This is a genomic window from Psychroflexus sp. MBR-150 (assembly GCF_053628795.1).
In genome coordinates this window covers 1-57,671 of sequence record NZ_JBRJHB010000002.1, presented here as the reverse complement: position 1 = coordinate 57,671, position 57,671 = coordinate 1, and the positions used below count along the sequence as shown (strand labels likewise).

General features: G+C 32.6%; 48 protein-coding genes, 1 tRNA gene and 1 CRISPR repeat array. Of the genes, 27 read left to right on the top strand and 22 right to left on the bottom strand.

Annotation, left to right across the window (positions count from 1 at the left end):
* Nucleotides 1-50: 50 nt before the first annotated feature.
* The 10 genes from ACSSV5_RS01385 to ACSSV5_RS01340 form a co-directional block, all read right to left on the bottom strand.
* A complete protein-coding gene (locus tag ACSSV5_RS01385) occupies nt 51-608 on the bottom strand; it encodes a histidine phosphatase family protein (RefSeq protein ID WP_454244473.1) in 558 nt (185 codons plus the stop codon).
* A complete protein-coding gene (locus ACSSV5_RS01380; protein ID WP_454244472.1) occupies nt 605-1,729 on the bottom strand; it encodes an esterase-like activity of phytase family protein in 1,125 nt (374 codons plus the stop codon). The genes ACSSV5_RS01385 and ACSSV5_RS01380 overlap by 4 nt, the downstream gene beginning before the upstream one ends.
* 1 nt (nt 1,730) lies before the next feature.
* The gene (locus ACSSV5_RS01375; RefSeq protein ID WP_211065454.1) at nt 1,731-2,774 is read right to left on the bottom strand and encodes a peptidylprolyl isomerase; all 1,044 of its coding nucleotides are present in this window, start codon (nt 2,772-2,774) and stop codon (nt 1,731-1,733) included.
* Complete coding sequence (gene gldI, locus ACSSV5_RS01370; protein WP_454244471.1) at nt 2,771-3,319, bottom strand: gliding motility-associated peptidyl-prolyl isomerase GldI; 549 nt, start codon at nt 3,317-3,319, stop codon at nt 2,771-2,773. The genes ACSSV5_RS01375 and gldI overlap by 4 nt, the downstream gene beginning before the upstream one ends.
* Nucleotides 3,306-4,331, bottom strand: coding sequence for a DHH family phosphoesterase (locus tag ACSSV5_RS01365; RefSeq protein WP_454244470.1), 1,026 nt, complete (start codon nt 4,329-4,331; stop codon nt 3,306-3,308). Before ACSSV5_RS01365 ends, gldI begins: the two co-directional genes overlap by 14 nt.
* Nucleotides 4,332-4,379: 48 nt before the next feature.
* Nucleotides 4,380-4,499, bottom strand: coding sequence for a hypothetical protein (locus tag ACSSV5_RS01360; RefSeq protein WP_454244582.1), 120 nt, complete (start codon nt 4,497-4,499; stop codon nt 4,380-4,382).
* 441 nt (nt 4,500-4,940) lie between these two features.
* Complete coding sequence (locus ACSSV5_RS01355) at nt 4,941-5,960, bottom strand: transporter (RefSeq protein ID WP_454244469.1); 1,020 nt, start codon at nt 5,958-5,960, stop codon at nt 4,941-4,943.
* Between the two features lie 51 nt (nt 5,961-6,011).
* Nucleotides 6,012-6,383 (bottom strand): hypothetical protein, encoded by a 372-nt coding sequence (locus ACSSV5_RS01350; protein WP_454244468.1) that lies wholly within the window; start codon nt 6,381-6,383, stop codon nt 6,012-6,014.
* Nucleotides 6,376-7,164, bottom strand: coding sequence for a DUF3050 domain-containing protein (locus ACSSV5_RS01345; RefSeq protein ID WP_211065449.1), 789 nt, complete (start codon nt 7,162-7,164; stop codon nt 6,376-6,378). The genes ACSSV5_RS01350 and ACSSV5_RS01345 overlap by 8 nt, the downstream gene beginning before the upstream one ends.
* 98 nt (nt 7,165-7,262) lie before the next feature.
* A complete protein-coding gene (locus ACSSV5_RS01340; protein ID WP_454244467.1) occupies nt 7,263-7,799 on the bottom strand; it encodes a 3-hydroxyanthranilate 3,4-dioxygenase in 537 nt (178 codons plus the stop codon).
* Between the two features lie 234 nt (nt 7,800-8,033).
* Here ACSSV5_RS01340 and ACSSV5_RS01335 point away from each other — a divergent pair, with 234 nt between their 5' ends.
* The gene (locus ACSSV5_RS01335) at nt 8,034-8,774 is read left to right on the top strand and encodes a glycosyltransferase family 2 protein (protein ID WP_454244466.1); all 741 of its coding nucleotides are present in this window, start codon (nt 8,034-8,036) and stop codon (nt 8,772-8,774) included.
* 90 nt (nt 8,775-8,864) lie between these two features.
* Nucleotides 8,865-10,070, top strand: coding sequence for an NAD(P)-dependent oxidoreductase (locus tag ACSSV5_RS01330; protein ID WP_454244465.1), 1,206 nt, complete (start codon nt 8,865-8,867; stop codon nt 10,068-10,070).
* Nucleotides 10,071-10,079: 9 nt separating this feature from the next.
* Here ACSSV5_RS01330 and ACSSV5_RS01325 read toward each other — a convergent pair whose 3' ends face one another.
* Genes ACSSV5_RS01325 through ACSSV5_RS01310 form a run of 4 tightly spaced genes read right to left on the bottom strand, consistent with a single transcriptional unit; the run spans nt 10,080 to nt 14,445 of the window.
* Entirely contained in the window at nt 10,080-11,282 is a 1,203-nt protein-coding gene (locus tag ACSSV5_RS01325; protein ID WP_454244464.1) for a murein hydrolase activator EnvC family protein, read from the bottom strand.
* Between the two features lie 3 nt (nt 11,283-11,285).
* The gene (locus ACSSV5_RS01320; RefSeq protein WP_211065445.1) at nt 11,286-12,059 is read right to left on the bottom strand and encodes a DUF4292 domain-containing protein; all 774 of its coding nucleotides are present in this window, start codon (nt 12,057-12,059) and stop codon (nt 11,286-11,288) included.
* A gap of 4 nt (nt 12,060-12,063) precedes the next feature.
* Complete coding sequence (locus ACSSV5_RS01315; RefSeq protein ID WP_454244463.1) at nt 12,064-13,434, bottom strand: tetratricopeptide repeat protein; 1,371 nt, start codon at nt 13,432-13,434, stop codon at nt 12,064-12,066.
* Entirely contained in the window at nt 13,435-14,445 is a 1,011-nt protein-coding gene (locus ACSSV5_RS01310; protein ID WP_454244462.1) for a sugar nucleotidyltransferase, read from the bottom strand.
* A 466-nt stretch (nt 14,446-14,911) separates the two neighbouring features.
* Here ACSSV5_RS01310 and ACSSV5_RS01305 point away from each other — a divergent pair, with 466 nt between their 5' ends.
* The gene (locus tag ACSSV5_RS01305; RefSeq protein WP_454244461.1) at nt 14,912-17,053 is read left to right on the top strand and encodes a carboxy terminal-processing peptidase; all 2,142 of its coding nucleotides are present in this window, start codon (nt 14,912-14,914) and stop codon (nt 17,051-17,053) included.
* 4 nt (nt 17,054-17,057) lie between these two features.
* The gene (locus tag ACSSV5_RS01300) at nt 17,058-18,149 is read left to right on the top strand and encodes an ABC transporter permease (RefSeq protein WP_454244460.1); all 1,092 of its coding nucleotides are present in this window, start codon (nt 17,058-17,060) and stop codon (nt 18,147-18,149) included.
* Nucleotides 18,150-18,202: 53 nt separating this feature from the next.
* Here ACSSV5_RS01300 and ACSSV5_RS01295 read toward each other — a convergent pair whose 3' ends face one another.
* The 3 genes from ACSSV5_RS01295 to gldA form a co-directional block, all read right to left on the bottom strand.
* Entirely contained in the window at nt 18,203-19,066 is an 864-nt protein-coding gene (locus ACSSV5_RS01295) for a sigma-70 family RNA polymerase sigma factor (RefSeq protein ID WP_454244459.1), read from the bottom strand.
* 84 nt (nt 19,067-19,150) lie between these two features.
* Nucleotides 19,151-20,488, bottom strand: a complete 1,338-nt coding sequence (locus tag ACSSV5_RS01290) for a M28 family peptidase (RefSeq protein WP_454244458.1) — start codon at nt 20,486-20,488, stop codon at nt 19,151-19,153.
* A gap of 5 nt (nt 20,489-20,493) precedes the next feature.
* Nucleotides 20,494-21,393, bottom strand: a complete 900-nt coding sequence (gene gldA / locus ACSSV5_RS01285) for a gliding motility-associated ABC transporter ATP-binding subunit GldA (protein ID WP_454244457.1) — start codon at nt 21,391-21,393, stop codon at nt 20,494-20,496.
* Between the two features lie 120 nt (nt 21,394-21,513).
* Here gldA and ACSSV5_RS01280 point away from each other — a divergent pair, with 120 nt between their 5' ends.
* From ACSSV5_RS01280 to ACSSV5_RS01265, 4 genes are all read left to right on the top strand, one after another.
* Complete coding sequence (locus ACSSV5_RS01280; RefSeq protein ID WP_211065438.1) at nt 21,514-22,149, top strand: hypothetical protein; 636 nt, start codon at nt 21,514-21,516, stop codon at nt 22,147-22,149.
* A 58-nt stretch (nt 22,150-22,207) separates the two neighbouring features.
* Nucleotides 22,208-24,292, top strand: a complete 2,085-nt coding sequence (locus ACSSV5_RS01275) for a M1 family metallopeptidase (protein ID WP_454244456.1) — start codon at nt 22,208-22,210, stop codon at nt 24,290-24,292.
* Nucleotides 24,289-25,194, top strand: coding sequence for a patatin-like phospholipase family protein (locus tag ACSSV5_RS01270; RefSeq protein ID WP_211065436.1), 906 nt, complete (start codon nt 24,289-24,291; stop codon nt 25,192-25,194). Before ACSSV5_RS01275 ends, ACSSV5_RS01270 begins: the two co-directional genes overlap by 4 nt.
* Before the next feature lie 754 nt (nt 25,195-25,948).
* Nucleotides 25,949-26,251 (top strand): thioredoxin family protein, encoded by a 303-nt coding sequence (locus ACSSV5_RS01265; RefSeq protein ID WP_454244455.1) that lies wholly within the window; start codon nt 25,949-25,951, stop codon nt 26,249-26,251.
* Nucleotides 26,252-26,264: 13 nt separating this feature from the next.
* Here ACSSV5_RS01265 and cdaA read toward each other — a convergent pair whose 3' ends face one another.
* Complete coding sequence (gene cdaA, locus ACSSV5_RS01260; protein ID WP_454244454.1) at nt 26,265-27,044, bottom strand: diadenylate cyclase CdaA; 780 nt, start codon at nt 27,042-27,044, stop codon at nt 26,265-26,267.
* A gap of 79 nt (nt 27,045-27,123) precedes the next feature.
* Here cdaA and ACSSV5_RS01255 point away from each other — a divergent pair, with 79 nt between their 5' ends.
* Both ACSSV5_RS01255 and ACSSV5_RS01250 read left to right on the top strand, forming a co-directional pair.
* Nucleotides 27,124-27,510: a hypothetical protein gene (locus ACSSV5_RS01255; protein ID WP_454244453.1), complete on the top strand. Its 387-nt coding sequence runs from the start codon at nt 27,124-27,126 to the stop codon at nt 27,508-27,510.
* Nucleotides 27,511-27,571: 61 nt separating this feature from the next.
* Nucleotides 27,572-29,629, top strand: coding sequence for a M13 family metallopeptidase (locus ACSSV5_RS01250; RefSeq protein WP_454244452.1), 2,058 nt, complete (start codon nt 27,572-27,574; stop codon nt 29,627-29,629).
* A gap of 220 nt (nt 29,630-29,849) precedes the next feature.
* On the opposite strand, the gene ACSSV5_RS01245 is transcribed toward ACSSV5_RS01250, so the two are convergent.
* Nucleotides 29,850-30,947: a hypothetical protein gene (locus ACSSV5_RS01245; RefSeq protein WP_454244451.1), complete on the bottom strand. Its 1,098-nt coding sequence runs from the start codon at nt 30,945-30,947 to the stop codon at nt 29,850-29,852.
* A 210-nt stretch (nt 30,948-31,157) separates the two neighbouring features.
* Between ACSSV5_RS01245 and ACSSV5_RS01240 the strand changes: the two genes are divergently transcribed.
* From ACSSV5_RS01240 to cas4, 11 genes are all read left to right on the top strand, one after another.
* Entirely contained in the window at nt 31,158-32,828 is a 1,671-nt protein-coding gene (locus tag ACSSV5_RS01240; protein WP_454244450.1) for a glutamine--tRNA ligase/YqeY domain fusion protein, read from the top strand.
* Between the two features lie 560 nt (nt 32,829-33,388).
* Nucleotides 33,389-35,338, top strand: a complete 1,950-nt coding sequence (locus ACSSV5_RS01235) for a TM1802 family CRISPR-associated protein (RefSeq protein ID WP_454244449.1) — start codon at nt 33,389-33,391, stop codon at nt 35,336-35,338.
* A 37-nt stretch (nt 35,339-35,375) separates the two neighbouring features.
* A complete protein-coding gene (gene cas7b / locus ACSSV5_RS01230; RefSeq protein ID WP_454244448.1) occupies nt 35,376-36,389 on the top strand; it encodes a type I-B CRISPR-associated protein Cas7/Csh2 in 1,014 nt (337 codons plus the stop codon).
* A 27-nt stretch (nt 36,390-36,416) separates the two neighbouring features.
* Entirely contained in the window at nt 36,417-37,217 is an 801-nt protein-coding gene (gene cas5, locus ACSSV5_RS01225) for a CRISPR-associated protein Cas5 (protein WP_454244447.1), read from the top strand.
* A complete protein-coding gene (gene cas3 / locus ACSSV5_RS01220; RefSeq protein ID WP_454244446.1) occupies nt 37,214-39,640 on the top strand; it encodes a CRISPR-associated helicase Cas3' in 2,427 nt (808 codons plus the stop codon). The genes cas5 and cas3 overlap by 4 nt, the downstream gene beginning before the upstream one ends.
* A 37-nt stretch (nt 39,641-39,677) precedes the next feature.
* Entirely contained in the window at nt 39,678-39,911 is a 234-nt protein-coding gene (locus tag ACSSV5_RS01215) for a hypothetical protein (RefSeq protein ID WP_454244445.1), read from the top strand.
* The gene (locus ACSSV5_RS01210; RefSeq protein ID WP_211065424.1) at nt 39,904-40,272 is read left to right on the top strand and encodes a type II toxin-antitoxin system VapC family toxin; all 369 of its coding nucleotides are present in this window, start codon (nt 39,904-39,906) and stop codon (nt 40,270-40,272) included. The genes ACSSV5_RS01215 and ACSSV5_RS01210 overlap by 8 nt, the downstream gene beginning before the upstream one ends.
* Nucleotides 40,273-40,274: 2 nt before the next feature.
* Nucleotides 40,275-40,958, top strand: coding sequence for a CRISPR-associated endonuclease Cas6 (locus ACSSV5_RS01205; RefSeq protein ID WP_454244444.1), 684 nt, complete (start codon nt 40,275-40,277; stop codon nt 40,956-40,958).
* Nucleotides 40,958-41,950: a CRISPR-associated endonuclease Cas1 gene (gene cas1, locus ACSSV5_RS01200; protein WP_454244443.1), complete on the top strand. Its 993-nt coding sequence runs from the start codon at nt 40,958-40,960 to the stop codon at nt 41,948-41,950. The genes ACSSV5_RS01205 and cas1 overlap by 1 nt, the downstream gene beginning before the upstream one ends.
* Nucleotides 41,951-42,084: 134 nt before the next feature.
* Nucleotides 42,085-42,375 carry a CRISPR-associated endonuclease Cas2 gene (cas2, locus tag ACSSV5_RS01195; protein ID WP_211065422.1) on the top strand — a complete coding sequence of 97 codons (291 nt, stop codon included), beginning with the start codon at nt 42,085-42,087 and terminating at the stop codon, nt 42,373-42,375.
* Nucleotides 42,375-42,950 carry a CRISPR-associated protein Cas4 gene (cas4, locus tag ACSSV5_RS01190; protein ID WP_454244442.1) on the top strand — a complete coding sequence of 192 codons (576 nt, stop codon included), beginning with the start codon at nt 42,375-42,377 and terminating at the stop codon, nt 42,948-42,950. The genes cas2 and cas4 overlap by 1 nt, the downstream gene beginning before the upstream one ends.
* A 193-nt stretch (nt 42,951-43,143) precedes the next feature.
* A CRISPR array of direct repeats spans nt 43,144-51,046; the repeat unit is 37 nt; unit sequence CTTAAAAACCAATTCCACCAAAAACAAGGATTGAAAC.
* A gap of 83 nt (nt 51,047-51,129) precedes the next feature.
* Here cas4 and ACSSV5_RS01185 read toward each other — a convergent pair.
* Entirely contained in the window at nt 51,130-51,417 is a 288-nt protein-coding gene (locus ACSSV5_RS01185; protein WP_211065420.1) for a DUF493 family protein, read from the bottom strand.
* A 96-nt stretch (nt 51,418-51,513) separates the two neighbouring features.
* Here ACSSV5_RS01185 and ACSSV5_RS01180 point away from each other — a divergent pair, with 96 nt between their 5' ends.
* The 5 genes from ACSSV5_RS01180 to ACSSV5_RS01160 all read left to right on the top strand — a co-directional run bounded on the left by ACSSV5_RS01180 (nt 51,514) and on the right by ACSSV5_RS01160 (nt 55,983).
* Nucleotides 51,514-52,068 carry an AAA family ATPase gene (locus tag ACSSV5_RS01180; protein ID WP_454244441.1) on the top strand — a complete coding sequence of 185 codons (555 nt, stop codon included), beginning with the start codon at nt 51,514-51,516 and terminating at the stop codon, nt 52,066-52,068.
* Nucleotides 52,065-53,972 carry a RecQ family ATP-dependent DNA helicase gene (locus tag ACSSV5_RS01175; protein ID WP_454244440.1) on the top strand — a complete coding sequence of 636 codons (1,908 nt, stop codon included), beginning with the start codon at nt 52,065-52,067 and terminating at the stop codon, nt 53,970-53,972. Before ACSSV5_RS01180 ends, ACSSV5_RS01175 begins: the two co-directional genes overlap by 4 nt.
* Nucleotides 53,969-54,916 carry a methionyl-tRNA formyltransferase gene (fmt, locus tag ACSSV5_RS01170; RefSeq protein WP_454244439.1) on the top strand — a complete coding sequence of 316 codons (948 nt, stop codon included), beginning with the start codon at nt 53,969-53,971 and terminating at the stop codon, nt 54,914-54,916. Before ACSSV5_RS01175 ends, fmt begins: the two co-directional genes overlap by 4 nt.
* Nucleotides 54,917-55,062: 146 nt before the next feature.
* Entirely contained in the window at nt 55,063-55,335 is a 273-nt protein-coding gene (locus tag ACSSV5_RS01165) for an HU family DNA-binding protein (protein WP_125086043.1), read from the top strand.
* 84 nt (nt 55,336-55,419) lie between these two features.
* Entirely contained in the window at nt 55,420-55,983 is a 564-nt protein-coding gene (locus ACSSV5_RS01160) for a YqgE/AlgH family protein (RefSeq protein ID WP_454244438.1), read from the top strand.
* Here ACSSV5_RS01160 and ACSSV5_RS01155 read toward each other — a convergent pair.
* Both ACSSV5_RS01155 and ACSSV5_RS01150 read right to left on the bottom strand, forming a co-directional pair.
* A complete protein-coding gene (locus ACSSV5_RS01155; protein ID WP_454244437.1) occupies nt 55,980-56,825 on the bottom strand; it encodes an aminotransferase class IV in 846 nt (281 codons plus the stop codon). The two genes, ACSSV5_RS01160 and ACSSV5_RS01155, sit on opposite strands and share 4 nt — an antisense overlap.
* A 12-nt stretch (nt 56,826-56,837) precedes the next feature.
* Nucleotides 56,838-57,224, bottom strand: coding sequence for an START-like domain-containing protein (locus tag ACSSV5_RS01150; protein ID WP_211065413.1), 387 nt, complete (start codon nt 57,222-57,224; stop codon nt 56,838-56,840).
* Between the two features lie 304 nt (nt 57,225-57,528).
* Here ACSSV5_RS01150 and ACSSV5_RS01145 point away from each other — a divergent pair.
* Nucleotides 57,529-57,602: transfer RNA gene (locus ACSSV5_RS01145), tRNA-Met, on the top strand.
* Nucleotides 57,603-57,671 lie beyond the last annotated feature (69 nt).

The window sequence follows — 57,671 nt, the reverse complement described above, 5'->3', positions numbered from 1 at the left end:
ATGCAAAGTTGATATTAACAAAATACAAAAAAGTAAAACTTCCACAATCATTATTTGAGTAAAATATTGACGAATGTATCTTGAACCACAAATCCGTCTTTATCAATTTTTACTTTATAAAGTCTGTGATTAATACTGTCTGGTATGGGTTTGTATTTGTCTTGACCGATTATTTCATTCACAAATTTTGGTGTGGTATTGCTGTGACCAACAATGATAGTGTTTCCACCATAGGTTTTTGTCCAAAATTCTTCAGTAAACAAAGTGTCTTTGGCTTCATAAAACTGCACTTGGGCTTTGTATGGATAAACAATAGGAATCATAGTTTGAAATGTTCGCATAGAGTCTGTAGTGTAGAACATTTCAAGGTTTTTATCTTCAAAATATTCGCCCCAATATTTACTGCGTTCAAAACCTTTTTCACTGAGTTCGGGATTTTTTTCAGATGGATTATCATGCCTTTTTTCTGCGTGTCTGATCAAATAGTATGTGGTTTCTTTAGGGGTTTTGCCTGGTGGTATATTTAGTTGCCTTACTTTGTCTCTATCACCTTGACAGGCAAAACATAACATAAAAGAAAAGGCGATCACAAGTCTGGTATATTTCATTGGTTTGGTTTTATGAGTTCTAGTAAAACAAACTGATTGAGTTGTTTGCCTAAAGCATTAAAATTATTATCACTTATCAAAATTAAACTTTTATTTCCATTTGGTAAATCTGGACCAAAACTTATACCTTCAATATTGTCAATAAAGTTATTTTGAAGCTGTTTTCTTATGTTTTTAGAATCAAAAATCAGCGTTTTTGGCATTGATTTGGCTTTATTTTTTTTTAAACTTCTTATGTCAAGTGTGTTTTTTCCTTTTGAAATATCGATTAAAAAAAGTTTTACTCGATTGCCTTTTGAGCTATGACCAGCTGAAAATGAACGTTCTATTAAAACAATATGCCTTTTGTCTATTTGTAAAATTTCAGTAGCACCGTTGAGTCCAAAGGGCAAAAAAGGAATTTTAACCAAACGCTCTAAATCATAGCTATATTGAACATCGGGTTGAGAATTATCAAAATTATAATGGGTTATTCTTACTGGCGAGAATGAATTGTAGAGTTTAGGTTTGTGACCGTCTTCAATTAATGGCAATTCGTTAACCACCCAAAAACCACGCTTGCTGTAATCGATACTCAAACCTTCAAAAACACCATTATGTCTTGGTTGATTAAAATGATTGACATCAAAATGTTTTGGTAAATCATATTTTTTTTGACATTGACCTTGTTCGTCAACTTCAATGATTTGGGCATTTTCATTTGAATTGATAGCTCCTTCTGTTGAAACGAGATAGCCAGTTGCATCAGGTAAAAAACGAATACTTTCCGTATCAAATCTTTTGATGGTATTACATTTTATGATTTGATGATTGTTAAAATTTACAGCTTTGATTTTATCATTTTCAATTTGTATATCAGCCTTAAAAATGTCAGGGTTTGTAGATTTATCTGAAATCAAAACAAAATAATCACCATTGTAATCTATACCAGATAGACCGCCAATTTCAGTATTTTCAAAAGATTTTTTTTCTAAAATAAATTCATCTAAAAATTTAACTTGATAAGCTGCAGATAAGTTTAGTTTGGCTGTTTTGCATCCGATTAAATTAAAAATCATAAAAAAAGCCACAACATTCAATAAATGAACATTGTAGCTTATAGTGAATGGTTTTAATCTCATTTTATTTGATATCGACCAACTCAACATCAAAGATCAAGTAGGCATTTGGTGGAATAACTCCGCCAGCACCTCTTGGTCCGTAACCTAAGTCTGGTGGAATAACCAAAGTTGCTTTTTCACCTTTTTTCATAAGAGCAATACCTTCGTCCCAACCAGCTATTACTCGGCGTTGACCGAGTGGAAATGTAATAGGTTTATCTCTTTTAAAAGACGAGTCAAAAACGGTTCCGTCTATTAATCGACCTTCGTAATGCACGCTAACATTATCGCCAACTTGTGGCTGTTCGCCAGAGGGATTTTCTTTAGTAATGACGTATCTTAAACCAGATTCGGTTTCTTGGAGATTGTCATACATAGAATTAATCGTGTTGTTGATTTCCTCTTGTTTTTTGGCTTGTGCCTCTTCAAATTCTGCGATGCCGTTTTCAAAAGCTTTTGCCGCGTCAAAGTTTTTGGCATCTTGACCTTTTCTAATGATTTCTACCGTGTTTATTCTTACCGCTTCTTTAGGTTTGTTACGCGTATCGGTTTCTACTTTACCTATAGAATCAACAACGGATTGACCTTCAACAATTTGACCAAAGACTGAATACGAACCATTTAGAGGTGATTGTGGTTTCAGTGTAATAAAAAATTGACTGCCATTGGTGTTTGGACCACTGTTTGCCATAGACAAAACCCCAATGGTGTCGTGTGTTAGTTCTGTGATTTCATTTGGAAATTTATAACCTGGATCGCCTTGACCAGTGCCAAGTGGGTCGCCACCTTGAATCATAAATCCGTCTATGACACGGTGAAAAGTAAGCGAATCAAAAAACTTTTTGCCTTGGTATTTTTCTTTAGCTTTAGGGTTGTTGCCTTCGGCGAGAGAAACAAAATTACCGACTGTCATCGGTGCTTTTTTGTGGTAAAGTTTGGCAATAAATTCACCGTAATTGGTGTCAAATTTAGCATAAAGACCATCGTCTAAATTGCTGTATTCGTTTTGACAAGACATACTCGAAATGATTAAGGTTAGTAAAAATAGTTTAAAAAGTGTTTTCATCGTTCTGTTTGTTTTATGGATTTTAATATTACAGTTGCTTTTAAAGGCACGTCAGAACCTATTCTTTTTTTATCACCATAGAACCCGTAGGCTCGAGATGATGGAAATAAAAAAGTAACTTGTTCGCCAGCCTTCATAATTTTAAGTCCTTCACGGAGACCTGTCATCAAACGTTGTTGGTCCATTAAATATTTACGTTGACCGATTTCAGCCATCGTATAAATGGTGTCTTCAGAAAAAGTCCGCAAATTATAAGTAAACGTGACTTGGTCACCAAATTGCGGTGTTATGGTATCGCTGTTGTTTTTCTGAACATAATGATACCAAAAACCATCAGAAGAATTGTAGTAAGTATTAGAACTATCATTTTCAATAATTTTAAAAATCGCCTTTTCTTCTGCTTTCAGAATTGCTTTATTGCGTTTTAGAGATTTATCTAAAAATGAACCGTTCTGATAACTGACAGGTTTTCTGGGTTGAGGTTGATGACAAGACACCAAAAAAGCCATTAAAAAAAAGCTAAAAACAATCCTAAATTGCTGCATCTAATTGGGTTTTATAATCTTGCAGTAAACTTACAAATTTTTTGATGGTTGCATCAAGGCTAAGATCACTTTTACCACCTGCTGCATTTTTGTGACCACCACCTTCAAAATGCTGTCTTGCAAATTGATTGACATCAAAACTTCCTTTTGAGCGAAATGAAATTTTGATGATTTTTTGTTGAGCCTCTTCTTTAAAAATAGCAGCTAAAACCACATTTTTAATCGACAAACCGTAATTGACAAAACCTTCGGTATCACCTTTTCTAAAATGGTGTTGGTCTAATTCTTTTTGGCTCAAATGTATGTATGCTACGCCAAAATCTTTTAAATATTCTAAATTCTGCATAGCTTGTCCTAAGAGTTTTAACCTGTTGTAAGAATTAGCATCAAAGGTTTCTTGCTGAATTTGATGTGCGATAGCACCTTTCTCAATAAGCACTGCTGCAATTTGATGTGTTCTTGCTGTTGTTGATGGAAATTTAAACGAACCCGTGTCGGTCATAATGCCAAGATACAAACAACTTGCGATGTCTTTATCGATTAAATCAGTAGAATTTAAGTGGTCAATACATTCAAAAACCAATTCTGCAGTTGAACCATATTCGGGATGTGAAATGGTGATTTCAGCATAAACACCAGGTTCTTGATGATGATCTATCATCACAAAAGGTTGATCAATGGTTTCTAAATCTTTTTGCAACTCCTCGCCTACTCGAGATAAATGATTGAAATCTAAAGTAAAAATTAAATCTGCATTTTGAATAGCTTTTTGAACTTTAGGTTTATCTTGATTAAATATCAAAATTTGTTCTTGATTTGGCACCCAATTTAAAAATTCAGGGTAATCATTAGGCATTATCACTTCAACATTATGATTAAGTTTTTTTAAAAACAAACCCCAAGCCATACAACTTCCAACGGCATCGCCATCTGGATTTTTGTGACCTAAGACAACAATGTTTTTAGACGATTTTATTAAAGAATTTAGCTTTTGAATATTTTCATTTTGCATAGTGCAAAAATAGGATTTTATTTTTGAGTGTTTAACCTTAAATATGAGTTACTTTTTTAATAAGACTTTTAATTTTTCTGGATTTTGTCTGCTGTTCCAAATGCTTAAAATGAAAATATTTTCTTTTTTGATTTCATAAATGATTAAATAATCACGAACAATTTTTATTCGAGCATCATAATTATCGGTTGGCTATCCGATTTCAGGATATTTAGCAATTAAGTTGATAGCATCTTTAAACAAAGAATTTGAGTTTCATTTTCAATTATTTTATAACTTGATTTGAGTGTTAAAATTTATTTCAATTACTGCAAGAGAAAAAGCCAAAAAAATAATCGATACGCTTTTTGATTACCTACGAGACCGTATTGCAGGCTATAGAAAATGCACAATCCTATGCGTTTCAAGGGTTTTAAATAGTTAAATTGGAGCCATTCTATTTATAACAAATCCGAAATCTATAACTTTAAATTCTGACTTTCTGAGGATACCTTAATTAAAGCATAATGAAATTTGGCAATTGAAAAAACACACAAATCGAAACATCAAATTTGATAACATGAGCTAAAGAAACCGAAGTAGCATCAATTTCTTTAGCTCAAAAAAAAATTATTCAATCGTATATTGAATGCCAAAAGTGGCGGCATAATCATTTTCCATTTGAATGCCGTTAACATTTTGGTAAAAAGGCAAGATAAACTCAAATCCAAATCTCAGGTTTTTTAAACTGCCTTTTGGCACATAAAAGTTTGCTCCCAAACCTAAATCAACTTGGCTTCGACCAGAGTTTTCAATGTTAAACAAAGGCATCATCATCGGATCAAAAGCTGGGTCAGCTCCAGAAATTTGCCTGATATCAACATATTTTATTCTTGTTGAAAAACTGAAATAGTCATGGGCTTTATAAGCCAACCAAGCATTGGTTTCAAAAGCATTTCCTAATCTATAGTCGTTGTCATTTGTCCCTAATCTTGTGGTATATAAACTTTGGACACCCCAAGAAAACTGTTCGGTTTGTCCTAAGTAAGTCATCCCAAATTGTGGGTCAAATGTGCCACTTCCTAATTGCATAGGATAGGCAACTGGAGCGTTATCTGACATAGGCGTTACAGAGGTTTGGTCAATATCACCTGTCGGTATAGATAAACCCATATTAAAGTGTAGAGATTGTTTTTCAGCATTAAAGAGTTGATACAAAGCTCTGATTTTTAAATCTCCAAAACCCTCAGATTCTGTTGTAAATGTATTGCCACTCATTGTGCTCAAATCCATAGTGTTGGATAAAACATTACCCATCAGCATCAGGGTTAATTTATCTGACACACCATACATCACGCCGAGCATATGCATATCCATCTGCATTTCTTGTGGAGCTATCATAAAATTAGAATAGATATCTGAATCAGAGATGCTATTATCTTCTTTGATGTTTCCATCCATCCACATCGGCATGTAGCGATAAGAGAACATAAATTCACCTTTGTGGTGATAGTGGTCTCCCATAACGCTTATTGGTGCGTGACCATCGGGTCTTGCGGAAGTCCATTTTGTATTGTCTTTTTTTGATGTATCTTGAGCCATTGCTATATTAAAAATGAACATAACAAGGGCTAATTTTATAATTTTCATAAAATCGAGTTTTAAATAATTTGTAAAAAAGTTTAATTTGTTTTCTATAAATTAACTAAAACTCTGAGGCGGTTTATCAAAATTACGAGAGATTAAAATATTGTAAATATCTATATATGAGTAAATTGTGTTTTTGTAAAAACTAACTTTTTTAAATTCTAAGTTTAGAATAGAAATAAAACCAATAGGATAAAGTTCCATTTGAAAAGCTCGTTTATCGAATGGTTTTTCCGCTTGTTTGTCTTCAATCATTTTCATTAAATAGCATTTACCATTGCAATTTAATTTGGGTTTATCTCTATTAATACATAATACATTGACGATATAATCGTAATTTAAAATATAATTTAAAACAGGCTGAGCAGGTCTTATCATAGCAACAAAATAAAGCAAGGTCAATATGAAAGCTTTAATTTTATGCAATGGCTTTATGATTAAGAATAGATTTCAAAATCCCGTCCCAAAGTTCGATTCTTTTTTGTAGAGCAATTTCAGCTGTTTTTTCAACAGATTGCCATTTATTAATATCGTTTTGACAAAGATTTTCTATAAGTTTAATAGCCATAGGTCCGTGTTGATCTGCATCAATTTCGATATGTCTTTCAAAATAGTATTTTAAATCATCAATTTTTTCATCAGGAAATTGTTTTTGGATGTAAGCGATAATTTCTGTAAACATATCAGGAATAAGTTCTTCACGTCCAAAGGTGAAAGCAGAAACAATATCATGTGTTTGTTTGTGATAAATGGTATTAAAAGTAAAGATTAAAAACGATTTGACAGACTTAGGTAAATCGGTAGTAGAGATCACCAAAAAGATATCCGTACCATGTTGAATTTGATCAGTAAATTTTCTGATTTGAAGCGTTGAAGCTGTTAGATTTTCCATAGCATCAAGATACATCTCATAATGGCTTTGGTGTTTGCCAGCTCTATTTAAGTCTGATTCTTCAGCAAGAACGATATCGTTTATCAAATACGTAAATTCTGTATTATCGCTTGGTGTCCATGGCACATTGACATTGGTTAATTTTTGTTGTAATATTTTAAGCAATGACATAAAATCCCAAACGGCAAAAACGTGGTGCTGAGTAAATATTCTTAAGTCATCAGGTGTCTCAATATATCTATATAAATTGTGGTCAAGTAACTTTTGTCTCAAGGGTTTGAGATTTTCAATAAGCTTTTGCAAATGAATACTCATATTTACAATAGTGTTAACTTAAGTGATTTTTAAATGATCTGATCTCATTGCTTATTTTGTAGAACAATTTCAATATTACATGTTTAAACATGAAAGCCTTAATCTGTTACAAAACGTTTATCAGTAGGCATCACAGTTCCACAATTGTCACAGGTTCTCAAACTTTCACTCGCGTAAAAATGGTTGAAATGCTCTAGAAAATCTTTTTCTATATCGTTAAGTGGAAAATAGACCTCGTGCAGTTTATGGTTGCAATTGTCACAAAACCATAATAAACCATCTTTAATATCAAGGTGACTGCGTTTGCGTTCAACGACTAAACCTATAGAATTTTCGTGCCTAACTGGCGAATGTGGCACTTTTGGTGGATTGAGATACATATCACCAGGACCAAGTGACATGGTTCGTTTTTTACCTTTGTCTTGAATGTGAATTTCTATTTGCCCTTCAAGTTGATAAAACAACTCTTCTGTTTCATTGTAGTGATAATCTTTACGAGCATTAGGACCACCAACTATCATCACGATATAATCTTGAGCGTCTTTGTATAAATTTTTATTACCAACAGGAGGTTTAAGTAAATCTCTGTTGTCTTCAATCCATTGTTTTAAATTAAAAGGTTTTGAAACTGACATAACTATCATTTATAACGCTAATATAATATTTTCAAAAGAATTCACAAAGCAAAAAATCTATTTAGCATTATTTTATAGTTTTAATTTTAAACATCTTTTTATAGAATTATCTATTGAGTTTTTAATTGTTAGATTTTATATCCTTAAATAATTTGTTTTTAATTTCAAATTCATACTTCATTGTAAGTCAAATTAAAATTTTAAGACTTATGCATAAATACTAAAAGTGTATGTTTGCTAAAATATACACTTGTAAAAACGGTTCTAAATTTGTATAAAAATACGCTTATAAAAGTTATCATACCTGCTCATAACGAAGCTCAATCTGTTGCAAAAGTTGTAAAAGATATACCCGATTTTGTTGATGAAGTGATTGTTGTTGATAATAACTCAACAGACAACACGTCATATGTTGCAAAAAAAGCAGGTGCAACTATTTGTTTTGAAGCACAAAAAGGCTACGGTTATGCTTGTTTAAAGGCGATGGCATATATTCAAAATCAGTCTAAAAGCCCTGATATAGTTGTTTTTATAGACGCCGATTACAGTGATTATCCTGAACAACTCACCAGCTTGGTCGAGCCTATTATAGAAGAAAATTATGATTTTGTTATAGGTGCACGTAAAAAACTTTTGAGAGAAAAAGGAGCGATGACCTTACCGCAAAGATTTGGAAATGCTTTGGCTACTTCGCTAATGCGATTGATGTATGGTGCAAAGTTTACAGACCTTGGTCCTTTTAGAGCTATAAAATACCACAAACTCCTGTCTTTAAACATGCAAGACAAAACCTATGGTTGGACTGTTGAGATGCAATTAAAAGCCTTAAAACACAACCTTAAATATAAAGAAGAACCCGTTAAATATCGCAACCGTATTGGCAAATCTAAAGTATCTGGAACCATAAAAGGTGCGGTAATGGCAGGGATAAAAATTCTAAGTTGGGTGTTTAAATATGCCTTTGTAAAAGTTTAACTATATTTTTATCTGATTTAAAATCTTTTACATTTGTAAAATTTTTAACCTAACGAGCAATACATCAAAAAATCCAAAATTTCCTATCGTATGACCATTGGAATTATCAAAGAACGCAAAACACCGCCAGATAGAAGAGTCGTCTTTACACCTCAACAACTTCATAGTTTAGAACAAAAATACAACAACCTAAAATTTATTGTTGAACCTTCTGATATTAGAATATTTCCTGATAGCTCTTACCAAAAAGCTGGTATAGAAATCAACCCTGACTTAAGTGCTTGTGATGTTCTTATTGGGGTAAAAGAAGTGCCTGTTGAGTCTTTGATTCCTAATAAATCTTATTTTTTCTTTTCTCATACCATCAAGAAACAAGATTATAACAGAAAACTTTTACAAACTATACTAAAAAAAAATATCGATCTTTTTGATCATGAAACAATTACTGATACAAAGGGTAGAAGACTTATTGGATTTGGTAGATATGCTGGTTTAGTAGGAGCATATAATGGTTTTAGATTGTTAGGTTTAAGAGAAAAATTATTCCATTTACCAAAAGTTGAAAATTTATCAGACTTAAATCAAGTCAAACAAGAACTCGATAAAATTAAAATTCCAAAAATAAAAATTGTTTTGACTGGCTCAGGAAAAGTTGCCAATGGAGCTAAAGAGATTTTAAATCATTTGAAAATACAACAAATCAGTGTTGATGATTATTTAAGTAAAGATTTTAATATTCCTGTTTTTACTAATGCTAAAGTTTTAGACTACAACAAAAGAAAAGATGGTAAGCCAAGTAACATAAAAGATTTTTTTAAAGACCCTTCGCCTTATAAGTCTGATTTTATGAAATTTGCAAAAACTTCTGACCTATTTATTGCAGGGCATTTTTACGGTGATAATGCTCCTTATTTGTTTACAAGAGAAGATGCCAAATCATCTGATTTTAAAATTAAATTGGTTGCTGATATCAGTTGCGATATCGATGGTCCTGTGGCTTCAACTATACGACCATCAAGCATCGAAAACCCTTTTTACGCTTATGATCCTCAAACAGAAACCGAGACTGACTTTATGAATACCGATGCTATTGGTGTTATGGCTGTTGATAATTTACCTTGCGAATTGCCCAAAGACGCAAGCAAAGGTTTTGGAGAAATGTTTGCACAACACGTTATTCCTGCATTTTTTAACAATGACAAAGATGGTATTTTAAAAAGAGCACAAATAACAAATCAAGGCAAATTGACTCCAAAATTTGAATATCTTCAAAACTTTGTAGATAATTTAGAATAATTGAATGTTTTACATCTTATAAATCCAATCTGCTGGGTTTTGGGTTTTACTGTTTTTATAAATATAAAACCCTAAAGTAGTAGATCCATCTGTCAAATCTTGACCAATTGTACCTATAAATTGGTTACGCTTGACCTTATCGCCTTTTCTTACATTGAGTTTGTCTATATTTTTGTAAACACTGATATACTGACCGTGGCGAATCATAACCACTTTGAAAGCGTTTGGTATGACCATAATTTGACTGACTTCTCCATCAAAAATAGCTCGGGCTTTTGCACCTTGTTGAGTGTCAATGCGGACGCCTTCACTTTTGGTCATAACCGTTTTAACCACAGCATGATGTCTTGTGCCGTAAGGTCGAGATACAAAACCAGAAACCACAGGCCAAGGCAATTTGCCTTTATTATCTTCAAATTTACCTCCTAAGAGTTTAGCTTCAGGCGTCATTTTAAATCGGCTATTGGAGGTGCTGCCCAACTTTTTATTCTCTGCTGCAATGGCTTCTCTAATTAATTTCTGAATGAGTTGGTCAATCTCGGTAATTTTTTCTTGTTTCCGTTCTAACTCTTTCTTATACTGGCTTTCTTTTTTCCTAATGGAAGCAATAAGTTCTTTTTCAGCAGCTTTATCTTTATTGAGTTTTTCAATGGTTTGTCGATTTTGAGCCAAAAGTTGTTCTTTAGCTTGGCGTTGCTCAAATAGCTTTTCGTTTAAAGCTTGAAGTTGCTGCGTTTGTATTTCAATTTCTTTGCCTTGTTTCTTACGATATGCCGCAAATTGCTTCATGTATTGAAGGCGTTTGTAGGCTTGTAAAAAATTATCGGAAGACAACAAAAACATAATTCGGTTTTGTTGAGATTTACTTTTATAAGCATCAACTACCATTTGAGCATATTCAGCTTTGAGTTGTTTGAGTTGAGTTCTAAGTTTATCTATAGCTTGAGTATTGGCGTTGATTTCTCTGGATAGCATATTGGCTTCGCGATTGTTGATTCGCACAAGTCGTTCTGCAGCAGCTATACGCTGGTTAAGAGTTTGCACCTTTTCAATAGCCGATATTCTGTGAGATTGAGTTTCGTCTAAATTGCTATTGATTTGTTTGATTTGTTGCTCTATTTGTTGGCGTTCTTTTTCCAACTCTTTTTGAGTTTGGCTAAAAACAAACTGTCCATAAATTAAAACTATCAACAAAAAAAGATAACGTTTCATAATTTAATTCAATTGAATTGGCGAGTAGTTATTGGGAAAACTAAAAGGAAACTTCAACTCATCGTTCAACTTTATGTTTTTGTAAGTCATCGTAATTTGAATATGCTCTTTATTGTCTCCTGCTAAAATTACAAATTCTTCTGGAAATGAAAAACCATCTATGATTTGATAAGATTTGTAAATAATTTTTATTTGTTTATTGTTTATATTCAAACTTTGTTGCCTGATTTTAAAGGTTTTAGCATCTAAAAGCAAATGTTGGGTAAAACCGTTATCATAAGTAGTTAATATTTGAAAATAATCGCCTGCTGTTTGAAAATCGGTGTTTGAAATCTCAATATTCTTTAAGGCTTGACCTGTAAAAAGGTTTTGCAATTGTTCATAATTTAGTTCAAGTCCTAAAAAAGCACTGACCAATTCAAAATTTCCGTCAAAATAAGAATTGTTTATGCGTTCGTAAAATTTAATCTTTTGAGGTGTTATTATTATTTTGGCCACTTGAATTAGTCCCGCAAATTTAGCACTCATCCATAAGATTTTATCCTTTTGAAATCTATAACTGATATTGATATTTTGCTGTTGATTGCCATCATCATAAACCCCTTTTATTCGACCGCGCATGGTTTTAAACCTTGGCGTAGATTTGTTGTAGTTTTTGACAATCGCTTTTAAGGTCTCATTTTTGAGGTCTTTCTTTTTTAAAACCGACTGACTTCCGCCACAAGATACTAATATCAAAACTGATATCAAGACAACTAAAACTGATTTGGTTGGCATATATTTATTTGAGTTTATTTTTAAGTTCTTCAGCTTTAGATTGATATATTTTTGATTGTGCTTCATTATTTAAACCCACATAAACTTTTTGTAAAGTTTCATAAAGCTTTAGCATCATATCATTTTCTTCAAAAATGTAAGATTCTGCTTCAAGTAAAACCGTTTCAGCAGCATTATATTGTGTTAGCTCCAGTAAAGCCTGACCTTTAATCAGCATAAAAACCGCTTGTGTTGGGTATATTTCAAGGGCTTTTTCTGCTGTTTCAATTGCTGCTTGCGGACGGTTAAGCTGAAGCTCCAAAACACCGACGTATCTTAAAATCTGAAAATCTTGTGGGTTTTGGGATAAAGCTTTTTTGAAATTTTCCAAAGCTCGAGGCTTATCGTTTTCAAAATAAAACAAGCCTAAATCTAAAAAACTGGCAGAATTTTCAGCCGTTTCAGAAGCAACATTCAAGACTTGAACAAATTTGTCTTGATATTCAGGATTCTTTTCAACAAAGGATTTTATGTATTCAATAGCTTGAACTTTATAGTTTTCTTCTAAAAACCGATCAGACACAACCGCTTCTAATGCATCAAATGCTTGTTCAACTTGGTCTAACTTAAGATAAACTTGTGTTTTTAAAACATAAGCTCTCGTAAAACGTGGATGATTTTCAATCAAATTTTTTAAAACTTTTAATGCTTCATGATATTGATTTTCTTGCATTAAAAATCTTGTTAATCGATATGCATTCAACGGATTGTAAGGTTCGAGTTCAATGCGTTTTTGATAATAAGAAATAGCGATTTTTGGTTTATCAAAAGCTTCAAAAATCACTTCTCTCAACTGATCTTTGTGTGCATCAAAACCTTGTTTTTGATCTGCTTTTTCTAAAGCTTCTAAAGCTTTTTTATATTGCTCAGTAGTTAAATACAGATTAGCTAAAATTTCATAATATTCTGATTTTTTTAAGGCTAAATCACTTGCCAATTCTAAAGCTTTAGCATAGTTTTTTTGTTGATAGTAAACCCTAAATAATGCCTCTCGAATATCAAAATCATTAGGTTTTAATTCATCTGCTTTATGCAAATGTTCTAAGGCCAGATTGTATTGCTCTAAATCGAAATAATTTAAACCCAATTGAAAAAAAACCACGGCTTTATCTGAATGCTCAGCCTTGAGAGTTTCTAAAATTTCAGCAGCTTTTTTATAGTTTTCTATACCGCGTTCAGACAGAGCTTTAAAAAATTTCGGTTGAAAATCCTTGTTATTATTAACCGGTATAACGCTATCTTGTGCTTCAATTTCCTGTTCAATTTGAGCATTGATATTTTGAAAGATGATAAATCCCAAAAACAAAAACAGATATGTCAAAATATTGTTCTTCATCTATTCTAAAACCGAATAATCACCAATGCTGATACTTGAAAATTGACCATTGAATTTAGCAAAATTGCCTATCATAGCATTGTTGAGATTGGCATTTGTGATTTCAGTGTGTTCTTGAATTAAGCTATTTTTAATCGCACTGTCTTTCACTACTGTGCCTTTTCCTAAAGAAACATAAGGTCCAATTTTAGCGTTTATCAATTTGACACCATCGGCAATGAAACAAGGTTCTGTGATTTCAGAACTGTGAATTTCAACGTGGTCTGAAATCAATTTTTCATCTCCATTTTTCAAATGTTCTAAAATGCGTTTGTTGGTTTCAACGGTTACGGTTTTGTTACCGCAATCCATCCATTCATCGACCTTTCCAGGTTTAAAAATGATTCCGTTTTGCTTCATTTTTTCAATGCCATCATTGATTTGATATTCACCGCCACGAATAAGTTTTTCATCTAAAACCGCTTGCAATTGTTCTTTTAATATACTGATGTCTCTAAAATAATAGATTCCTATCACCGCTAAATCAGATTCAGGATGTTCGGGTTTTTCTACCAAGTCAGTAATATGACCTTTGTTATTGATGTTGACTACGCCAAAAGCTTTGGGGTTGTCCACCTGCTTAACCCAAATCATCGCTTCAGTATCTTTTTCAATGCTAAAATCTGCTTTAAATAAAGTGTCTGCGTAAGCCACAACAGCTGGACCACTAAGTGAAGGTTCAGCACTCATAATGGCATGACCTGTGCCAAGCGGTTGATCTTGAACATAAATGCTGGCCTTTGCATTTAAACCTGTGGCAATATTTTCGAGTTGTTCTTCTACGGCTTTGCCAAAATCTTTACCAATTACAAATGCAATTTCTTCGATAGGCTCATCAACAACTTTGGCAATATCTTCAACCAAGCGTTGCACAATGGGTTTACCCGCAATTGGAATAAGTGGTTTCGGAACGGTTAGAGTATGCGGTCTAAGTCGCGAACCACGACCCGCCATAGGAACAATGATTTTCATAATATAAAATATTTCAAAAATTTCTTCAAAAGTAAGGATTTATGTTTTGAATGATGTTTATCATTAAAAAATTGAGACAAAAATATTTGAATGAATATTTCAACTTGATAAATTTTGTTGAAAAAAATTATTTTTAATCCTATCTTGTATATCTTATTTAAATGACAATTTAAAATGAAGTGAGTTAAATGTTTATGGCAAGACAAGAAAAGTTCAATACGAGAATAGGCTTACGGTAGCCAACTCAGGTTAAAATAATATTTTTTGGTTTTAATGCTTAAATTATTACTAATGAAAGCGATAACTAAGTGCTATCTAGTTTAAAATCAAATATTCAAATCAAAACAAACAGTGCTTAGCTACTCTTTAACAAACTATTATGTGAAATCTATTAGCTTAAAATTTTAATTTGGCTTAATTTGTGCTTTTGATTTTATAATTTTGAAAACTTATAAACAATATTCTAATGAAAAATAAATTTGCATTACTATGCATTGCTGTGCTTTTGGCTGTAAGCTCGTGTAGCTTCACCGCTAAAAAATTTGATGGAGAAGGTTCTGATAAAGATAAAATTCTAATTGAACTCATAACCTATGTGATAGACCAAGGTCACTACGATAAGCGTGAAATTGACAACGACTTTTCAGAACAGGTTTATAAAGAATTTATTGAAAGTCTTGACCCGATGAAACGTCATTTTACCCAAAAAGACCTTAAGGATTTTAGCCAATACGAAACTGAAATCGATGATCAAATCCGCGACAAAGATATCAGCTTTTTCAATTTAGTTTACAACCGTTACCAACAGCGTCTTGATGAAACTAAAGCTTTTTACAGCTCTATTTTAGAAGATGATTTTGATTTGAATTCTGATGATCATATCAATACAGACTACGAAAATTTGGAGTATGTCAAAAACACAAAAGCCTTAAAAGAACGCTGGAGAAAACAATTAAACTTTTCTTTTCTATCTAATTATTATTCAGCCTATGACACCCAAAATGCTCAAGCAGAAAAAAGTGATACCATAGAATTAAAATCAACCGAAGAACTTAAAGAAGAAGCTATTGACCAAACCCGTGAATCGATAGAGCGATATTTTTCAAACTCTGAAGATTTAAGACGTGAAGATTGGTTCAATTTATATGTCAATACAATCGTGTCTCAATTTGATCCACATACTGCATATTTAGCACCAAGAGATAAAGAGCGTTTTGATATTTCGATGTCTGGTAAACTAGAAGGCATTGGTGCAAGACTTCAAAAATTAAGAGACAATGTGAAAATTGTTGAAATTATTTCTGGCGGTCCAGCTTGGCGTGGCAAAGAGTTAGAAGTAGGTGATTTAATCATAAAAGTTAAACAAGAAGACGAAGACCAAGCCGTCAATATAACTGGAATGCGCTTAGATGACGCCGTTGAACTTATTAAAGGTCCAAAAGGCACTAAAGTGACATTAACCGTTAAAAGAGTGGATGGCACTTTTGAGAATATTACCATTGTAAGAGATATAGTTGAAATAGAAGAAACCTATGCTAAATCTACCATCATTGAAAAAGCTGATACAAAATTTGGGTTTATCAATTTGCCTAAATTCTATTTCAATATGGACAACTATAATGAACGCAATGCCGCATCTGATGTTGAAAAAGAAATCAAAAAACTAAAAAAGTCTGAAGTACAAGGACTTATAATCGATTTAAGAAATAATGGCGGTGGCTCTTTATCAACAGTTATAGAAATGGCTGGATTGTTTATTGATAAAGGTCCTGTAGTCCAAGTTAGAGATAAAGATGGCAATGTCGAAGTTTTAAAAGACAAGAAAAAAGGCACTCTTTGGGATGGTCCACTCGTGATTTTGGTCAATGAACTTTCTGCTTCAGCTTCCGAAATTTTAGCTGCAGCTATGCAAGATTATAAACGTGCTGTAATTATTGGCAGTCGCCAAACTTATGGCAAAGGAACCGTACAAAATGTAGCCAACCTTAACCGCTGGATGCGTAATAATTCCTTAGGCGATATGGGTGCATTAAAATTGACTACACAAAAGTTCTATCGCATCAGCGGTGGTTCAACTCAACTAAAAGGTGTTGAAAGTGATGTCGTAATACCAGACCGTTATTCATTTATCGATATTGGTGAAAGAGATTACGAAAACCCTTTACCTTATGACAAAATTCAACAAGCAGATTATAATGATTGGGCTGGCTATGAAAACCTTGAAGAAATTGTTTCAGAAAGTCAAAACCGTATGGACAATCACCAATTAGTTGCTTTGATTGAAGAACAGGCTAAGTGGATTAAAACTCAACGCGATAAAAATGATTTTCCGCTTAATTTTCAAGCTTATAAACAATTAATTGAAGAAGCCGATGCTCAAGCCAAAAGATTTGATTCGCTCAACAATTACAAAAATGACTTAAGTTTTAAGTCTTTACCATCTGAAATTGATGCTTTTGAAACCGATGAAACTTTAAAAGATAAGCGAGAAAACTGGCACAACAACTTGCAAAAAGACATCTATGTAGAGGAAGCTGTCTCTGTTTTAGAAGACTTGAGACAACACACCAAAAACTTTAAATTGGCTGAAGCTTCGTCACAAAAATAAGGTTATGAAAAGTCCAAAAGGACAATCACTATTTAGCTTAGCGCTCCAAAAATTTAAAACGCGTTTTTGGGGCGTTTTTAGTTTAAGCTATATTGTATTTTGTGCTTTAATTGCACTTTTAGCTTATGTAATTGCACCAGACGATTCGGTCAATGCCAATCAAATGCAGTTGGCTATACATTCTAAATCACCTGGTTTTGAAACTTTAGTCATTGAAATTCCTAATCAAAACGAAGCAGAAAATTCTTGGACATCTTGGTTAACTGGTCAAAAATCAGTCAATTCTATCATACCTATTCAAGATTATCAAATAAAGAATAACTTTGTTGAAATCACGCCTTTTGACGCTACAGCACCTAAAGAAAGAATTGCTATAGACCGTTTTAAAAACGTCAGAGAAATTGAACAAAATTATATTTACACCAAAACCTATTGGCTTGGCACTGACCGCTATGGTCGAGATATGCTCAGCCGATTGCTGATTGGGACACGGGTTTCTTTGTCTATTGGATTTGTGGCAGTTTTTATTTCTTTAGTTATCGGAATTTTTATCGGTGCACTTGGCGGCTATTTTGGCGGTGCAATAGATCAATTTGTGATGTGGCTTATCAATGTTACTTGGTCTATTCCAACATTGCTTTTGGTCATCGCTTTGACATTAGCTTTAGGTAAAGGATTTTGGCAAGTTTTTATCGCTGTAGGCTTAACCATGTGGGTAGAAGTTGCCCGAGTGGTACGTGGACAAGTAAAAAGCGTCAAACAAATGCCCTACATTACCGCGGCACATGCTTTGGGATACTCGCATTGGCGGATAGTAACCAAACATATTTTACCAAACATTATGGCACCTGTCATTGTGATTTCTGCAGCAAATTTTGCAGCGGCAATTCTTATCGAAAGTGGTTTGAGTTTTCTTGGTATTGGTGCACAACCACCTATTCCCACATGGGGCAATATGATTAAAGAACATTACAATTATATCGTGCTTGGTCAAGCTCATTTGGCTATTATTCCTGGTTTAGCCATCATGAGTTTAGTCATGGCGTTTATGATGATTGGCAATACGCTGAGAGATGCATTTGATGTGAAAAATTAAAAATAGCTTTCGGCAAAAATGCAGATATTATTTTAAATTTTCACATCAAATTGTTATCCCAAATAATTTTTAAGAATTCGGCTTCGATTGGTATGTTTTAGTCGCCTTACGCCTTTTTCTTTTATTTGTCTCACGCGTTCGCGGGTCAAACTAAATATTTGTCCAATTTCTTCAAGCGTCATGGGTTGTTGATTGTTTAACCCAAAATACAAGCGAATCACATCTGCTTCTCTAGCCGTTAAAGTTTCTAAAGCACGTTCAATTTCCGTTTGAAGCGACTCGTGAAGGAGTTGTTTATCAGGATTTGGCGATTCTCCAAAATTAAGAACATCATACAAATTAGAATCTTCACCTTCAACCAAAGGAGCATCCAAAGATTGATGGCGACCAGAATTTTTAAGCGATTCTTTAACATCGTTCACGCTCATATCCAATTCTTTAGCAATTTCCTCAGGACTTGGTGGTCGTTCGTTGTTTTGTTCTAAAAGTGCGTAAGCTTTGTTGATTTTATTAATTGTGCCAATTTTATTAAGAGGCAATCTAACAACTCGAGATTGTTCTGCTAAAGCTTGTAAAATAGATTGCCTAATCCACCACACGGCATAAGATATAAACTTAAAACCGCGGGTTTCGTCAAAACGCTTTGCTGCTTTTATCAACCCAAGATTACCTTCGTTGATCAAGTCTGGTAAAGTTAAACCTTGATTTTGATATTGTTTAGCTACGGAAACTACAAATCTTAAATTAGCGTTGGTCAGTTTTTCTAAAGCTTTATCGTCGCCAGCTTTAATGCGTTGTGCCAATTCTACTTCTTCTTCGGCTGTAATTAAGTCAACTTTACCGATTTCTTGAAGGTATTTGTCTAAAGAAGCAGTTTCGCGATTGGTAACCTGTTTGGTGATTTTGAGTTGTCTCATCCTGTTAAAATTGTTTCTACATATATTTATACGTAAAAAACAACCCTAGGTTACATAATCAAAGTTAAATTTTCGATTTATATTTTATCTCAATATGCCAGAAGGAAACGAAACCACACTTTCAAAGCCGTTTTTGCCAACAGTAGCAACACCGAACAAATAATTATCAATAACAATATTTTTTAGTGTAAACTCGTTGACATCACCAACATAACGACTGTATTGCCAGATTGGTGAAGTGGTTTCACGCCAATAAATTTTATAGCCTTTCACATTTGTGTCTTCAGATTTTTTCCACTTTAATGTTGTAGATGGCTGAACAGCTCCACCGATTTCTACATTTTCAGGTTGTAATGGTGCCCAACCTAAACTTGCCAAATTAATAGCATTGACTGCCGTAAGTTTTTTAGCATAATCAAAATTGACATGCTTAACAACATCGCCATATTCTATCCCGTTTTCAACACGAACATCTTGATGTTGCCAAATATAATTTTCATGTGCTTCCATAATTCTAACGCCAGCAAAACCTAAGTCGTTAAAAGGTTTATGATGGCCACCACGACCAAAACGATCTAATCTATAAATCATCATTGGGTTCATTTCTGGCATATAAGTTTTGACGGTTTTGTGAATATATCTGGCCAATTGACGAGATTTACCATCGACTTCACCACCATAATAACGTTTCATAATTCTCTCTCGTTCTGTTTCTGTGGGATTATGGGCTTCGCTAAAAATTCTAAAACTACGGTTATCTATCACGCCATCAATACCTTGAATATTGCCTATCATGTCATTGTTAAAAACACCAATGATGTTCCAATTATTATCTTGAGCATATTTGACCAAAAATTGTCCACCAAAAAGACCTTGTTCCTCTCCGCTTAGTCCAACAAAAGCTATGCTGTTTTTGAATTTATATTGAGACAAAACGCGAGCCGCTTCAATTGTGCCTGCCATTCCACTTGCATTGTCATTAGCACCTGGTGCATCGGTTGTGAAATCTTGAGTATCAGACGCTCTGGAATCTATATCGCCACTCATCATCACAAACGAATTTCGATTTTGAGTTCCTCTCAAAATAGCCACCACATTGACAACTTCAGCATCTTTTAGCACACGTTTTCCCATGTCGGTAGTAACCATTGTGCGGTGATAAAACACTTCTAAACAACCATTACATTCTTTTGAAATTTTATCAAATTCTGCTTTTATCCATCGTCTTGCCGCACCAATACCGCGGGTTTCGCTCAATGTATCACTAAAGGTATTTCTTGTTCCAAATCCTGCTAATTTTCGAATGTCTTTTTCTATATGTTCAGCTGAAACACTGTCTATGATATTGTATATTTTTTGACTTTGTTGAGCATAAATATTAGATACGAAAATAAAAACAGCTAATTTTAAAAGGGTTTTCATAAAATTTATGTTTTAACGGTTAATTCTCTAAATAAATCTTCTAAGCTTTGATGTTTTCGGTTGAGGGTTTTTATTTTTAATCCAATATCGTGAGCAAAATCAAATACATAAGAGCGCATATCGATTGAAGTTTCAAAATACAATTCGTATTCGTATAATCCAATTTCTTTGGCTTTTTTAACTTTATCAAGACGTTCTAAAGCTTCTAACTCAACACTATAATCAAACTCAACATGTATAATTTGTTGTTGGTTATGGGCTAAATCTTCTAACATTTCATCGGCTACCAACTGACCGTGATTCATGATGATTACTCGATTACAAATAGCTTCGACTTCTTGCATGATGTGTGTTGATAAAAGCGTTGTTTTGTTTTGACCAATAGTTTTTATCAGATGACGTATTTCAACCAATTGATTGGGATCAAGACCCGTTGTTGGTTCGTCTAAAATTAATATTTCCGGATCGTGAACCAAAGCAGCAGCTAAACCAACGCGTTGGCGATAACCTTTGGACAACTGATGGATTTTTTTATGCGATTCGCTTCCTAAATTTGTAAGCTCAATAACCTCGTGAATTCGTTTGGGTGAGCATTTGTATATATCAACATTAAATTTTAAAAATTCTTTGACATACATATCTAAATATAACGGATTATGCTCGGGCAAATAACCGATTTGGCGTTGAACATTTTGAGCATTATCTTTAATGTTGGTATCATTAATTTTTGCAAGACCTTTATAATTGTTGATATATCCTGTAAGGATTTTCATCATGGTAGATTTGCCTGCTCCGTTTGGCCCTAAAAACCCAACAATTTGACCCTTTGGAATATCAAAACTTACCTCATCTAAAGCCTTTTGAGATTGATAATATTTTGTTATAGATTTTGCAGATATTGCCATGTAGTGTTTAAATTTATAAAACTCAAACATAATGGATTTTTGTGATTTTTTGTTTTATAAAATAACAATCTTAACATTTTGATAGTAAGTCTATTTGATTAATCCGATTATATTTGTTTTATGAAATCAATATTAACTTTCTTGCTCTTGCTGTTTTGTTCGGTGTCTTTTGCTCAAATTGATGCGAGCAACAGGACATCAAGTGGTAATATTTTTTCTTCAAATAACTCTAAATCAACCAATAGCACATTTGGCATTCCTAATCGTGAGGAAGAAGGGATGTTTTTAAATAAAAATAAAGAACAAGGCGTTGACTTTACGGCCAAGAGTAAATACAGTGATCCTGGAAATGTTTGGGATAGCCAATATAAAGTCAAAACAGGTGACGAAGGCAAAAATTTTGACCGTGAAAAATACAAAAACGATATGGATTTTGGCGTCATCAATAGCAATTCTGATAAAATGAAAGTCATGTTTCGAGACCACATGGCTTTTGATGGCGATCGCGTCAATGTATTGTTGAACGGCGAAATTGTAGCCGAAAATGTTTTACTCAGACCAGGTTTTACCGTTTTAGATATTCCGATGAAAGTCGGTTTCAACAAAATTGTGTTTGTTGCCCTCAACCAAGGCCAATCAGGTCCAAACACAGCTCAACTTCGTATTGCTGACGACGCTGGATTTGTAGTTTCTAACAATGTATGGAATTTACTGACTGGCGTTAAGGCTTCTGTTGTTGTGGTTAAAGAAAAATAAATTTTGCTTTCCTTTATATTTTTTTCTCTTATTCAAAATCAAACTGTATTTTTAGCCTATGATTAGACTGTATTTCATAGGATTTTTACTTTGTTTTTCTTCAATAATAGCTCAAAACAAAAATTTTGATATCCGACAAATTTCAGCCGAAATTCAACCAAATCTTAATACCCAAAGTGTTTCAGGCAAAATAACATTCAGTTTTAATGTCGCTAAAGAGACCGATTCAATTTTTTTAGATGCTAAAAATATGTCAGCTCAATTGATAAATTCAAACGCTGAAGTGTTACTAAATATTTCTACTGATAAAATTTGGTTTGTAGGCAATTTTAAACCTGATAAAATTTACAACATCAATTTTAGCTATCAAGCCAAACCCAAACAAACACTATATTTTGTTGGTTTTGAAGACGACACAAAATCAAACGATCAAATTTTTACCCAAGGTCAAGGCAAATACACCTCACATTGGCTACCGAGTATTGATGATATGAATGACAAAATTGAATTTGATCTTTCACTCATTATCCCAAAACACTACGGTGCTTTAGCTAATGGCAAACTCATAGAGCAATGGAGAGAAAACGATAGTTTAAGCCGTTGGTCTTATGATATGCAAAAGTCTATGAGCAGTTATTTGGTTGCCATAAGTGTTGGTGATTATATCAGAAAAATCAATCAATCAGCTTCTGGAGTTGAGCTACATCAATATTTGCTAAAAAAAGATTCTCTTTTATTAGAACCAACTTATAGACATACCAAAGAAATATTTGATTATTTTGAAAACAAGATTGGTGTGAAATATCCTTGGCAAAATTACAAACAAGTTCCTGTAAGAGATTTTTTATATGCCGGTATGGAAAACACTTCGTTGACCATTTTTTCTGATGCTTTTGTGGTTGATAGCATCGGATATTTTGATAGAAATTATGTCAATGTCAACGCCCATGAATTAGCTCATCAATGGTTTGGCAATTTAATTACAGAAACAAATTCAGAACATCATTGGCTTCATGAAGGTTTTGCGACTTACTACGCACTTTTAGCTGAACAACAGATATTTGGCGACAATTATTTTTACCACAAACTTTATGAATATGCTGAATCTCTAAAAACTGCAAGTGACAATGGCCAAGGCGAAAAACTACTGAAACCCAATGCCAGCTCATTAACCTATTACCAAAAAGGTGCTTGGGCGATATTTATGCTCAATCAAATTGTAGGCGAAGAGATTTTTGACCAAGCGGTGCAGAATTTCTTAAATAAATATGCATTTCAAAACGTCACTACTGATAATTTTATGAACGAAGTCAAGGCATTAACCAATATTGATTTGTCAGACTTTGAACAGCAATGGTTTAAACAGTCCGCTTTTCAAGCAAAACAAGCTTTGGCAGCACTTGAAACTTCATTATTTATTCCTAAATATTTTGAATTGATTGCCAAACGACCTTTGAGTATAAATAATAAAATAGAAGCCATTGAAACTGCTTTAGAATTTCCTCTCAATATTTACATCGCTCAAGAAGCTGTCTATCAATTAGCCAACGCACCTGCTAATGATAAAGTGATACAGCTTTACAAAAAGGCTTTCAACACAAGTGACCTTTGGGTCAGGCAAGCCATATCTGAAAGTTTGACTCAAGTACCTTTAGCATTAAAAACAGAATACGAAAGTTTACTTGAAGACCAATCATACCAAACCCGTGAAAATGCCTTTTTAAATCTTTGGATGAATTTTCCTGAAGACCGAAAACGATATTTAACACAAATGCAAAACCAAGAAGGGTTTCGAGATAAAAACTTGAAACAACTCTGGCTTACGCTCAATTTGGCAACGCCCGAATTTCAAGCTGACAAAACATCACAAACCTATCAAGACTTAGAACAATACACATCACCAAAATACAGATTTCAGATTCGGGAACACGCCTTTGGTTATCTCTATCAAATCGATACATTTTCAGACCAAGCTATCATTAATTTATTAGACGGCTGTTTTCATCACACTTGGCGTTTTAGAGATTTTTGTAGAAAATTGTTTAAAACTTTACTCAAAAATCCGACTTATAAAACACAAATCGATAACTTAAAACCAAGATTAGATACTAAAACAATCACTTATCTAAATAAAATATTATGAGAGCCTTAGTCATTTCTGGCGGTGGAAGCAAAGGTGCTTTTGCCGGCGGTGTAGCCGAATACCTTATTGATGTCGTTCAGCACGACTACAAACTTTTTGTAGGCTCATCTACGGGAAGCTTGTTGATATCGCAATTAGCACTCGGCGATACTCAAAAAGTCAAACAGATTTACACCAACGTCTGTCAATCGGATATTTTTAGTTTAAATCCATTTATAACACGAAAAAAAGACAACCGCGAGTTTGTTACCATTAACTATCTCAACACCGTAATACAGTTCATCAAGCGCAAACGCACCTTTGGAGAAAGTAAAAATCTGCGAAAAACCATTCTAAAACACTTCTCAAAATCAGAGTTTGAACAAGCACGCTGTTGTGGTAAAGATGTAGTGGTTACAGTATCTAACCTCACCAAAAACAAAATAGAATACAAATCTATACACGATTTTAATTATGAAGATTTTGTTGATTGGATTTGGATGTCGTCTAATTTTGTGCCATTTATGAGTTTAGCTTCCAAAAACGGTTCAGACTATGCCGATGGTGGTTTTGGTAGCATGGTGCCCATCAGGGAAGCCGTTCGTCGCGGTGCAACCGAAATTGATGCCATCATTCTCGAAGCCGAAAATATGGAGCACAACAAAATTTTGGGCAAAAACCCTTTTTCACTCCTAATGAATCTGTTTGGCTTTATGCTTGACCAAGTCGAAAAACACGATGTTCGCGAAGGTAAACTTGCCTCCATACAACGTCAAGTCAAGCTCAATTTGTATTACACGCCCATTCAGCTTACAGAAAATTCATTAATCTTCAACAAAGAGTTGATGACCCAATGGTGGCAAGACGGCTTTCAATATGCCAAAACTAAAAAAGCAGAAAACAAAATAATATATGATGATTAGGAGCAGAAACCTGCTATCCGTTTCAATTCCTCAGCTGACTTCACAATTTCAGTAATTAAACTTGAAGAATTTGGTAATCTTTGCCAAATGAATTTAAGTCAAAATAATAGATGGGTAAAATTAGCCTATCATTTTCCTTGGGATGAATGTGTTAAAATTTATTCCAATGACTTACAGGGAAGAAATTGAAATCATAAAAAATGGATAAATCCATTCACAATCTAATATTTGCAATCCATAGCGTTTCAACGGTTTTAAATAGTTAGATTGGAGCCATTCTATTTATAACAACGTGAGTTCGATATAAATTCCAATAAAATATATTCATATAAAATACAGATATTTAATCATTTGTCATGTCGAAAGAGCGAAGCATGAGCGACGAGACATCTCAATAGGATGAGATTTCTCCTCATTCTTCGTCGAAATGACAAAATTTGCTAACAAAAAGATATAATCATCTGATTTACAGCTTTCAATAAATCGAACTCAGGTTATAACAAACCCGAAATCTATAACTTTAAATTCTGACTTTCTGAGGAAACCCTGACTAAAATTGACCACTATTGCCAACATATATTTTTTATATATTCCGTGAGTTCGATTATGATAAAGTCAAGAATAGATCAATTGGAGTGCTTTTCTCAACCAAAAAGGTTATGAAAAGTGTATCGAGAATAGGGTTTTGAAAACCAAAATACTTGTTTATCAGTATTAATTGTATTACTTTAGTTAAAAATAAATTTGATGAATTATGTCAAAGTTTGGTGAAATCATTGATTTACAAGTTCCTATTTTATTAAACTTTTATACAGAATGGGATGAAAATTGCAAGCATGTACACCCAATCCTAAAAGATGTTGCTGCTGCAATGGGAGACAAAGCTAAAGTCATAAAAATCAATGTAGATAAAAACCAAGAGCTTGCGGAAGCACTTCGTATTAAAACACTTCCAACTTTTGTTATTTATAAATCTGGAGAAATGGTATGGCGAAAAAGTGGCTTTATGGAAGCTAACGACTTATTATCGACTCTAAAAAACGACAAACTTGATTAAGATTGCGTTAATTTTAGATTAAGTCATTTTTAATTTTATCTACTAAATCTTGTTCATCTTTAAAGAAACAAAAGTCTCCGTTTTTTAAATAAGAAATCTGTCCTGTTTCTTCACTCACTACAAGAGCTAAGGCATCTGTTTTTTCAGTAATGCCAACCGCAGCACGATGCCTTAATCCAAACCTTAAAGGAATTTTTCGGTCGTTTGAAACAGGCAAAATTGCACGGGTGGCTGTGATTTTTTTACCTTCAATTATCAAAGCACCATCATGTAGAGTACTGTTTTTATAAAATATAGATTGAATAATGGGTTCATTAATTTTGATGTCCATCTGATCACCTGTATTTTTAACAAAATCTAGATTAGAATTTCGTCTTATCACTATTAAAGCACCTGTTTTAGTTTCACTCATTTTTTGGCAAGCATTAACCACCTCATCAATATGACTTAAGTCTTCTGTTGAACGTTTACTGAAATTAAAACTTTTAAAAATCCCATTTTTACTGGTAATATTTGTTGAACCAATCAGAATAAAAAACTTCCGTATCTCTTGTTGAAAAACCACAATAAGCATCACAGCACCAACACTGCTAAACAGTCCGAGAAAACTGCTGAGCATTTCCATATTCAAAAAATCAGTAAGTTTCCAAACTAAATAAATAATGACAATACCTATAAATATATTGATGGCTACCGTTCCACGAATTAGTTTGTAGATGTAATACAATAAAGTAGCAACCAAAAGAATATCGATAAGGTCAAGAATTCTAAAGTCTAAAAAATCTAATCCCATGCCGTAAAAGTAATAAAAATGCTTTCATTCTCAATCATCAATGTGTTTTTTAAAAATGTTGTAAATTTGAATTATGGTTGTGAAGTATAACAAAAGAAGAAGTTTATTTATTAGAACATTCAGCGTGTTTGTGATTATATTTTTTCTTGTTTGTCTGTGGGGATTTTTATTTTCTGATCTAAATGTTTTGACTTTTATCGCTTCACTTCTACAAATCATTTTATGGTGTGGATTTTTATATTACCAAATTGTCCGTTACGATAGCCAAAAGATTGTATCACAATTTGGTTGGCCAAGAATATATTTTAAAGATATAAAAGAAGTTGAATTTTTTGCTGGTGACATCGTTATCAAAACTAAAAAGCGTTCAATTAGCATCAACACACAAATTGCAGACAAGGCTTCACTTCAAAAATTTGTTGAAACATTAGAGCGAGAAACTAAATTTCAATTGAATTTGGTCTGAAATGTAACTTTTTTATAAAAATAATGTCCAATACACTGAAAATAAACTTAAATCAACAAATATGAACTCTTTACAATTCAAAACATATGGTCTTTTGGTGTGTTTATCACTGCTTATTATAGCATGTCAAAATGAACCAAAAACAGAAACCGATTTACCAGGTATTGAAACCGAATATATGGACACTTCGGTAAGACCACAAGACGACTTTTTTACTTATGTCAATGGCAAATGGGTTGAAAACACTGAAATTCCTGACGACCAAGTCAGATGGGGTGGTTTTGGGATTTTAAGAAAACAAACCGATGCTGATGTTTTAAAAATTTTAAAAAAAGCAGAAGATTCTGGCAAATATTCAGCGGATTCTGATCAGGGTAAAGCTATTCAAGTTTTTAACTCAATAATGGATACCAATACTAGAAATGAAACAGGTATTGAACCTCTAAAAGCTTCATTTGAAAAGATAAACTCCATCAAAAACCTTAAAGATTTGCAAACTGTGTTGGCTCAAAATCCAGTTGAACTGAGCTCGCCATTTATGGGCTTGTTTGTGTATTCTGACCCTAACGATAGCGACACTAATGTAGCTTACATCGGAACAGGCGGTCTCGGATTACCCGAAAGAGATTACTATCTAAAAGATGATCAAGACAGCAAAAAAATTCGTGAAGATTACAAAGTTTTTATTGCTGATTTACTTGAAATGACTGGCGAAAAACCTGAAACTGCAAAATCTCAAGCCGAAACAATTTTAAAATATGAAACCATTCTTGCTAAACCACGTTTAAATAAAGTTCAACGTCGTGACTTTAGAAATTACAATAACCGCTATGCCGTTGAAGATATCAAAACTTTGAGTCCAAGCGTTGATTGGTCAAAATACTTAACTGATTTAGGTCTTGAAAAACAACCTGATACCATCTTGGTGATGCAGACCAAATACATGAAAACTTTAGATTCTGTGTTTAAAAACGCTCCAATTAAAGACTTAAAAACACTTGTAAAATGGTCAACACTTAATGATGTAGCATCTAGTCTGTCAATGCCTTTTGAACGTCGTAATTGGGAATTTTATAGCAAAAGACTTCGCGGTGCTAAAGCCCAAAAACCCCTTGATGAACGTGCTTTAGCGGTTGTAAATAATACTATTGGTGAAGCTGTAGGAAAATTATATGTCGAGGAAAAATTCCCTCCAGAAGCTAAAGAAAAAGCGGAAGAAATGGTGAAAAATGTGATAGAAGCCTTTAAAATTCGTGTTGACAATTTAGAATGGATGAGCGATTCAACCAAAGTAAAAGCTATAGAAAAACTCGATAAATTTACCGTAAAAATAGGTTATCCTGATAAGTTTAAAGATTATTCAGATTTAGACGTCAAACCAGAAAACTCTTATTATGAAAATCGTCTTGCCGTTAACGAATGGAATTTTAGAGATGACCTAAGCAAAATAGGCGAGCCAGTTGATAAAACCGAATGGGGCATGTCGCCACAAACGGTTAATGCCTATTTTAACCCATTTTACAATGAGATTGTCTTTCCAGCAGCTATTCTTCAACCGCCTTTTTACAATTATAAAGCCGATATGGCAGTGAATTATGGTGGGATTGGTGCTGTGATTGGGCATGAAATTTCGCATGCCTTTGACGATAGCGGTGCAAGATATGATGCCAATGGCAATCTTAAAAATTGGTGGACAGACAAGGATTTAGAAAACTTTACGGCACGAGGCGATAAACTCGCTGAGTTTTATAGCAATATTGAAGTTTTAGACAGCGTTTATATCAATGGCAAATTTACACTCGGTGAAAATATTGGTGACTTAGGTGGCGTTTTAGCTGCTTACGATGGTTTACAAATGTATCTCAAAGACAATGGCAACCCTGGAAAAATAGAAGGCTTTACACCAGAACAACGTTTCTTTTTGTCTTGGGCAACAATCTGGAGAACCAAAATGCGAGACGAAGCTCTTAAAACACAAGTCAAAACCGATCCACATTCTCCTGGAATGTATCGTGCTTATGTGCCTTTACAAAATGTGGATACTTTTTATGAAGCTTTTGATATTAAACCTGGCGACAGTCTTTATATAGCACCAGAGAATCGTGTGAGAATTTGGTGATCTTTTAAAATTATTTTTTAACGTGCTATCAAGTGAAATCATAATTTGAAATGTTATGACCGAAAATGAATTTCTAACTTTGGTATTTTAAAAATAAAACCTCTGTTATGAATCAAACAGGCTCAATTGACTTATGTTTTTTTTGTAATATGAGACTATAAAACAAAACCCCTTTTGAAATTTTCAAAAGGGGTTTCACAAACCAAAAAACAAACAAAAATTATCGTCTGCTTCTATTGTTACTTGCAGAAGAACTTTTAGTTCTACTCGATTTATTAACTGTTCTATTTGAAGCCGAACGCTTATTGGTAACAGAAGTTTGTCTTGTTGAAGGTTTTCTATCTACCTTTTTGCTATTATGAGATGTTCTGCTTCTATAAACTTTATTAGATTTATCATTTCTATCATTTTCAGTAACTCTGTCTGTTCTAATATTACGTGAAGTTAGATTTCTATTTGTTCTGTTATTTGTTTCAGAAATCATAGTGGAATTTCTTGAAATACTGACATCTCTTTTGACATTAGTTCTACTTGATTTAGCAACTCCAGCATTTCGTGTTCTTCTGATTTCACGATTTTGTTTCTCTACATTAGATCTTATTTGTCTTTCCCTATTGTTTATAGGAGATTGTGTATAGCTTCTGTTTGATCGATTTGCTCGATGTCTCGCAGTAGGATTTTGTCTGTCGAAATTAAAATGTCTGACATTATTTTGATATGGTCTATAATAGATGTGTCTTACTGGTTTATAATATTGTCTATAGGGTATTGGACTTATCAGACAATATTGCACAGCTGGTATAGCATAATATCTGTGCCAAGGTTTATATACATATCTTCGATTGTATCGATTGATAAAACCACGTTGTCTCCAGTAAACATTGTTTCTGTAATAGATTTGCAATCCGCCAATTCGACTTACTAAACCGTGATAATTATAGTCAATCCACACATTTCCAATTTGATTAACACGACCGTAACGGTCATAAAAAATTGGTGTGTTTTGAATTTGAATAACCGCACCATAGCCGTCATATTGAACATAAGGATTATAATTATAGCCTGTATTAAAACTAAAATTCAGATTGGCACTTGAAAAATTAACACTTACATTTGGACCGTAATTAGGAATAAAAAAATCAAATTGACCATCTTGAAACACAGAAAATTCAATACCATTTTCCATAAAGATAAATGCTTGTCCTTGTGCATAATTCCATTGATTTGATACGACATCAAATTCCGAATTTGAATGATTTGCCCATCCAGACATACTGAAAAACACAAACCCTACGAGTAAAAAAATAAATCGTTTCATCATATTAGGTTTTAAGGGTTATGATTCAATATAAACAAAGGTTATGCCAAAAATCATATACTACTGAATAATAGGTTTTTATAAAAAATTTATAATATATTTTTGTAAGATTAAATGCTTATATCTTTTAATTTATACTGATTTATATTAAATAAACCATAGAAACTTATTTCAATGATTTTAAGTATTTTCGCAGTTTAAAATCAACTTATGTCAGTGCCCAAAAAATCATTAAATTTTATAGAACAAATCATCGAAGATGATTTAAAAAATAATTATACCAGAGAGCAATTAAAATTTCGATTTCCGCCCGAACCCAATGGATATCTGCATATTGGTCACGCCTCGTCTATTTGTCTTAATTTTGGCTTAGGTCTTAAGTATAATGCACCAGTCAATTTAAGATTTGACGATACCAATCCTACCAAAGAAGAAAAAGAATACGTCGATGCCATCAAACGCGATGTGAAATGGTTAGGCTACAAATGGGCTAAAGAATGTTATGCCTCTGATTATTTTCAACAGCTCTACGATTGGGCAATAGAAATGATTAAAAACGGCGATGCTTATGTTGATAGTCAAACTTCTGAAGCTATTGCTGAACAAAAAGGTACTCCAACAACCAAAGGCATTGAAAGTCCATATCGAAATCGCACGGTGGAAGAAAATCTCGAAATGTTTGAAGCAATGAAAAACGGCGAAACACCAGAAGGTCGAGACGTTTTGCGTGCCAAAATCAGTATGGGTGCCAAAAATATGCTGATGCGTGACCCCATTATGTATAGATGTTTGCACAAACCGCATCATCGCACAGGTTCTGAATGGAAAATCTACCCGATGTACGATTGGGCACACGGACAATCAGATTATATTGAACAAGTTTCGCATTCGTTTTGCACGCTCGAATTTCAACCTCATCGTGAACTCTATAACTGGTTTGCCAAAAAAGTAAAAGCTGATGACAAACTCAAACCTAAACAACGTGAGTTTGCAAGGCGAAATTTAAGTCATACTGTAGTGAGCAAACGCAAGCTTTTGTTATTGATAGAAAAAGGATTTGTCAAATCTTGGGACGACCCAAGAATGCCGACCATTTCAGCGATGAGACGCCGTGGATACACACCAGAATCCATTATCAATTTTGCAGAATCAATAGGTATTGGTAAACGCGAAAATACCGTGAGTTTTTCGCATCTTGAGTTTTGCGTTCGCGAAGACCTCAACAAAAAAGCACAAAGAGTCATGGCGGTTTTAAACCCTTTAAAAGTTGTCATTACCAATTATCCCGAAAATAAAGAAGAATGGCTCGAAGCTGAAAACAACCCCGAAGATGAGTCAGCTGGAAGTCGCAAAGTTCCATTTTCAAGAGAATTATACATCGAAAAAGAAGACTTTAGAGAAGAAGCTAACAGAAAATTTTTTAGGCTCAAACTCGGAAAAGAAGTTCGGTTAAAAAATGCTTACATCATCAAAGCCGAAAGCTGTGTTAAAGATGATGACGGCAATATCATAGAAGTGCGTTGTAGCTATGACAAAGACTCCCGAAGTGGAAGTAATACCGAAGCCTCAAAACGTAAAGTCAAAGGCACTTTGCATTGGGTTTCTGTGAATCACGCTATCACAGCACAAGTCAACCTTTACGACCGATTATTTAAAGTAGAAAATCCAACACAAGACAAAGATGTTGATTTCTTAGAGCATATCAATCCAGATTCTTTTCAATCTATTACAGGTTATTTAGAACCAAGTCTTGCAAATGCCAAAATACAAGAACGATTTCAATTTCAACGTATTGGTTATTTTTGTGTAGATAAAACCTCAACTTCTAAGCAATTGGTGTTTAACAAAACTGTAGGGTTACGTGATTCTTGGAAAGGATAGCTGAGAATGATTGAAGTTATATTGTCATTTTTTAGACGACTCAAACTTGGTATCTATTTGCAGGTTTGCTAAAAAGTGGTCTGTTAGATGCAAGGTAAATTTGAAGTTTTGGCTCGGCTTGACTCCAATATGTTGGTGTTTTTTAGAATTGCAATACAGATAAGAGGTATAAAATATCTCATAAATATTTCTATAAAATATGATGGTATTATAATTTCATTTTTTTGACAATATATTATTCATTCAAATTGGTGTAATATATTTTTGATGTATATATCTGGAAATTTTGACCAAATCATAGGTGTTAATGGCTTTTTAATGAATATTTAGCGGTTGATACAAACATCTGTCTGTTTGTTTGTTGTTAAAAATCATTAGATGTATTTGCATATATGGAAGTTTAAAATACTAAACCATACTAAAAAAGCATTTAAAAAATTTAGGGAGATTTAAACTTTTATGATTTTAAAACCTGTATGCTGAAAAAAACTTTTAAATAAGTAATAAAGGTTAATTTTTTAAGATTTTTTTAATAAATTTGGTAGCTAGACTTATAAAGTATGTTACAAACGTTATTAAAAATTGGGGAATGGCAGAGTGAAGGGAAGAGTATGTGGGATAGGTTTTTGGAATACCCAAAAATTGAAAAAAAAGATAAATACGGCAATCCTATTATAAATTATACGCTTCCAATTATTTTTGACTTAGATGAAAAAGAAGTTATAATCAGTCAGGATAACTTGAGAGAGTATGACGAAGCCAACGTTAGAGAGGCTTTAGGAACTAAAATGAAAGGTTCAAACAGTAAAGCTATATGTGCAGCTGGAATTTCTAAAAGGCTTGGAAGAATTTATCAGTCTTTTTATGGCAAAGAAGGACAAGAAACACAAAATGGTGATTTAATAGAAGCCATAGAGAACACTAACCCAAAACTACTCACTGAAAATTTAAAAGAAATTCTTAATCGAATTTTTGATTTAAAAGACAAATTCTTAGCGTTAACAGTTGATTCTTCAAAAGAAAAAATAGATATTAAATCTTTAAGTGAAAGTTTCGACTTAAACAAAAACGAACGCATTGTTTATCTTGTTACCTATTTAAAATCAAAAGAATTTAACTATAATGAGCCTACTCTATTTGCTGAAATAACAGATTATCTAAACTTTCTTGAAGTTACTTTTTTTGGAGACCAAGAAAAAAAAGATAAAAAAAAGACGAAAACAAAACTGTGCTACGCTAGTGGAGAAGTATTAACTGATGTAGAACCTTTAAATCTTAGTGTACGCTATAGTTTAAATAAAATGTTTGTTACAGAGACTAAGAATTATGCTTCTATTTTTAACAAAAAGAACTTTGTCTTAAACTATCAAGTCAGTCTTGAAAATCAAAACAAATTGGATTATGCATCAGAATACTTGTTGCACCAAGGCTATAAAGTAAAAATTGCAAATATTGATCACGTAATCATACCTCAGTTTTTAAGTAGTGGTAGAGTTGATCTTGAAATGGCATTAACTGCAATTAATAAAAAATCAGATTTACTTTTTAACTTAAAAGAATACAAAAGATTCTCGTTAGATATAGGAGATCAACTTGAAAGTGAAATTTTTTGGATAAACTTTTTAGCTTTTGAGTCAGATGGAAACTTCTTTAAAACTACGGAAATTATAAAAGATGTGAGTAGTTTTCATTTCAATAAACTTATTGCTGCTTTTGACGAAATTAATACTCAATTCAGTGAAGCTAAGTATATTGATTGGGATTCTATAATGACAGAATATAGCTATGACACAAAAGAGAAATTTTCAAGTAGATTAAACTTTAACTCTGTTTTTAAAATCATTCCACTGAGAAAAGACAAAGAAAAAAAGAATAAAGCTTTAGATCTTTTTAAAACCATACTTGAAAACAGAAGCGTTAATAAATCCTTACTTTTTGAATACTTCACAGAACTTGTACTTTGTCATTATTACAATAGACAAGCAAGCTATACAAATATAAAACATTATTCCAAAGAATATTTTGCTTTTGCAGTGAGAGACAGCGTTTTTAAATACCACGCTTTTATTCAATTCTTAAAAAAATTAAAACTTATCGATATGGAAGAAACTAACATTACAGAGAATCAATCCGAAAACAAATACGAACAAGCTATTCAAGAATTCTTTAGCGAAATGGCTTTAAATAAAGAACAAAAAGCCATGTTCTATTTAGGAAGAATGCTAAATTCTGTCGAATACATTCAAAAAGGAAAAAATAAAACAGTAATCCAAAAAGTGAATTTCAACGGCATGGATAAAGATGATATTCAACGCTTAAGAATTTCATTGATGGAAAAGGCAAAACAATACAACGCTATTAGTAAAGTGATTTTTACAGATAACGAATTCGGGAAACATTTTAATACTAATAATTGGAATATGAACCCACAAGAAGCTGTATTTTTTCTTTTGACAGGTTATTCTTTTGGAATAGGCGTGAAAGATTCAGAAGAACTCAACCAAAAATAAACTAAATAAACTTTATAACCTTATTAAACTCAATTTTATGAAATCAAGTATTACCAACTCGTCAGATTTTTTATTTATTTATGAAGCTATCCAATCCAATCCTAACGGCGACCCCGATCAAGAGAATAAACCAAGAATGGATTATGACACCAAAACAAACCTTGTTACAGATACTCGTGTCAAACGATTTATTAGAGATTATCTAAATGATATCTATCAAGAAGAAGTGATTTTTGTTGATATGGAAGGTGATTCAAAGGTAAGTGTTGACAGTAAATTAAAAGCTGTAGTAAAACGAACTATTGAAAATGAAGGAGAGTTAGAAAAAGCATTTACAGATAACCCAGAGTCACTTAAAGTTTATAAAGACATTGTTAGTAAAGAAAAAGATGCAGAAAAAGTTTGGAAAACAATTACCGATAAAAAATTCAAACATAAAGAAGTTAATTATGACCTTCTAGCTTATTTGGTTAAGGAAAAATTTATTGATATTAGAATGTTTGGAAGTGCTTTCGCTGTTGGTGGTTTCACAAAGGCATATACTGGACCAATTCAACTTAATTGGGGTTATTCTTTTAACCAAGTAGAGTTGATGGATTCAAGTTCTATCGTCACGATTATGAATGACGATAGTAGTACATTTGGTAAAGATTATAGAGTACATTACAGTCTATTAGGCTTTAATGGGACAATAAATGCCCCTGCGGCAAAAACTACAGGACTAACCGAAGATGATGTGAAAATCTTTAGAAATGCAGTCTGGGAAAGCATCCCTGCTTCACCAACTCGCTCTAAGTTAAATCAATATCCAAAATTATATATTGAAATCGTATATAATGAAGGGGTTTCCAATGGACAATTTGGTGATTTGAGAAACTTTGTAGAGACTAAACCAATTGAAGGAAAAAGTGATAAACAAGTTCGAAAATTTAAAGATTTGGCATTAGACTTAAGTGCTTTAAAAAAGCTTGTGAATGATGACAAAACTGGCGATAAAAAAATCAAAGAAGTTATTGTAAAAACATCAGCTGATTTTGATTTTTCACTGTAACAGAAGTTTCATTTAAAACCTACTGTTATGGAGATATTAAGTTTTAAGATAAGTGGAAAAATGGCACATTTTAGAAAATATTATGCCAATAATACAGCCTTTAGTTTTTCTATTCCACCACGGACGACCCTGATGGGAATAGTTGCAGCAGCAATGGGTTGGGCTAAAGATTCGTATTACGAAGATTTAGCATCAGAAAATATTCAATTTGGAATTAGAGTATTAACTCCATTAAAGAAAAGTTTTCATCGTCTAAATTTTCTAAGCATAAAAAGCACTGGAGATATGGCTAAAAGTTGGTCATCTGATTTTCGTGGAGAAAGTGGTAGAATTCAAACCCCTTTTGAAATAGTTACCAATTCAAATATTACTAAAGGAAATGTTTCTTATCAAGTTTTTATAAAAGCAAATGATGATAATGCAGTTGTATTTGAAAAGATTAAAAATCACTTATTATCCAAAGAACCTGTTTATAATATAAGTTTTGGTACGGCTAACTTTTTAGCTCAAATTTTCGATGTCATTTTATTTAAAGAAAATGACATCGAAAAAAGAGAAACTCAGGATTATATAGAACTACATTCTGCAGTTCCAACTACTCTAGTTGAAGAATTAAAATTCAAAAAGGAAGAATATGATAGCTATAATTTTGTCGAAGAAGATATGTTACCTGGAGATTTTGTCACAAACAATAATAGAGAGGTTAGAATAATGAATAAACTTTTATTTTCTAACACTCATCATCCTTTGCGTGTTAAATTGAATAGTCCGTTTTTTCATTTAAATAAAGGTTATGAAAATTTAAATATTCAATTTATGGATTCATGATGTATTATTCGCACAGCAAAAAAGATGAAAATAAAAATGTTTATGGTTCAAAAGAGCTTATTAAGCATATTGATGGTGTAAGGGAAAAAGCTTTTATCCACTTACATCATAATGTTGATTTAGGATATAGTAAAGGTGAACTAAAGGAACTTTTAAAAATTGTAATTGATTTACACGATTTAGGAAAATATACAACCTATTTTCAAAATTATCTATTAGATAGGAAACCCATCAACCTACAATTAAAAAGGCATTCACAATTTGGCGGTTTAGTCGCTTTTAATTTATTAGAAAAAAAAGAACACAAAAAAGCTCTGATAGCATTATATCTGATTTTTCTACATCATAGTTCACTAATTGATATTCAAGACATTTCTATAAAATTAGGAAATGATTTGAAACGAATTTTTGAAAAGCAAAAAGAAAATTTGAGTCAAGCTATAACTGCTATTGAAAAAGATTTAGCTATATCTGATTTAGAAAGTTTTCTATACTATATAGAGGAAAGAAAAGTTAGAAAAGGATTCAAACATTGGAGCAAAAAACATACAAGTATTCAAGACTATTTTTTAATCAACTATTTGTTTTCGCTTTTGATTGAAAGCGATAAATTAGATGCATCTGATACTTTGCCCTATACTTTAAAAGCAATCGACTCAAAGTCAGTCGATGATAGGTTTGGAAAGCCAATTTTTAAAAATAAAGAATTAAATAGTTTGACAAATAATGAACTAAGAAATTATTGTCGATCAGTCGTCATTTCTAATTTAGATGATAGTCACATTTTAGACCAGTATATTTTCACTTTGACAGCTCCAACTGGAATAGGCAAAACAATGACAGCACTTGATTTTTCTTTGAAATTAAAATCTAAAATAAAAAAAGAACAAGATATTGAGTCTAGAATAATTTATGCTTTGCCATTTATCAATATTATCGAACAAGCCTTAAATGAATATCGAGAAACTTTAAAAAATCAAGATATAAAAATTTTAGGTCACTATCAATATGCTGATATTTTTGGTGATACCAATGGAAAACAAAATGATGATGGTGCAGAGCAAAATTATAATCAAAAACTCATGGCTTTAGATACTTGGCAAGCTGATATAGTTATTACATCATTTGTTCAATTTTTTGAAACGCTAATCAGTAATAGAAATAAACTTTTAAAGAAATTTAATCATTTTGCAAATGCCATCATCATATTAGATGAAGTACAAACTTTACGTTTAGATCAAATGCCTTTGTTGGGAGCAGCTTTATTTTATCTTTCAAAATTTTTGAAGACTAGAATTATTTTGATGACAGCAACACGTCCCAAAATATTTGAATTAGCTCAACAAGAAATATTAAATAAACAAGATGAAAAGATTCAAGCAAAAGAATTGTTAACCAACTATGAAGAAGTTTTTTCATTATTCAAACGCACTTCAATTCATTCGCTTTTAAATACACTCAAAACAGAAAAAGAAGATAGAATAGAAGAATTTGTTTCTGTTGTTTTTAAAAACAAATGGAAGATCGATAAATCTTGTCTAATCGTTTGTAATACCGTTAGGCACTCTATTGAGCTTTATAACAAAATAAAAGAATTTTGCAAAAATGAGAGTTTTGATAATCCTATTTACTACTTATCAACTAACATTATCCCTGCTCATAGATTTACTCGCATCCAACAAATAAAAAAAGACATTGAAAATAATAAATCTCCTATCTTGGTTGCAACGCAAGTGGTTGAAGCTGGTGTAGATTTAGACTTTGACATGGGTTTTAGAGATATCGGTCCAATAGATTCTATCATTCAAGTTGCTGGCAGAATTAATAGAAATAACAACTCAGACAAATTTCACTCAACGTTATACATAGTTGATTTCGATGAAAAAGCTACCAAAATGGTATATGGTCGTTTAACTTACATACAAGCAAAAAAAGCCATAGAAGCTAAAGCTGTCTATAATGAAACTGAATACCTAGAACTTATCAATCAATATTTTGATGGAATTTCAGAACGAAGTTCATTTGCAGACGCTCGTAAATTTTTTGATTCTATGAAAGGTTTGAGGTATGATTCAGAAGACAAATCTACTCTACCAGTTTCTGCGTTTCGCATTATAGAAGAATCCGACCGTTACTCCCCTGTTTTTATTGAAATGGATGATGATTCATCTGAAATTTTAGAAAAATACCTTCAAAAAATAACTAATGAAATTAGCAAAGAAGATTTTAATAAAGAATGGAAATTAAAGTTTCAACAACATATTATTTCAGTTCCTAAGTATTTATGTGAAGATTTAGAAACTGTAAACGAATATGAAGATTCAATTTTACTAGTTCCTAAAAATGAAATAAATTCTAGGTATAATTTAGAGACTGGTTATAATCGCGATTTTAAAAACCTAAACCAAACCTTCATCTTCTAGCTCTGAAAAAATATTTATCTTTAAAACATAAAACACCATGCAAATCACCATTTCAGGAAAAGATAAAAAACGACTACAGCAAGTTGAGGATTTAGCTAAAAGTTTAGGGTTAACAATCTCAAAGAAACAGCTACTAAAAGAAAAAAAGAAAGAAGCAGCCATTGAGGCTCTCAAAGAATTAAGAAAAATGGGGACTTTTAAAGACATCAAAGACCCAATAGCTTGGCAAAAAGAACAGCGTAAAGATCGTAACATTGTTAGAGATGAATAAATTACTCTTGGATTCTAATATTATCATTGGTGTTGCAAATGGAAAGTTTGACATCTCACAAATAGAAAATACTACATTATTAGTATCCGAAATTACAAGACTAGAAGTTTTTGGATATCATAAACTACGATCACAAGAGGAAAAATTGTTAGAACAATTTTTCAAGAATATTCAATGCTTACCTGTTTCTAAAACGATTATTAACCTGGCTATTGAATTTAGAAAGCAAAAATCAATGAGCATAGGTGATGCCATCATCGCAACCATTGCCATAAACCATAAATTGCCTCTATCTACTGCTAACACAAAAGATTTTCAACATATTGAAAAATTAGATTTAGTTAACCCACTTGAAATTTAAAGATGTCAGAAGTTTCTACCCAAAACATCCAAATTTGCAAAGTTCAATTTCCTGAAATAGAATTAAGAACCAGAGATGCTCACAAATTACGCGGATATTTTGGGCTCTTATTTAAAGAACATTCACCACTGCTAAGCAACCATTATGAAGATGGCAGTTTACGTTATCGCTATCCTTTAGTGCAGTATAAAGTCATTGACAAAACCCCTATTTTGGTCGGTATAAATGAAGGCGGTGAATTGCTAACCCAATTGTTTTTAAAAATCAATCAATTAGACATAGATGGCAAAAATTATGTCATCCATTCTAAAAATATCAGCAATCAGGCTTATGAAGTTGGATTTTCAAAAGATTTAAATGAATACAAATTTAAAACCCTTTGGCTTGCACTTAACCAAAACAATCATCAAAAATACATAGCATTTAAAACCGAAACCGAAAAGGAAGACATGCTCAAACGTATTGTAATCGGTCATGTTTTAAGCCTGTTTAGAAACATCGGCGTTGAATTAAAACCAAATGAAAGATTGATGACAAAATTAGATGTAAAACAAAAACAAACCAAGTTTAAAGATAAAAGTATGTTGGCATTTACGGGTAGTTTTATTTTAAACGCTTTACTTCCAGATGACATAGGCTTAGGCAAGTCCGTTTCGAGGGGTTTTGGAACAATTCAAAAACAATAATGCAAATATTTATCAACACATACGGCACTTATCTTCACGTCAAAGACGAGATGTTTGAAATAAAGATTCGTGAAGACAAAACCAAACCTGTAAAAATCAATCACATTGCAGCCCACAAAATTACATCTTTTGTGATTTCAAAAGGAGCGGCACTATCTACCGATGCTATTGCATTAGCTCTGAAACACAATATTGATATTGTGATTGTAGAAAACAACGGTCATCCTATGGGCAGGTTTTGGCACAGCAAACTCGGTAGCACTTCAAAGATTAGAAAAAAACAACTTGAAGCATCTTTAAATCAAGAAGGCTTAAAATGGGTAAAAAATTGGTTAAGCCAAAAACTTGAAAATCAAGCCGATTTTTTACAAGATTTAAAAAAGCATCGTAAAAAATTGCATCAAGAACTCAATAACGCCATTGAAAATATTTTAGAATACCGTCAAAAAATTCAACAAAAAAAAGCAGAAAATGTCAATGATATAGCCGAATCATTCCGAGGTTGGGAAGGTTCTGCTGGGCGACAATATTTTGATGCACTTTCCAAATGTATGCCAAATGATTTTACCTTTAAAGGAAGAAGTTTCAGACCCGCTCAAGATGAATTTAATGCAATGCTAAATTATGGCTATGGAATTTTGTACAGCCGAACCGAACGGGCATTAATGTTGGCAGGATTAGATCCATACATCGGTTTTATGCACAGAGACGATTACAACTCAAAAAGCCTAGTTTTTGATTATATCGAATCCTATCGCATTCACGCAGAACGCTTTATATTTAGGCTTTTTACAGGAAAGAAAATCAACAAAAGCTATTTCGACACGTTCAAAGCTGGTATTTCACTAAACGAAGATGGCAAAGCTTTTTTTGTTGGACCTTTTTTAGATTATATCGATAGTGATAAAATAAGATATAAAGGCAGATTGCAAACCAGAATGAACGCTATGCAGTTAGATGCACATCGGTTTGCAAATACCTTGATTGAGTAGATACTAAGAGAGTTTTGAAATGTATGAGTAAGAGAATGCTTGAATAGTAGAATGGTAGAATGTTTGAATGTTTTTTGCTATTTAGAATAATTTCATTCAGCCATTCACATTGAAACTTATAAAAACAAAACAACATGATTATCTGGGTTTTATACGACATAAAAAACGACGGTGCAAGAAATTTTGTATCCAAAGCTTGTCTTAAATCAGGACTATATCGAGTGCAATACTCATGTTTTCTTGGGACTATGAATGCCAATGAAAAAGACACATTAGAACTACAAATAGAAAAAGTTATTAATGAAGATACCGATAAAGTATATATTTTCAGAATGAACAAAGAACAGCTTAAAGAATGTAGTATGTTAGGACAAGCCTTTGACGATAAACTGGTGACCGACGAAATTAAATCTCTTTTTTTCTAATGCTAAGCTTTTATCCATCACAAATCATTGAATATCTATATTGCCCAAGATACACCTATTTTGAGTATGTGTTACGCATTCCACAGCAGGAAGATAAATTTTACAAAGTTCAAAGAGGAAGAGAAATACACAACAAAAAACTAGAACAAAATAAAGCATATCTAAGAAAGAAAATAGGAGTGAAAAACAAATACCTTGACCAATATCTCGGTATTGAAGGCTTAAGAGGCAAAGTTGATGAGGTTTTAGAATTGAACGACGGAAATTTTGCTCCATTAGATTATAAATTTGCTCATTGGAAAGACAAAGTGTATGAAACCTATAAGCAACAGCTATTTTGTTATGCCGTTTTAATAGAAAAAAATTTTAAGTCAAAAGTTAATAAAGGTTTCTTGGTCTATATAAGAAGTCAGCATAAACTTATTGAAGTAGAAGTCTCAAAAAAAGATAAACAAAAAATACAAGACAGTATGAAAGCAATGACTGACATCATAAGTAAAAATAAATTTCCAAGAGCAACAAGTTATAAAAAAAGATGTTTAAATTGCACTTATAGAAATATTTGCATTAAATAAGTTTTCCGAGGACAAATTTATTTTAAAGCCAATAAAAATACAGTGTAATGTCAACGATAAAAGTCAGTTTAGAATACGGAACAACATCAAAAAAACAACAAATTAAGTTCTTTGACATACTAGAAAATATGATTTTAAGAAAGGTAAATACAGTGAAAAGTATAGTAAAAACAAGCAACAAGCAAAAAATCGGCTTAAAAACCAATTCCACCAAAAACAAGGATTGAAACTTAATCTCATAATCAGCAATAAGCTGTCCGCGTTCACTTAAAAACCAATTCCACCAAAAACAAGGATTGAAACCCATTTGCTTCGATGGTTTCGGATGAAGGCAACATACTTAAAAACCAATTCCACCAAAAACAAGGATTGAAACTTTTCCTGAATTAGAAGGGTTAATTTTAGATGATTCCTTAAAAACCAATTCCACCAAAAACAAGGATTGAAACATGCTTAACGAATTTAACCAAGTCAATTCAATAATTCTTAAAAACCAATTCCACCAAAAACAAGGATTGAAACGATGATAGCGAGCGGTTAGAACTAGCCAAAAGCACTCTTAAAAACCAATTCCACCAAAAACAAGGATTGAAACTAGATCAAATTACTTTATTGATATCAGATAGTTTAACTTAAAAACCAATTCCACCAAAAACAAGGATTGAAACTCTTCTTCATCATGTGGAGAAAAATGGGCGTGCATACTTAAAAACCAATTCCACCAAAAACAAGGATTGAAACTAAGTGAGCTGGCCAGTTTGATATAAAAACAGGAACTTAAAAACCAATTCCACCAAAAACAAGGATTGAAACAAAGCTTCGTAAACATTGATGTCTAAGTATTTTTTCCTTAAAAACCAATTCCACCAAAAACAAGGATTGAAACGCTTCAATATGCCATTTCCTGTTTTTATATCAAACTCTTAAAAACCAATTCCACCAAAAACAAGGATTGAAACTGGTAACCTTGCACAGCACCACTATCTTGAAGATGGCTTAAAAACCAATTCCACCAAAAACAAGGATTGAAACAGTAAGCCGTCGAGATTAGGTCTTTTGTCGCCTGTCTTAAAAACCAATTCCACCAAAAACAAGGATTGAAACGATGATAGCGAGCGGTTAGAACTAGCCAAAAGCACTCTTAAAAACCAATTCCACCAAAAACAAGGATTGAAACTAGATCAAATTACTTTATTGATATCAGATAGTTTAACTTAAAAACCAATTCCACCAAAAACAAGGATTGAAACTCTTCTTCATCATGTGGAGAAAAATGGGCGTGCATACTTAAAAACCAATTCCACCAAAAACAAGGATTGAAACTAAGTGAGCTGGCCAGTTTGATATAAAAACAGGAACTTAAAAACCAATTCCACCAAAAACAAGGATTGAAACAAAGCTTCGTAAACATTGATGTCTAAGTATTTTTTCCTTAAAAACCAATTCCACCAAAAACAAGGATTGAAACGCTTCAATATGCCATTTCCTGTTTTTATATCAAACTCTTAAAAACCAATTCCACCAAAAACAAGGATTGAAACTGGTAACCTTGCACAGCACCACTATCTTGAAGATGGCTTAAAAACCAATTCCACCAAAAACAAGGATTGAAACAGTAAGCCGTCGAGATTAGGTCTTTTGTCGCCTGTCTTAAAAACCAATTCCACCAAAAACAAGGATTGAAACTTTTTGTTGTGTTTTTGCATAAGCCATTTTGGAAACTTAAAAACCAATTCCACCAAAAACAAGGATTGAAACGAACGGGTTTAAATGTGGAATATAAAGAACATTTTGCTTAAAAACCAATTCCACCAAAAACAAGGATTGAAACCACACCACAAGCCTAAAAAACTTGATTTAAAAGAAACTTAAAAACCAATTCCACCAAAAACAAGGATTGAAACTGGCCAAGACTGGGATAGAACCAAAAGCGATGCCTACTTAAAAACCAATTCCACCAAAAACAAGGATTGAAACATTTATCTAATATTTCAAGAAATATTCTGTCTGAGTTCTTAAAAACCAATTCCACCAAAAACAAGGATTGAAACAGATCACATTCATATACGTAAGGCTGAATAAGTGAACTTAAAAACCAATTCCACCAAAAACAAGGATTGAAACAGTCGTGATACTGACCTTCAGGTAAACCAAAATTCATCTTAAAAACCAATTCCACCAAAAACAAGGATTGAAACATTTTTCCCCCGATTGTAGGCTCGGGGGCTCGCCTTCTTAAAAACCAATTCCACCAAAAACAAGGATTGAAACAAGTTACGTATAAGTGTGGATTCGTTGATATCAACTTAAAAACCAATTCCACCAAAAACAAGGATTGAAACATTGATAAAATAATTAATCACATCAACAAATGAAAACTTAAAAACCAATTCCACCAAAAACAAGGATTGAAACAACGTCATAAATTGACCGTTCGCATTACGTGGCGTTCTTAAAAACCAATTCCACCAAAAACAAGGATTGAAACTATGGTCTCAAGTTTTGCTAATGTTGATATTTTACAGCTTAAAAACCAATTCCACCAAAAACAAGGATTGAAACTAGCCGTTTGATAAATGAACATTTAATTTTTCTACTTAAAAACCAATTCCACCAAAAACAAGGATTGAAACTTGGATAATCTAACTTATCCATCTGCAAGCGAATGACTTAAAAACCAATTCCACCAAAAACAAGGATTGAAACATATATAAAACAAAAAACAACCCCTTGCAATTTCACTTAAAAACCAATTCCACCAAAAACAAGGATTGAAACCTTCACGAAATTATAAGACGCGATTGGCTTATAGACTTAAAAACCAATTCCACCAAAAACAAGGATTGAAACTCTGCTTGTAATCTTTTAATAGAAATTTGTTCTTTTACTTAAAAACCAATTCCACCAAAAACAAGGATTGAAACAATGGTCTGGCTTTGATGTTCCGTTGTGTCCAAGTACTTAAAAACCAATTCCACCAAAAACAAGGATTGAAACAGCTTAGAAAAGGCTTCTTGTTGGTGAGTATATAACTTAAAAACCAATTCCACCAAAAACAAGGATTGAAACAATGAAATAAGATGGTCTTCCGGTATTTTGCCATTCTTAAAAACCAATTCCACCAAAAACAAGGATTGAAACGTATTTCTAAGAGATCATCAACCGCTTTGTAGTATTCTTAAAAACCAATTCCACCAAAAACAAGGATTGAAACTTGTAGTTCAAGTTTTCTAAATCAGCTTCTAAAAGCTTAAAAACCAATTCCACCAAAAACAAGGATTGAAACGAGGTAGCGTTGACTTTACGCATTTCGGCATTGACTCTTAAAAACCAATTCCACCAAAAACAAGGATTGAAACCTAAAATTTGATGTTGAACATCTGATGCAGTTGCATCTTAAAAACCAATTCCACCAAAAACAAGGATTGAAACACGTTTTCCTTTTTTTCTTTGTCATAAAAAGAAAAACTTAAAAACCAATTCCACCAAAAACAAGGATTGAAACAAATTAAGTCGGCACAAACTAAATACTCTCCAGCTTCTTAAAAACCAATTCCACCAAAAACAAGGATTGAAACATTGGTTCAGTTTTCAAACTTATAGATGTTCTTATCTTAAAAACCAATTCCACCAAAAACAAGGATTGAAACTTTGCATAAAATCTAATTGCTTTATGACCAACACCGCTTAAAAACCAATTCCACCAAAAACAAGGATTGAAACCTTAAATCTGGTATTTTAAGCCAAAAATTAATAGCTTAAAAACCAATTCCACCAAAAACAAGGATTGAAACGGTTATAATCCAAATGTAAATATAAGTGATATTCCACTTAAAAACCAATTCCACCAAAAACAAGGATTGAAACAAAAAAACGGAACAAAAGCCTGAATCAAATCCAGAACTTAAAAACCAATTCCACCAAAAACAAGGATTGAAACAATTCCTGAAATTGCAAGGCAACTTGAAGTTCTGGTCTTAAAAACCAATTCCACCAAAAACAAGGATTGAAACTAATGGTAATGTTCACCCTATAGTAACCGGTGCCACTTAAAAACCAATTCCACCAAAAACAAGGATTGAAACTAGCCGTAAATAGCAACTTCAAAAATTTCTTTTTCCTTAAAAACCAATTCCACCAAAAACAAGGATTGAAACAAAATGATTAACAAACAAAGTGATTATCATTAGAAGCTTAAAAACCAATTCCACCAAAAACAAGGATTGAAACAGAAACTTTAACACTCACATGTAAGTGAATTTCACTCTTAAAAACCAATTCCACCAAAAACAAGGATTGAAACCGTTATAGTTGTTAACGCTGTGTCAATGTCAACACCTTAAAAACCAATTCCACCAAAAACAAGGATTGAAACCGTTTAAGATTTACGATTATTTGTGCTATTATATTCTTAAAAACCAATTCCACCAAAAACAAGGATTGAAACAGGCTGCACAGAACAACAGAGCTTTAGCTAGAGAAACTTAAAAACCAATTCCACCAAAAACAAGGATTGAAACTAAAATAGACGTCAAGCATTCTAATCCTTATATCACGCTTAAAAACCAATTCCACCAAAAACAAGGATTGAAACAGCACTATTGCAATAGTAAATGGCAGGTGGTATTTTCTTAAAAACCAATTCCACCAAAAACAAGGATTGAAACAAAGTATTGAGTTTGACGAAATTAAAGGCGATGGTACTTAAAAACCAATTCCACCAAAAACAAGGATTGAAACCCAACACCTGAAAAACTAACAAATCCAACTACTTCACTTAAAAACCAATTCCACCAAAAACAAGGATTGAAACACCCAACTAATATTGTTTTCAAAAACAAGTTTGGAGCTTAAAAACCAATTCCACCAAAAACAAGGATTGAAACAAAGCTATTAACGATAAGGAACAAATGCTTTTAGGCTTAAAAACCAATTCCACCAAAAACAAGGATTGAAACTTCAATGTTTCTATACTAAGTTGGTCTTTTTTGATACTTAAAAACCAATTCCACCAAAAACAAGGATTGAAACAATGTCTAAGTTTGAAAGGGTAATAAAATGGCGTTTCTTAAAAACCAATTCCACCAAAAACAAGGATTGAAACTCCATATTATTCCAAATACATCTTGTGATGAGTGCATCTTAAAAACCAATTCCACCAAAAACAAGGATTGAAACACTATGAAGAATACCTATTAAAATGCAATGTTGACTCTTAAAAACCAATTCCACCAAAAACAAGGATTGAAACAAAATATCTCTGCTTTAAATTGTAATCCCATTATTTCTTAAAAACCAATTCCACCAAAAACAAGGATTGAAACATCCAGTTGCTGCATCTTCGCCACCTACATTGTTAGCTTAAAAACCAATTCCACCAAAAACAAGGATTGAAACAGAATATAAAAATATGAGCTTCATAACAGACAACTCTTAAAAACCAATTCCACCAAAAACAAGGATTGAAACATGGTATAAGGTCAATTGAAATAAGAGGAAATGACACTTAAAAACCAATTCCACCAAAAACAAGGATTGAAACATTGGGTTTATAATTCATCGACATCTAAACACGCATCTTAAAAACCAATTCCACCAAAAACAAGGATTGAAACATAGACGGAGAACTTCAAAAATGAAGCGGTTGGGATTCTTAAAAACCAATTCCACCAAAAACAAGGATTGAAACTCTGGCAAAAATTGACCTATACCACCTATATACACACTTAAAAACCAATTCCACCAAAAACAAGGATTGAAACACAGTTAGTGAAGTTTTAAGTATGTTAGGGTTATCTCTTAAAAACCAATTCCACCAAAAACAAGGATTGAAACAGATAAAAGTTGCCCAAGCCTTGCTAAAAGTAGGATCTTAAAAACCAATTCCACCAAAAACAAGGATTGAAACAGGCTCTAATCTTGTTAATGATATTGTCTTCATTGTCTTAAAAACCAATTCCACCAAAAACAAGGATTGAAACGTAGATATATTGGTTAAAGTCGCTTACTTGGTCGCTCTTAAAAACCAATTCCACCAAAAACAAGGATTGAAACTGGCATATTTGTCAAAATACGTATTGTTTACACCACTTAAAAACCAATTCCACCAAAAACAAGGATTGAAACGAACGCTTGCCCATGAAAGATGAGTTGATATACGCTTAAAAACCAATTCCACCAAAAACAAGGATTGAAACGTCGCCAAAATATTATCTGGCGAAACATCGGCAGATCTTAAAAACCAATTCCACCAAAAACAAGGATTGAAACCAAAAATCAATGCAAGCAACTCAAATCATCTTTGGCTTAAAAACCAATTCCACCAAAAACAAGGATTGAAACAAACTAAGTTCTAAACTTTCTATTTCCCACATTTTTTCTTAAAAACCAATTCCACCAAAAACAAGGATTGAAACTATATTAAAATTTTGTGTTTCTTTTTCGCTTGCCTCTTAAAAACCAATTCCACCAAAAACAAGGATTGAAACTTCAGCTTTAAAGGTTCGCATTGTTGGAGCTGTTCGCTTAAAAACCAATTCCACCAAAAACAAGGATTGAAACAATTACCAACACACTCGATTAGCTCCATAAAAGATTCTTAAAAACCAATTCCACCAAAAACAAGGATTGAAACAGAAAGAATAGTAATTAATTATAGGTTTGTCTTCTACTTAAAAACCAATTCCACCAAAAACAAGGATTGAAACAACTTAATTTTTTACTGTTTAGTAAATTGTTTGGACTTAAAAACCAATTCCACCAAAAACAAGGATTGAAACAGTCAATCATATTGCTTTTTTATTTAAGTCATTTATCTTAAAAACCAATTCCACCAAAAACAAGGATTGAAACGTGAAGCTTGGGCAAAATTTGTAATAAGAGAGTATGCTTAAAAACCAATTCCACCAAAAACAAGGATTGAAACACCGCAGGACTGGTGGCATTAACTTCTGAAACAGAACTTAAAAACCAATTCCACCAAAAACAAGGATTGAAACTCTCACTTTCATTCCTTATTTTTTCAGGCTCTATTTCTTAAAAACCAATTCCACCAAAAACAAGGATTGAAACATCGGCAACGCTTCATAGCCGAATCCCGTTATTTTCTTAAAAACCAATTCCACCAAAAACAAGGATTGAAACAAACTAAGTTCTAAACTTTCTATTTCCCACATTTTTTCTTAAAAACCAATTCCACCAAAAACAAGGATTGAAACAAGGAAGACAAGCGATTGTTTGAAAAAAAAATAACGCTTAAAAACCAATTCCACCAAAAACAAGGATTGAAACCATAACTACACGAGCGAGGGAGATTTGATTTTAGACACTTAAAAACCAATTCCACCAAAAACAAGGATTGAAACACGTAACCGCCAGTAACATAGTCCCACGTTCCTCCACTTAAAAACCAATTCCACCAAAAACAAGGATTGAAACTTTGTGTAAAGTATTTTTTAACGCCGTCCTTTTCGTACTTAAAAACCAATTCCACCAAAAACAAGGATTGAAACATCGAGTTTTAGTTAATTCAATAGCTGTGATTTTGTCTTAAAAACCAATTCCACCAAAAACAAGGATTGAAACTGGATTAGGCTTAAAAGACAGAAACAATAATCTTATCTTAAAAACCAATTCCACCAAAAACAAGGATTGAAACACCAAAATTCAACAAGTGATGTTTTACCTTTAAACCACTTAAAAACCAATTCCACCAAAAACAAGGATTGAAACTAAGGAATTATGGGAGTTAACCGTATTCAAGTCTGAACTTAAAAACCAATTCCACCAAAAACAAGGATTGAAACATACTCGTTTCATTTCAATAAGTCGTGGTAGGTAGTCTTAAAAACCAATTCCACCAAAAACAAGGATTGAAACGACACCCTAAACAATTCGTCCCAGTAATGGCTTGGCGGCTTAAAAACCAATTCCACCAAAAACAAGGATTGAAACAGCAAATCAACTACATGTTCAGGCGTTCTTTTGTCTTAAAAACCAATTCCACCAAAAACAAGGATTGAAACCAAGCCGTTGTTCCATAAGGTATATCGCATAATATCTTAAAAACCAATTCCACCAAAAACAAGGATTGAAACTAGCGATTTTAGTTGGTGATTTGTCAAAATTAAACTAAACAGTAATGAGAACTCTTACTATTTTATATCCGATTTTCGCAAGTTTATAAAGAAATAACACCTTCTATTTGATAGCCAACGATTTTATATTTTTGAATTACCGCGTTTGGCGATTTCATATGTAAACGAACAGAAATACTGGTGTAATTTCCTTTAGATGATGTTTTGGTTTTAATAACCGCACCTGTATAATTGAAAATTTCTGAAATTTTATCAATCTTAGCTTGATCAGTTGGTATGATGAATTTAAAAATATATTCACTTGGCCAATTTGAAGTTTCTTGCAATCGTTGTTCGAGTTTATTATAAAAGTCTTCAGCTTTAGAATCCAAATCTCACTTTTTTACAAATATAAGCTTATCTTTTTATTTTAAAAACAAGCCGTCTTGTTAAATATATTTATTTTGCAAATCATAATAATTTAATATATGATTTTTGATTCTCAAACGTCCATCGTGCTGTTTATTGGAGCACCTTCTACGGGTAAAACTTCTGTAATTAATGCTTTAAAAGACAAAGGCTATACATGTTATGATGAAATTTCACGTCAAGTCACTCAAGAAGCTCGTGATGAAGGCGTTGAACATTTGTTTAGAGAACAACCTTTACTATTTAGCGAAAAACTTCTAAACGGACGAATCCATCAATTTTTAAGTGCAAAAGCCTTAAATCAATCGCCAATCTTTATTGATCGAGGTTTGCCTGACATTACAGCTTATCTCGATATGATAAAAATGCATTATCCTGAAAAATTTAAATTAGCTAATGAGAAATATCGATATGATAAAGTTTTTTGGTTTCCCTTTTGGAAAAATATTTATACCTCAGATGAAGAAAGATACGAAGATGAACAACTGGCAAAAAACATTGAAACACATTTGATAAAAAGCTATAAATCATTAGATTATGATTTAATTGAAATGCCACATTCTGATATTGAAGAGCGTCTAAATTTTTTAATGTCACATCTAAAATTAAAATGAAAAAACCTAAAGACATACTATATCAATACTGGAAATTTAGCAGTTTTAGAGGACTTCAAGAAGAAGTTATTAAAGCCAGTTTAAATCAACAGGATTGCTGTGTGTTTTTTCCAACTGGAGGTGGTAAGTCTATGTGTTTTCAAGTGCCTGCTCTCGCTAAAGAAGGTGTTTGTGTTGTGATTTCGCCCTTGATTAGTTTGATGCAAGACCAAGTGCAAAACCTAAAGCTCAAAGGAATTAAAGCTATACATCTTAAAGGCGGTTTATCTTACAATGACACGAATAGAATATTTGACAACATCAATAATGCCAAATACAAATTTTTATATCTTTCACCTGAAAAACTGCAAAATCCTCTATTATTAGAACGTCTTAAATATTTGAATATCAATTTGATTGCCATAGATGAAGCACATTGTATTTCGCAATGGGGTCACGATTTTAGACCTGCTTTTTTAGAAATTTACAAATTGAGAGAAATTCATCCTGAAGTGCCTATGATGGCTTTGACAGCTACGGCGACACAAAAGGTTCAAGACGATATTAAAACCCAACTCAAGCTTAAAAATCCAAAAGTTTTTAAAAGCAGTTTTAAAAGACCCAATATTGCTATTCAAGTTTTAAAAACAGATAACAAATGGCAAACCTTGGTTCAGCAGGTTAAAAATGCAAAATCTTCAGTGATTGTTTATGTGAGAAGTAGAAAGTTGACTTTAGAATTGGCTACACTTTTAGAACAAAATAAGATTAGTGCCTCAGCTTTTCACGGTGGTTTGCTCAATCAAGAACGAAAAGATATTCTTGAACAATGGTTGAGCAATCGCAAAAAAGTTGTGGTAGCCACCAACGCTTTTGGTATGGGCATTGATAAACCCGATGTAGATTTGGTATTTCATATGCATTTGCCCGAAAGCCTTGAAAGTTACTATCAAGAAATCGGCAGAGCAGGTAGAAATGGCAAACGGGCACAAGCGACTTTAGTTTTTATTGATTCTGATATTGAAAAATTGAAGTTTATGCAATTAAGATATTTGCCTGATATAAAGTCGATTAAAACACTTTATAAACATCTGATGAGTTACTTGCAAATAGCCTATGGCGAAGGCGAAGGCGATGATTTTGATATAAATTTGAATCAATTTTGCCACAAATACAATCTAAATTTGAACCAAAGTTTTGAGGTTTTAAAACTTTTAGATCGATTGAGTGTGATAAGTCTTGATCAAAATTATCAGATCAATGCCAGATTGCAGATTTTAATTTCACACCAAAATTTATTTAATTTTTTAAGGCAAAACAAATCACTTTCAGATTTAATGACTTTAATTTTAAGAACTTATGGTGGTGTTTTTGATTTGATGACTAATATTAATTTAAATTTTTTAGCCAAGACACTTAAAGTTAATCAAAATAAAATTATAAAAGATTTAAAGACCCTTGAGTCAAGAGAAATTATCACACTTAAACTTCAAGAGCAAGATTTAAGCATAAAAATGCTTCAACCTAGAGAAGACGATCGAAGCATCAATATGCATATCAAGCATATTAAAATATATAGAAAACAAAAAATCAGACAAATTGAAGCAGTTGTCAGTTATATTCAAAACGATACAAATTGCAGACAAGTCCAGTTGTTAAAACACTTTGACGAAGAAAATCCTGAAAATTGCGGAATATGTTCTGTCTGTATAAAACAATTGGACGCAACTTCAAAACAAAAATCAAATCCATTAGATTTAGAAACCAAAGTTTTAAATATATTGGCTCAATCTTCAAAACCTTCATCTGAACTATTACAACAAATAGGTTGCAATCAAAATCAATTAGAAGTCGTGATAAAAGAATTGCTTGCACATCAAAAAATAAAAGTAGAGCCAAATAATCATTATAGTTTAAAAAAATGAGAACACTTAGAATTTTATTTATGGGAACGCCAGAATTTTCGGTGCCAATGTTAGAAGCTATTTACCAAAGTGAGCACAAGTTATCAGCTGTGGTTACAGCACCAGATAAACCCGCTGGACGAGGACGAAAGCTTAAAAAATCTGCTGTTAAAGTCTTTGCTGAAAAGCAAAATATTGAAGTTTTACAACCTACAAATTTAAAATCTGATGAATTTTTAAACCAGCTCAAAACATTGAACCCAAATCTTATTGTTGTTGTGGCTTTTAGAATGTTGCCTAAGCAAGTTTGGCAATTTCCAGAATTTGGCACCTTTAACCTACACGCTTCTTTATTGCCCAATTACAGAGGTGCTGCACCGATAAACTGGGCGATTATAAATGGCGAAACCCAAACTGGACTAACCACTTTTTTTATTGATGACAAAATTGACACAGGTCAAATTATTGATACAACAACACTGCCCATTTCAAAAACTGATAACGTAAAAGATGTTTATGAGAAAATGCTGCCCAAAGGAGTGGAATTGGTTTTAAAAACTTTAAAACAAATAGCTGAAAATAAAATCGAACTAAAACCACAAACTGAAAAAGAAAATTTAAAAACAGCACCAAAATTAAATAAAGAAAATACTAAGATAAATTGGAATCAATCTGGAAAAGAAATTTACAATTTAGTCAGAGGACTTTCACCTTATCCTATGGCGTGGTCAACTCTTGATAATATTAGCGAAAAAACTAATTGCAAAATTTCAAAGGTGAGTTTTCAAAAAGAAAAACACAATTTTCATAATGGCCATATTTCTATAAAAGATAAAAATATGCTTGTTGCAGTTAAGGATGGTTTTATAAAAATTGAAGAAATCAAGCTTTCTGGAAAACGTTTACTGAAAACTGCAGATTTATTAAATGGATATAGCATAAATGAGCTTGCTAAAATGACTTAAAACAAAATTTACGGTTGTTTTTGTTAATATTATGTTAAATTTATTAACAATTATTTATATTTATAAGCCAAAGGCTTGCGTAGATTGATATTCCATATAAATTTGTGAAGTGTTTATTGTTTAATTAAATCTTAAAAACTATTATTATGAACAAAACAAACTTAATCGATGCGATGGCTGAAGACGCTGGAGTTTCAAAAGCTGCTGCTAAAAAAGCATTAGAATCATTTTTAGACCACGTAGAAGGTGCCTTAAAAAAAGGTGACAGAGTATCTTTAGTAGGCTTTGGTTCTTGGTCAGTTTCTCGAAGAGCTGCTCGTGAAGGCAGAAACCCACAAACTGGTAAAACTATCAAAATTGCTGCTAAAAATGTAGTAAAATTTAAAGCAGGTTCTGACTTACAGAAAGCTGTAAACTAAATTTTAACGCACAACATTCTCAAGGCCTTATTTTTTTTAACAATAAGGTCTTTTTTTTTGTATAAAAATCTCTAACTTGCATAAATGATTTCAAATACAAAAATCCAAAAAGGCAATATTTTAATCGGTAAACCAAGCATGTTAGGCGACATAACGTTTAATAAAGCTGTGATACTCATCGCAGATTATAATGAAGAAGGCGTCGTTGGTTTTATGATTAATAAACCTTTAAATGAAGGTTTGCAAAATTTAGTTCACGATGTACACAAAGATTTTAAAGTGTTTGATGGCGGTCCAGTAGAAAGAGACAAATTGTTTATTATTCATTCAGTTCCTGAGCTTATTTCTGGTGGAATTAAAATCACAGAAGACATTTATTGGGGTGGTCAGCAACAAGATGTGGTAAGATTAATCAATCAAGGTGCAGTAAATAACAATCAAATCAAGTTTTTTCTTGGTTATTCTGGCTGGTCTTCAAATCAACTTCAAGATGAAATCAACAACGAGGTTTGGATATTAAAAGATGATATCACAAATCAAGAACTTATCAGCTGTTCAGACACCAGTTTTTGGAATAAAACCATAAAGTCTCTTGGTGGTGAATATTTAATTTGGTCTAATGCACCAGATAATCCAAATTATAACTAAACCAATCGGGCTTGGACATTGAGTTTACCCAACAATTCTTTAGCAACAGTATTTTCGTATTCTTTTTTACGATATTTTGATATTGGTTTAATACCTATAATTGCGTTGGTCAAAAACATTTCGTCAGCTTTTTGCAATTCAAAAGGTGAAATGCTTTCTTCCTTGAGTTCAAATTTTTCAGTTTTTTCAATTACATCAATCAATTTTTCTCTAATCACGCCTTTCAAACAGCCATCAGAAGTTGGAGGTGTTTTGATAGTATTGCCTTTTGCTAAAAATATGTTAGCATTAGTAAATTCAACAACTGATTTTTTTTCATTAAGCAGTAAACAATTGTCATAGCCATTTTCCTTAGCGTAAATGCTTCCTAAAATATTGACTAATTTATTATTGGTCTTTAAAGTTGACAACAATCCTGAATTGATAAAATGGTCTTTAAACAATTCGATTTCATAAAAATCATCATCAAGAGTAAAAAAAGGATTTTCAATAGAATCACAAGATATAAAGTAATCAATATCTCTATTTTCAGGATAATAAAGCCCACCAGTTTTTCTGCTGATATTGATTTTAACTTTAGCAGGTTGGTTATCTAAATGGTTTGATTTGATAAGATTTAATATCTCTTCTTCCAAAAATTCAGGTGAAAATTGCAAAGGAATCTGCATTCTCAATAGTCGCATAGAAGACATCAATCTAAAATAATGAGACTCCCAAAAGATGATTTTTGAATTGATCACTCTAATGGTTTCGAATAATGCATCGCCATATTGAAACCCTCTGTTGTCAAAAGGTATTTGAGCATTTTCTGGTTTAAACAGCTCGCCGTTAATGTTAATCATAAAAAAATAAGCTTATTTTGACCCCAATATTTGTTTTAAATCGGCAACCATATTTTCCCAAAGCATTTTGTTTTCATCGACTTCATCTTCTTCAGCATAATCGGTAATCATCAAGGAAACATCCTTAGTAATTTCATCAACTTGAATTCGCATTTCAAAAAAGTAAGGTGTATCTTCATCATCAACCCAGCGAAGTTTAATGCGTTCACCACTTTTTTTGGTTAGTAGTTTAGCTTGTTCTTCGCTTTCACCCCAGATAAAAGTAAAGATTTCACCGCGAGAGTTGATATTGTCAGCAAACCATTCACTGAGTCCAGAAGGTGTTGAAATATATTGGTAAAGTAAGCTGGGAGAAGCTTGTATAGGGAATTCTAATTCAAATTTTACTTTATCATTCATAATAATCAGTTTTTTAAAGAAAAGCAATATATGGATTTATTTCTAAGGGTAAAAGCAAAAGTTATAAAATTGGATTTAAAGTAATTTAAAATTATACTCCAAAAATCGGATTTAGTATCATCTAAAAAAAATAATAATTTTATATTTGCAAACTCAAAATGGCGAGGTAGTTTCCCGAATAACTCGGGACAAGCAACTTCGCTCCTCTGGCGAGGTAGCTTCCCGAATAACTCGGGACAAGCAACTTCGCTCCTCTGGCGAGGTAGCTTCCCGAATAACTCGGGACAAGCAACTTCGCTCCTCTGGCGAGGTAGCTCAGTTGGTTAGAGCGTCGGATTCATAACCCGGAGGTCGGCAGTTCGATTCTGCTCCTCGCTACAATTTTTAAGCCCTGATATGTTTGGGGTTTTCTTGTTTTTGTGAGCGTCGGATTCATATACGCCCGAG

Bases quoted from the DNA above. Each gene is read 5' to 3' on its own strand.
- ACSSV5_RS01290 (WP_454244458.1), bottom strand. From the start codon at position 20,488: ATGAAAACCCTTTTAAAATTAGCTGTTTTTATTTTCGTATCTAATATT.
- cas5 (WP_454244447.1), top strand. From the start codon at position 36,417: ATGGAGATATTAAGTTTTAAGATAAGTGGAAAAATGGCACATTTTAGA.
- cdaA (WP_454244454.1), bottom strand. From the start codon at position 27,044: ATGGGATTAGATTTTTTAGACTTTAGAATTCTTGACCTTATCGATATT.
- ACSSV5_RS01305 (WP_454244461.1), top strand. From the start codon at position 14,912: ATGAAAAATAAATTTGCATTACTATGCATTGCTGTGCTTTTGGCTGTA.
- ACSSV5_RS01380 (WP_454244472.1), bottom strand. From the start codon at position 1,729: ATGAGATTAAAACCATTCACTATAAGCTACAATGTTCATTTATTGAAT.
- ACSSV5_RS01300 (WP_454244460.1), top strand. From the start codon at position 17,058: ATGAAAAGTCCAAAAGGACAATCACTATTTAGCTTAGCGCTCCAAAAA.
- ACSSV5_RS01150 (WP_211065413.1), bottom strand. From the start codon at position 57,224: ATGAATGATAAAGTAAAATTTGAATTAGAATTCCCTATACAAGCTTCT.
- ACSSV5_RS01330 (WP_454244465.1), top strand. From the start codon at position 8,865: ATGACCATTGGAATTATCAAAGAACGCAAAACACCGCCAGATAGAAGA.
- ACSSV5_RS01240 (WP_454244450.1), top strand. From the start codon at position 31,158: ATGTCAGTGCCCAAAAAATCATTAAATTTTATAGAACAAATCATCGAA.
- ACSSV5_RS01365 (WP_454244470.1), bottom strand. From the start codon at position 4,331: ATGCAAAATGAAAATATTCAAAAGCTAAATTCTTTAATAAAATCGTCT.
- ACSSV5_RS01320 (WP_211065445.1), bottom strand. From the start codon at position 12,059: ATGCCAACCAAATCAGTTTTAGTTGTCTTGATATCAGTTTTGATATTA.
- fmt (WP_454244439.1), top strand. From the start codon at position 53,969: ATGAGAACACTTAGAATTTTATTTATGGGAACGCCAGAATTTTCGGTG.
- ACSSV5_RS01155 (WP_454244437.1), bottom strand. From the start codon at position 56,825: ATGATTAACATTAACGGCGAGCTGTTTAAACCAGAAAATGCTCAAATA.
- ACSSV5_RS01315 (WP_454244463.1), bottom strand. From the start codon at position 13,434: ATGAAGAACAATATTTTGACATATCTGTTTTTGTTTTTGGGATTTATC.
- ACSSV5_RS01280 (WP_211065438.1), top strand. From the start codon at position 21,514: ATGAAATCAATATTAACTTTCTTGCTCTTGCTGTTTTGTTCGGTGTCT.
- ACSSV5_RS01210 (WP_211065424.1), top strand. From the start codon at position 39,904: ATGAATAAATTACTCTTGGATTCTAATATTATCATTGGTGTTGCAAAT.
- ACSSV5_RS01250 (WP_454244452.1), top strand. From the start codon at position 27,572: ATGAACTCTTTACAATTCAAAACATATGGTCTTTTGGTGTGTTTATCA.
- ACSSV5_RS01205 (WP_454244444.1), top strand. From the start codon at position 40,275: ATGTCAGAAGTTTCTACCCAAAACATCCAAATTTGCAAAGTTCAATTT.
- ACSSV5_RS01180 (WP_454244441.1), top strand. From the start codon at position 51,514: ATGATTTTTGATTCTCAAACGTCCATCGTGCTGTTTATTGGAGCACCT.
- ACSSV5_RS01385 (WP_454244473.1), bottom strand. From the start codon at position 608: ATGAAATATACCAGACTTGTGATCGCCTTTTCTTTTATGTTATGTTTT.
- ACSSV5_RS01355 (WP_454244469.1), bottom strand. From the start codon at position 5,960: ATGAAAATTATAAAATTAGCCCTTGTTATGTTCATTTTTAATATAGCA.
- gldA (WP_454244457.1), bottom strand. From the start codon at position 21,393: ATGGCAATATCTGCAAAATCTATAACAAAATATTATCAATCTCAAAAG.
- cas3 (WP_454244446.1), top strand. From the start codon at position 37,214: ATGATGTATTATTCGCACAGCAAAAAAGATGAAAATAAAAATGTTTAT.
- cas1 (WP_454244443.1), top strand. From the start codon at position 40,958: ATGCAAATATTTATCAACACATACGGCACTTATCTTCACGTCAAAGAC.
- cas2 (WP_211065422.1), top strand. From the start codon at position 42,085: ATGATTATCTGGGTTTTATACGACATAAAAAACGACGGTGCAAGAAAT.
- ACSSV5_RS01265 (WP_454244455.1), top strand. From the start codon at position 25,949: ATGTCAAAGTTTGGTGAAATCATTGATTTACAAGTTCCTATTTTATTA.
- ACSSV5_RS01295 (WP_454244459.1), bottom strand. From the start codon at position 19,066: ATGAGACAACTCAAAATCACCAAACAGGTTACCAATCGCGAAACTGCT.
- ACSSV5_RS01325 (WP_454244464.1), bottom strand. From the start codon at position 11,282: ATGAAACGTTATCTTTTTTTGTTGATAGTTTTAATTTATGGACAGTTT.
- ACSSV5_RS01175 (WP_454244440.1), top strand. From the start codon at position 52,065: ATGAAAAAACCTAAAGACATACTATATCAATACTGGAAATTTAGCAGT.
- cas4 (WP_454244442.1), top strand. From the start codon at position 42,375: ATGCTAAGCTTTTATCCATCACAAATCATTGAATATCTATATTGCCCA.
- gldI (WP_454244471.1), bottom strand. From the start codon at position 3,319: ATGCAGCAATTTAGGATTGTTTTTAGCTTTTTTTTAATGGCTTTTTTG.
- ACSSV5_RS01245 (WP_454244451.1), bottom strand. From the start codon at position 30,947: ATGAAACGATTTATTTTTTTACTCGTAGGGTTTGTGTTTTTCAGTATG.
- ACSSV5_RS01345 (WP_211065449.1), bottom strand. From the start codon at position 7,164: ATGAGTATTCATTTGCAAAAGCTTATTGAAAATCTCAAACCCTTGAGA.
- ACSSV5_RS01160 (WP_454244438.1), top strand. From the start codon at position 55,420: ATGATTTCAAATACAAAAATCCAAAAAGGCAATATTTTAATCGGTAAA.
- ACSSV5_RS01215 (WP_454244445.1), top strand. From the start codon at position 39,678: ATGCAAATCACCATTTCAGGAAAAGATAAAAAACGACTACAGCAAGTT.
- ACSSV5_RS01165 (WP_125086043.1), top strand. From the start codon at position 55,063: ATGAACAAAACAAACTTAATCGATGCGATGGCTGAAGACGCTGGAGTT.
- cas7b (WP_454244448.1), top strand. From the start codon at position 35,376: ATGAAATCAAGTATTACCAACTCGTCAGATTTTTTATTTATTTATGAA.
- ACSSV5_RS01270 (WP_211065436.1), top strand. From the start codon at position 24,289: ATGAGAGCCTTAGTCATTTCTGGCGGTGGAAGCAAAGGTGCTTTTGCC.
- ACSSV5_RS01375 (WP_211065454.1), bottom strand. From the start codon at position 2,774: ATGAAAACACTTTTTAAACTATTTTTACTAACCTTAATCATTTCGAGT.
- ACSSV5_RS01235 (WP_454244449.1), top strand. From the start codon at position 33,389: ATGTTACAAACGTTATTAAAAATTGGGGAATGGCAGAGTGAAGGGAAG.
- ACSSV5_RS01275 (WP_454244456.1), top strand. From the start codon at position 22,208: ATGATTAGACTGTATTTCATAGGATTTTTACTTTGTTTTTCTTCAATA.
- ACSSV5_RS01310 (WP_454244462.1), bottom strand. From the start codon at position 14,445: ATGAAAATCATTGTTCCTATGGCGGGTCGTGGTTCGCGACTTAGACCG.
- ACSSV5_RS01340 (WP_454244467.1), bottom strand. From the start codon at position 7,799: ATGTCAGTTTCAAAACCTTTTAATTTAAAACAATGGATTGAAGACAAC.